This is a genomic window from Muricaecibacterium torontonense (assembly GCF_004793925.1).
Classification (GTDB): domain Bacteria; phylum Actinomycetota; class Coriobacteriia; order Coriobacteriales; family Atopobiaceae; genus Leptogranulimonas; species Leptogranulimonas caecicola.
Genome location: NZ_SRYE01000002.1, coordinates 230,687 through 288,357, shown reverse-complemented (window position 1 = coordinate 288,357; position 57,671 = coordinate 230,687). Strand labels below are relative to the sequence as shown.

The 57,671-nt window shown below is 60.2% G+C and carries 43 protein-coding genes, 3 tRNA genes and 1 pseudogene (2 of these 47 running past the window's edge); 19 read left to right on the top strand and 28 right to left on the bottom strand.

Annotated features, from left to right (window positions below):
- Window positions 1-248: the 3' portion of a M24 family metallopeptidase gene (locus tag E5334_RS04190; protein WP_136012347.1), read on the top strand. 832 nt of this gene lie to the left of the window's left edge; the window shows 248 of its 1,080 coding nt (coding positions 833-1,080); its start codon lies off the left edge, out of view; the stop codon is at window positions 246-248.
- A 556-nt stretch (window positions 249-804) separates the two neighbouring features.
- Here the strand turns inward: E5334_RS04190 and nagB are convergent.
- Window positions 805-1,542 carry a glucosamine-6-phosphate deaminase gene (nagB, locus tag E5334_RS04185; RefSeq protein ID WP_136012346.1) on the bottom strand — a complete coding sequence of 246 codons (738 nt, stop codon included), beginning with the start codon at window positions 1,540-1,542 and terminating at the stop codon, window positions 805-807.
- 202 nt (window positions 1,543-1,744) lie between these two features.
- Window positions 1,745-2,341, bottom strand: a complete 597-nt coding sequence (gene rdgB / locus E5334_RS04180) for an RdgB/HAM1 family non-canonical purine NTP pyrophosphatase (RefSeq protein ID WP_136012345.1) — start codon at window positions 2,339-2,341, stop codon at window positions 1,745-1,747.
- Window positions 2,342-2,558: 217 nt separating this feature from the next.
- Between rdgB and murI the strand changes: the two genes are divergently transcribed.
- Both murI and rph read left to right on the top strand, forming a co-directional pair.
- The gene (gene murI, locus E5334_RS04175; RefSeq protein ID WP_136012344.1) at window positions 2,559-3,446 is read left to right on the top strand and encodes a glutamate racemase; all 888 of its coding nucleotides are present in this window, start codon (window positions 2,559-2,561) and stop codon (window positions 3,444-3,446) included.
- 31 nt (window positions 3,447-3,477) lie between these two features.
- Window positions 3,478-4,206, top strand: coding sequence for a ribonuclease PH (gene rph / locus E5334_RS04170; protein ID WP_136012343.1), 729 nt, complete (start codon window positions 3,478-3,480; stop codon window positions 4,204-4,206).
- Between the two features lie 129 nt (window positions 4,207-4,335).
- Here the strand turns inward: rph and E5334_RS04165 are convergent.
- Window positions 4,336-4,410: transfer RNA gene (locus E5334_RS04165), tRNA-Val, on the bottom strand.
- 80 nt (window positions 4,411-4,490) lie between these two features.
- Between E5334_RS04165 and E5334_RS04160 the strand changes: the two genes are divergently transcribed.
- Window positions 4,491-6,032, top strand: coding sequence for a Mur ligase family protein (locus tag E5334_RS04160; RefSeq protein ID WP_136012342.1), 1,542 nt, complete (start codon window positions 4,491-4,493; stop codon window positions 6,030-6,032).
- A gap of 154 nt (window positions 6,033-6,186) precedes the next feature.
- Here the strand turns inward: E5334_RS04160 and E5334_RS04155 are convergent, their stop codons facing one another.
- The 4 genes from E5334_RS04155 to E5334_RS04140 form a co-directional block, all read right to left on the bottom strand.
- On the bottom strand, window positions 6,187-10,689 hold the full coding sequence (locus E5334_RS04155) for a DUF7601 domain-containing protein (protein WP_167604294.1): 4,503 nt from the start codon (window positions 10,687-10,689) through the stop codon (window positions 6,187-6,189).
- 349 nt (window positions 10,690-11,038) lie between these two features.
- Window positions 11,039-12,250 (bottom strand): iron-containing alcohol dehydrogenase, encoded by a 1,212-nt coding sequence (locus tag E5334_RS04150; RefSeq protein ID WP_136012340.1) that lies wholly within the window; start codon window positions 12,248-12,250, stop codon window positions 11,039-11,041.
- 302 nt (window positions 12,251-12,552) lie between these two features.
- Entirely contained in the window at window positions 12,553-13,476 is a 924-nt protein-coding gene (locus E5334_RS04145; RefSeq protein ID WP_136012339.1) for a 1-phosphofructokinase family hexose kinase, read from the bottom strand.
- Window positions 13,477-13,646: 170 nt separating this feature from the next.
- Entirely contained in the window at window positions 13,647-15,167 is a 1,521-nt protein-coding gene (locus E5334_RS04140; protein WP_136012338.1) for a PTS fructose transporter subunit IIC, read from the bottom strand.
- Between the two features lie 489 nt (window positions 15,168-15,656).
- Between E5334_RS04140 and E5334_RS04135 the strand changes: the two genes are divergently transcribed.
- From E5334_RS04135 to E5334_RS04125, 3 genes are all read left to right on the top strand, one after another.
- On the top strand, window positions 15,657-16,814 hold the full coding sequence (locus tag E5334_RS04135) for a response regulator receiver protein (RefSeq protein WP_136012337.1): 1,158 nt from the start codon (window positions 15,657-15,659) through the stop codon (window positions 16,812-16,814).
- Entirely contained in the window at window positions 16,811-17,830 is a 1,020-nt protein-coding gene (locus E5334_RS04130; RefSeq protein WP_136012336.1) for a hypothetical protein, read from the top strand. The genes E5334_RS04135 and E5334_RS04130 overlap by 4 nt, the downstream gene beginning before the upstream one ends.
- A 127-nt stretch (window positions 17,831-17,957) precedes the next feature.
- Window positions 17,958-18,033 (top strand) — tRNA-Glu (locus E5334_RS04125).
- Between the two features lie 85 nt (window positions 18,034-18,118).
- Here the strand turns inward: E5334_RS04125 and E5334_RS04120 are convergent.
- The 10 genes from E5334_RS04120 to E5334_RS04075 form a co-directional block, all read right to left on the bottom strand.
- Window positions 18,119-18,604 carry a hypothetical protein gene (locus E5334_RS04120; protein ID WP_136012335.1) on the bottom strand — a complete coding sequence of 162 codons (486 nt, stop codon included), beginning with the start codon at window positions 18,602-18,604 and terminating at the stop codon, window positions 18,119-18,121.
- Window positions 18,605-18,691: 87 nt separating this feature from the next.
- Window positions 18,692-19,000, bottom strand: a complete 309-nt coding sequence (locus tag E5334_RS04115; protein WP_136012334.1) for a PTS sugar transporter subunit IIB — start codon at window positions 18,998-19,000, stop codon at window positions 18,692-18,694.
- A 59-nt stretch (window positions 19,001-19,059) separates the two neighbouring features.
- Window positions 19,060-19,143 (bottom strand) — tRNA-Leu (locus E5334_RS04110).
- Window positions 19,144-19,204: 61 nt separating this feature from the next.
- Window positions 19,205-20,203, bottom strand: coding sequence for a Ppx/GppA phosphatase family protein (locus E5334_RS04105; protein WP_136012333.1), 999 nt, complete (start codon window positions 20,201-20,203; stop codon window positions 19,205-19,207).
- A 3-nt stretch (window positions 20,204-20,206) separates the two neighbouring features.
- Complete coding sequence (locus tag E5334_RS04100) at window positions 20,207-21,283, bottom strand: hypothetical protein (RefSeq protein WP_136012332.1); 1,077 nt, start codon at window positions 21,281-21,283, stop codon at window positions 20,207-20,209.
- 133 nt (window positions 21,284-21,416) lie between these two features.
- Window positions 21,417-23,687 carry a nucleoside triphosphate pyrophosphohydrolase gene (mazG, locus tag E5334_RS08910; RefSeq protein WP_136012331.1) on the bottom strand — a complete coding sequence of 757 codons (2,271 nt, stop codon included), beginning with the start codon at window positions 23,685-23,687 and terminating at the stop codon, window positions 21,417-21,419.
- Window positions 23,688-23,791: 104 nt separating this feature from the next.
- Window positions 23,792-27,247, bottom strand: a complete 3,456-nt coding sequence (mfd, locus tag E5334_RS04090; protein WP_136012330.1) for a transcription-repair coupling factor — start codon at window positions 27,245-27,247, stop codon at window positions 23,792-23,794.
- 683 nt (window positions 27,248-27,930) lie between these two features.
- Window positions 27,931-28,779, bottom strand: coding sequence for a MetQ/NlpA family ABC transporter substrate-binding protein (locus E5334_RS04085; protein ID WP_136012329.1), 849 nt, complete (start codon window positions 28,777-28,779; stop codon window positions 27,931-27,933).
- A 144-nt stretch (window positions 28,780-28,923) separates the two neighbouring features.
- Window positions 28,924-29,583, bottom strand: a complete 660-nt coding sequence (locus E5334_RS04080) for a methionine ABC transporter permease (RefSeq protein ID WP_211082068.1) — start codon at window positions 29,581-29,583, stop codon at window positions 28,924-28,926.
- Entirely contained in the window at window positions 29,580-30,632 is a 1,053-nt protein-coding gene (locus E5334_RS04075; protein ID WP_136012328.1) for a methionine ABC transporter ATP-binding protein, read from the bottom strand. The genes E5334_RS04080 and E5334_RS04075 overlap by 4 nt, the downstream gene beginning before the upstream one ends.
- 543 nt (window positions 30,633-31,175) lie before the next feature.
- Between E5334_RS04075 and E5334_RS04070 the strand changes: the two genes are divergently transcribed.
- Entirely contained in the window at window positions 31,176-32,618 is a 1,443-nt protein-coding gene (locus tag E5334_RS04070) for an LCP family protein (protein ID WP_265592049.1), read from the top strand.
- A 285-nt stretch (window positions 32,619-32,903) separates the two neighbouring features.
- Window positions 32,904-37,958, top strand: a complete 5,055-nt coding sequence (locus tag E5334_RS04065; protein ID WP_136012326.1) for a YDG domain-containing protein — start codon at window positions 32,904-32,906, stop codon at window positions 37,956-37,958.
- Window positions 37,959-38,231: 273 nt separating this feature from the next.
- On the opposite strand, the gene E5334_RS04060 is transcribed toward E5334_RS04065, so the two are convergent.
- The 4 genes from E5334_RS04060 to map form a co-directional block, all read right to left on the bottom strand.
- Window positions 38,232-38,996, bottom strand: coding sequence for an amino acid ABC transporter ATP-binding protein (locus E5334_RS04060; protein ID WP_136012325.1), 765 nt, complete (start codon window positions 38,994-38,996; stop codon window positions 38,232-38,234).
- Complete coding sequence (locus E5334_RS04055) at window positions 38,989-39,729, bottom strand: amino acid ABC transporter permease (protein ID WP_265592045.1); 741 nt, start codon at window positions 39,727-39,729, stop codon at window positions 38,989-38,991. Before E5334_RS04055 ends, E5334_RS04060 begins: the two co-directional genes overlap by 8 nt.
- Before the next feature lie 86 nt (window positions 39,730-39,815).
- Window positions 39,816-40,688: a transporter substrate-binding domain-containing protein gene (locus E5334_RS04050; RefSeq protein ID WP_275438921.1), complete on the bottom strand. Its 873-nt coding sequence runs from the start codon at window positions 40,686-40,688 to the stop codon at window positions 39,816-39,818.
- Between the two features lie 9 nt (window positions 40,689-40,697).
- Window positions 40,698-41,582 (bottom strand): type I methionyl aminopeptidase, encoded by an 885-nt coding sequence (gene map, locus E5334_RS04045; RefSeq protein ID WP_136012323.1) that lies wholly within the window; start codon window positions 41,580-41,582, stop codon window positions 40,698-40,700.
- A gap of 287 nt (window positions 41,583-41,869) precedes the next feature.
- Here map and E5334_RS04040 point away from each other — a divergent pair, with 287 nt between their 5' ends.
- Entirely contained in the window at window positions 41,870-44,320 is a 2,451-nt protein-coding gene (locus tag E5334_RS04040) for a transglutaminase domain-containing protein (RefSeq protein ID WP_136012322.1), read from the top strand.
- A gap of 492 nt (window positions 44,321-44,812) precedes the next feature.
- Here the strand turns inward: E5334_RS04040 and E5334_RS04035 are convergent, their stop codons facing one another.
- From E5334_RS04035 to E5334_RS04025, 3 genes are read right to left on the bottom strand one after another with little or no spacing between them, the layout of a single operon-like run.
- The gene (locus E5334_RS04035; protein ID WP_136012321.1) at window positions 44,813-45,331 is read right to left on the bottom strand and encodes a nitroreductase family protein; all 519 of its coding nucleotides are present in this window, start codon (window positions 45,329-45,331) and stop codon (window positions 44,813-44,815) included.
- 33 nt (window positions 45,332-45,364) lie between these two features.
- A complete protein-coding gene (locus E5334_RS04030) occupies window positions 45,365-45,973 on the bottom strand; it encodes an SIR2 family NAD-dependent protein deacylase (RefSeq protein ID WP_136012320.1) in 609 nt (202 codons plus the stop codon).
- The gene (locus E5334_RS04025; protein WP_136012319.1) at window positions 45,970-46,557 is read right to left on the bottom strand and encodes a macro domain-containing protein; all 588 of its coding nucleotides are present in this window, start codon (window positions 46,555-46,557) and stop codon (window positions 45,970-45,972) included. Before E5334_RS04025 ends, E5334_RS04030 begins: the two co-directional genes overlap by 4 nt.
- A gap of 208 nt (window positions 46,558-46,765) precedes the next feature.
- On the opposite strand from E5334_RS04025, the gene E5334_RS04020 reads away from it, so the two are divergent.
- The 7 genes from E5334_RS04020 to E5334_RS03990 all read left to right on the top strand — a co-directional run bounded on the left by E5334_RS04020 (window position 46,766) and on the right by E5334_RS03990 (window position 51,259).
- Window positions 46,766-47,452 carry a hypothetical protein gene (locus tag E5334_RS04020; protein ID WP_136012318.1) on the top strand — a complete coding sequence of 229 codons (687 nt, stop codon included), beginning with the start codon at window positions 46,766-46,768 and terminating at the stop codon, window positions 47,450-47,452.
- 17 nt (window positions 47,453-47,469) lie between these two features.
- Complete coding sequence (locus E5334_RS04015) at window positions 47,470-47,997, top strand: hypothetical protein (protein WP_136012317.1); 528 nt, start codon at window positions 47,470-47,472, stop codon at window positions 47,995-47,997.
- A 211-nt stretch (window positions 47,998-48,208) separates the two neighbouring features.
- Complete coding sequence (locus tag E5334_RS04010; RefSeq protein WP_275438920.1) at window positions 48,209-49,006, top strand: MerR family transcriptional regulator; 798 nt, start codon at window positions 48,209-48,211, stop codon at window positions 49,004-49,006.
- Window positions 49,007-49,475: 469 nt separating this feature from the next.
- On the top strand, window positions 49,476-49,913 hold the full coding sequence (locus E5334_RS04005; protein WP_136012316.1) for a LytTR family DNA-binding domain-containing protein: 438 nt from the start codon (window positions 49,476-49,478) through the stop codon (window positions 49,911-49,913).
- 86 nt (window positions 49,914-49,999) lie between these two features.
- Window positions 50,000-50,431: a hypothetical protein gene (locus E5334_RS04000; protein WP_136012315.1), complete on the top strand. Its 432-nt coding sequence runs from the start codon at window positions 50,000-50,002 to the stop codon at window positions 50,429-50,431.
- 244 nt (window positions 50,432-50,675) lie between these two features.
- Window positions 50,676-51,074 (top strand): cation:proton antiporter domain-containing protein, encoded by a 399-nt coding sequence (locus E5334_RS03995; RefSeq protein ID WP_136012314.1) that lies wholly within the window; start codon window positions 50,676-50,678, stop codon window positions 51,072-51,074.
- Window positions 51,075-51,085: 11 nt separating this feature from the next.
- Window positions 51,086-51,259, top strand: a complete 174-nt coding sequence (locus tag E5334_RS03990; protein ID WP_167604293.1) for a hypothetical protein — start codon at window positions 51,086-51,088, stop codon at window positions 51,257-51,259.
- Window positions 51,260-51,396: 137 nt separating this feature from the next.
- Here the strand turns inward: E5334_RS03990 and E5334_RS03985 are convergent.
- Window positions 51,397-51,825: pseudogene (locus tag E5334_RS03985) on the bottom strand (GNAT family N-acetyltransferase); the annotation flags it as partial.
- A gap of 15 nt (window positions 51,826-51,840) precedes the next feature.
- Window positions 51,841-51,948, bottom strand: coding sequence for a GNAT family N-acetyltransferase (locus E5334_RS08905; protein ID WP_369945918.1), 108 nt, complete (start codon window positions 51,946-51,948; stop codon window positions 51,841-51,843).
- Between the two features lie 147 nt (window positions 51,949-52,095).
- On the opposite strand from E5334_RS08905, the gene E5334_RS03980 reads away from it, so the two are divergent.
- A complete protein-coding gene (locus E5334_RS03980; RefSeq protein WP_136012312.1) occupies window positions 52,096-53,082 on the top strand; it encodes a helix-turn-helix transcriptional regulator in 987 nt (328 codons plus the stop codon).
- Here the strand turns inward: E5334_RS03980 and E5334_RS03975 are convergent.
- A complete protein-coding gene (locus tag E5334_RS03975; protein WP_136012311.1) occupies window positions 53,079-53,714 on the bottom strand; it encodes a GyrI-like domain-containing protein in 636 nt (211 codons plus the stop codon). The two genes, E5334_RS03980 and E5334_RS03975, sit on opposite strands and share 4 nt — an antisense overlap.
- A gap of 436 nt (window positions 53,715-54,150) precedes the next feature.
- On the opposite strand from E5334_RS03975, the gene E5334_RS03970 reads away from it, so the two are divergent.
- Entirely contained in the window at window positions 54,151-54,951 is an 801-nt protein-coding gene (locus E5334_RS03970) for an SDR family NAD(P)-dependent oxidoreductase (RefSeq protein WP_136012310.1), read from the top strand.
- A 173-nt stretch (window positions 54,952-55,124) separates the two neighbouring features.
- On the opposite strand, the gene E5334_RS03965 is transcribed toward E5334_RS03970, so the two are convergent.
- On the bottom strand, window positions 55,125-57,671 hold the 3' portion of the coding sequence (locus E5334_RS03965; RefSeq protein WP_136012309.1) for a C-type lectin-like domain-containing protein. The gene runs 2,001 nt beyond the window's last position; 2,547 of the gene's 4,548 nt are visible here — the last part of the coding sequence; its start codon lies beyond the right edge, outside the window; the stop codon is at window positions 55,125-55,127.

Below are 57,671 nucleotides of genomic sequence, written 5' to 3'. Positions count from 1 at the left end.
ACGCAGGCTACGGCCCCTACTTCACCCATCGCCTGGGCCACTCCATTGGCCTGGAGGTCCACGAGCCCGGCGACGTCTCCAGCGCCCACAACGATCCCGTCGAGCCCGGCATGTGCTTCTCCATCGAGCCCGGCATCTACCTGCCCGGCCGCTTTGGCGTGCGCATCGAGGACCTGGTCATCGTCACCCAGGACGGCTGCCAGGTGCTCAACCACTATCCCAAAGACTTGGAGTGCATCAAGGCGTAATGCCTTGCCGAGAAACCCGCGCCTCCTGAGCTGATGCAGCTTCCTTACCCTGAGATACGAAAAGGAGGGGTGGGGCATATCCCACCACAGGGCTCAACTCAGAGGAAACAGTGCCAAAAGACTCTTGCCCCAAGTAATGTAGGCCTAATATTTAATCGGTAACACTAGGCGAGTTTTTCTATTGCTGGGTTTGAAAAGCGCAGGCTTTTCAATATTTGCAGTCAGGTTCCATGACCGTATCAGCGATTACAACCAAGGGCATATAGTAAAGTCAACAGTCTGTAACACTTGCGGAGAGCGCCGAGCGACTCTTAGAAATAGAGTCTGGGGTTCAGATAAACAAATGTGCTTCGAAATCAAACCAGCCTCTTAGAATAGATAGCTAGAAATTGGGACGTTGACCTGTGTCAACGTCCCAATTCACAGCACACTTTTTGTCCTATAAGCCTCTTATGGCGCTAATGAAAAAGTCGCATCCTTTCGAATGCGACTTTTTCATTAGCGCTCTATTTATCAGGTTTTCGATCAGCCTCATCCTTCCTAGAAGGACGAAGCCTTAGTCCTCCTGGGGGCAGAGGGACAGGGCCTCGTCGTCTGCCACGACCACGCAGTTGGTGTGGAGCTGCAGGATGGAGGCGGGGCACTGGGGGGTCACGGCGCCGTAGATCATGTCATAGACTGCCTGAGCCTTGTCGGCGCCGGTGGCAGCCACCACGATCATGCGGGCGTTCATGATGGTCTGCACGCCCATGGTGTAGGCCTGGCGAGGCACGTCTTCCTCTTTCTCGAAGAGACGGGAGTTGGCCTCGATGGTGGAAGGGGTGAGATCCACGCACTGGGTGCCCTTGGAAAAGGCCTCTGCAGGCTCGTTGAAGCCAATGTGGCCGTTGCGGCCGATGCCCAGGAGCTGCAAGTCCACATAGCCGGCGGCCTTGACCATGGAGTCGTAGTCTGCGCAGGCCTCGGCAGCGTCCATGTTGGAGCCGTCGGGCACGTGGGTGTTGGCCTTGTCGATGTTGATGTGATCAAAGAACTGATGATTCATGAAGTAGCGGTAGCTCTGGGGATCGTCGCCGGTAAGGCCGCGATACTCGTCCAGGTTGTAGGTGGACACCTCGGAGAAGTCCACATCACCCTTCTTGTACCAGTCGATAAGCTGCTGATAGGCGCCGATGGGGGTGGTGCCGGTTGCCAAGCCCAGCACGCAATCGGGCTTGAGAATGACCTGGGCAGAGATGATGTTGGCCGTCTTGCGGCTCATGTCCGCATAGTCTTTCACACGAATGATCTTCATGGCTTCTCCTGTTCAGCCGCACTCTAGGACTCTTAGTCGCCAGTATGGCACGGTAATCCTTACGGCCCGCGCCGCGCCTGTCGCAATCGACAAATGGACAAAGGTATACCGGCTTTAAGGCACCCAGTGACCCAGGAGATGCGCATAGGTCGCCAGGCATGCGCAAGGATTTTAAGATGGCGCGAGCCCTCGATCCCACCCCTTAGAGCTGGGCGGCCAGCGCCTGCAGCGCCTTGAAGCGGTGGGAGATGGCATTCTTTTGCTCAGGGGTGAGCTGGGCCATGGTGAGCCCCGGCGTGGCCTCAGGCAAGAAGTAAGGGTCGTAGCCAAAGCCGTGCTCCCCTACCCCCTCATAGCCAATGGCGCCTTCGCAATCGCCCTCGCCAGCCAGATAAGAGCCGTCGGCGGGATCGACCAGCACCACGCAGGAATGGAAGCGGGCAGTGCGCTCAGGCTCAGGCACATCTGCCATCTCACGGGCCAGCTTGGCGTTGTTGGCCGCGTCGTCGCCATGATGGCCGCACCACCTGGCCGAATGAATTCCTGGCGCCCCATCCAGCGCATCCACTACCAGGCCCGAATCGTCTGCCACCGCACGCAAGCCCGTAGCCTCCGCTGCCGCCCGGGCTTTGATGAGCGCATTGGCCAAGAAGGTGTCGCCGTCTTCTTCCGGCTCGTCGAACTCCCCCAGCTCCCCTAAGGCCTTGAACTCCACCTCAGGCATGACGGGGGCCAAAATCGCTTCTATCTCTGATACTTTGTGAGGATTGCCGGTGGCAACCACGATGGTCTCGGGCATAGGGAATCCTTTCTAGGTGAGAGGGCGCGGTCTTCTCGGCAGGGAGGACGTGAGAAGCACGCCAAAAGGACAGGGTGAGGCGTGCGGACTTCTCGGCATTAAGGGTACCGAGAAACGCCGACACGGGCAGCTGGGAAGCGTCGAGCTCTGCCCGTCCACGGAGCCCACACGTCACTATGCCACCATAGGGGTCCTGATACTGTGGAGAGAGGCGGACATGGCAAGCGATCGTCCTATTGGAGTGTTTGATTCGGGGTTGGGTGGGCTCACGGTGGCCCGCGCCATTGCCACGGAGCTTCCGCAGGAATCCATCGTGTACTTTGGCGATACGGCTCGGTGCCCCTACGGCGAGCGCTCCCAAAAAGAGGTTCGGCAGTTCGTGGGGCAGCTCTCGCGCTGGTTCGAGCGCCAGAACGTGAAACTGCTGGTCATCGCCTGCAATACCGCCACTGCGGCAGGCCTGGCGGCCGCCCAATACATGCTGGACATCCCGGTGCTGGGCGTCATCGTGCCCGGAGCACGGGCGGTGGTGCAGGCCACTCACAGCCGCAAGGTGGGGGTGCTGGCCACCAAGGGCACCTGCGAGTCGGGGCAGTACCCTCGTGCCATCCACGCCCTGGACTACGGCGTGAAGGTGTGGCAGGCGCCCAGCCCGCGCTCGGTGGAGATCGTGGAGCGCGCAGTGGCCGCGCCCCATGCCATGGGGCGCGACTGGATGGCCGATAAAGACTATCTGGACACCTCTGAGATCCTTGGGGTGGCCCAAGAAGACCTCACCCCTCTCATGGGCCACGGCATCGACGCGGTGATTCTAGGATGCACCCACTTCCCGCTGCTCAAACAGGTCTATCAGCGGGTGTTGGGGCCCGAGGTCTCCATTGTGAGTTCTGCCGAGGAGACCGCCCGCGAAGTGCGCGAGTATCTAGCCCGCTCCTGCGATTTGGCCGACGCCACCCACGATTCGCGCTACCGCTTCGCCACCACCTCCTCTGAGCTGGCAGCTTTTTGTGTAGCCGGAGAATATATCTTTGGTCGCGCCCTGGAGAGCGTGGAGCATGTGGACGTGGAGGAACTAGAAGCCCTGAGCGTCCCTCAGCTCTCCTAACCATGACGACGCCCCTACTTATTGGAGATCTATGTCTATTGATGCCCCTCGCTTTGACGGCCGTGCGCCGGCCGACCTGCGCCCCGTGACCCTCACCCGAGAAGTGATGAAAAACGCCCAAGGCAGCTGCTTGGCTGAGTTTGGCGACACCCGGGTGCTATGTGCCGCCACTATCGAAGAAGGTGTCCCAGCCTGGCGAAAAGGCAGCCACGAGGGGTGGGTCACCGCAGAGTATGCCATGCTGCCTGCCTCCACCTCCACTCGCACCCGCCGCGAGCAGCGGGGGCGCAAGGGCCGCTCCATGGAGATCGAGCGCCTCATTGGCCGCAGCCTGCGCACCGTGGTGAACATGAAGGCTCTAGGAGAGGTCACCGTTACCGTGGACTGCGACGTCATCCAGGCCGACGGAGGCACCCGAACCGCCAGCGTCACCGGCGCCTGGGTGGCCCTCCATGACGCGCTGGCCCACTGGGTCAAGGCCGGCCGCATCCCCCGCATTCCTCTTATCGGCCAGGTGGCCGCGGTTTCCATGGGCATCGTGGACGGCCGCTGCCTATTGGACCTGGCATATCAGGAAGACTCCCATGCCGAGGTAGACATGAACCTGGTTGGCACCGCCACCGGCACCATCGTGGAGATCCAGGGCACCGGCGAACAGATGGCGTTCTCCCGCGACCAGCTAAACCAGCTATTGGACTTGGGCCAAGCAGGCCTTGCCACTCTCCTGGAGCTCCAGCGCAAGGTCACAAGCTGGCACTAAGGAACACCCATGGTTCTCCTGCACGCCGGTCCAGTTCTTGGATCCAGACACCCATTGCCCCATTTGGTCCCTAGGGCCGCAGTCAAGAAAAAAGGCCACCGACACCAAGCCGATGACCTCGTAAAAGTCTGGTGGGCGATAAGAGATTTGAACTCCTGACCTTGTGCTTGTAAGGCACCTGCGCTACCACTGCGCCAATCGCCCGTGCGAGAAAGAAGTCTAACACAGGCGGGAGGCTCTTCTCGGCAAAACAGACAACCTGCAAATCTCGAAACGGACATCTCATGAATTCGATCACGCTTCAAGACCTGGCCAACCTTCTTACCAGCAAAAGTATTGCCACCGCGCTGGTGGGAGATCCATCTTGTCAGGTGTATGGATGCGCCTGCGACTCACGCGCAGTAGAGTCTGGCAACCTTTTTGTGTGCAAGGGCGCGGCGTTTAAGCCAGTCTTTTTGGACGCTGCCCTTGGCGCGGGTGCCGTTGCCTATCTTTGCGCTGCTGAGAGAGAATCCGAGCTAGCTCTGCAAGCCCCTGGTATCCCTCATCTGGTATGCACAGATCTTCGTAAGGCCATGGCCTATGTCTCGGCTGCCGCCTGGGGTTACCCAGATCAAGACCTCACCATCATTGGCGTCACCGGCACCAAAGGCAAGACCACCACCACATGCCTCATTCGCTCCATGCTCGACAGCGTGTTGCCTCGGCCCTGCGCTTTTATGGGCACTCATGACATCTTCGACGGCGTGAACACCTACGAGTCCGCAAACACCACCCCTGAAGCCCCCGACCTTTGGCGCTACTTGGCCCATGCGAAGGAGGCAGGCCTCACCCATGTGGTCATGGAGGTCTCCAGCCAAGCGCTCAAATACGACCGCACGCTGGGGGTTCACTTCTCGGTAGGATGCTTCCTCAACATTGGGCACGACCATATCTCTCCGGTGGAACACCCCTCTTTCGAGGATTACCTGGACAGCAAGCTGCGCATCTTTGACCAAGCCACAACCTGCGTGGTGAACCTTGACACCGACCACTATGCAGAGGTTGCCCGCGCGCTTGCCACCAGCAACTCCACCGCGCTTACCTACAGCCTGGATAATCCTGCAGCCAACGTCTATGGGTCCTGCATCAAACCCCAGCAGGGAGGCACCCGCTTTGTGGCCCATACCCCCCAAGGCGCCTCCAAGGTATTCATCGACCTTTTAGGCGCCCACAACGTGGAGGATGCCCTGGCCGCCATCGCCTGCGTCGAGGCATCGGGGGTCGACGGGCTGCAATGCACGAAAATCCTCTCTAACGTGCGAGTACCTGGGCGCATGGAGCTGTTTTCCACCGCCGACAAACGCCTCACCGCCATTGTGGACTACGCCCATAACGACGTATCCTACCGGCGCTTTTTCGAGACCGTGAAGCAGTACTTCCCCACGGCCTATATCATCTCGCTCTTTGGCGTCTCGGGTGGCAAAGCACTGGACCGTTATGAAGACCTGCCCCGCATCGGGTCGCAGTTTTCAGACTACGTTATTTTGACTTCTGATGATCCTGGTCCCATCGACCCCACCACGCTTCTGGACGAGATAAGCGCCTATGTGGCACCAGATACACCCTATGAGAAGATCCCCTATCGCCCTCAAGCGCGGCTGCGTGCCTTTGAGTTGGCTCAGGCCCAGGCCGCACAGGATAAAACCCCTGTAGTGATGTGTCTCTTGGGCAAGGCCGATGAGGGATCAGTGCGCATCCACAACATAGACGTGCCGCAGGAGTCAGACGTATCTGCCAGCGCCCACATGATCGCCTGGTACGACGCGGTGCATAAAGAGGACTAGCATCGCGGGGCATCTGACACCTCCGGCTCGCTCCAAAACGCCGGGGACTCAACGCTCTCTGGCATGGAGAAAGCCTTGGCCACCAGGTGACCAAGGCTTTCTTCTAAGAAGTCACGAGTTTCCGAGCCCCTTCAAACAGTACGTCCTCCTTGGGTCAGTTGCGCCTGGGCGCGACCTTCCATGCCACCAGAGCGATGGCTAATGCTGCACAGGCCATCATGGCAGGCAGCAGGGAGTGGGTGTCGCCGGTAGGAACGATCTTGCTCGTCTGGCTCTGGCTGCCCCCGCCGGTATTTGGGAGGCTTGGGTTAGCAGGATCCTCGGGCTTCTCAATCTCTACCACATTGGAAGGCACGGGATCACCCGGATCCTCCTCGCCCAGCGGGGTGAAGACCACGGTCCCCAGGTTCTCCCAGGACCTGGCGCCTTCCACTTGGGGCACCTTGACCTGGAAGGTGACGCTCTTGGTCGCGCCTGCCTCCAGATCCCCCAGATTCCAGGTCACCTTGGCGCCGTCGTAGGAGCCGCCGTCAGAAGCGCTGCCCTCTACATAGATGAGGTCGTCTTCCAGGAGGTCTTCCACCTGCACCTCATGGGCTGTGCTGCCGCCGGTGTTGGTGACGGCAAGTCGATAGGTGACCGAGGTGTCGGTCTCTACTTGGAGCTTCTCACGGGTGAACTCGGAGCCGTCGGTCTTTTGCTCTTTGACAATCTCGAGCTTGGGGTCGTCAGGGCGCTCGCCGCGGTAATTGAAGAAGCGGGCACCCTTGAATTGGTCGGCTGCCACCACCCCTTCCACCTTCCCGGAGGCAGGATAGGTATAGAAGCCTGTGGCATTGGCCTCCGCTTCGGTTATCTTGAAGGTCGTGCCTTCGGGGATGCCGAGAACCACCAGCTCCTCGGCATGGGTGAGGACCAGCTGGTCGCCACTCTTGACGGTACCTGCACGATCACGGCCGTAATAGTTGAAAGATTCCGGGAGCGATTCGCCCTTTTCATTGGTGAGCTCCACCGTGAAATGATACTTGCGGGTGAAGTCCTCTGCCGTGGCGGTCTCGCCGCCCACGGTCTTCGAGATCCTGAGGCCGCCGGTGGCCGGCTTGGTGGTGTCCTTATCGGTCACCACCACCGTGTTGATGAGGCTGAACAGGCCGGTGATGTCCTGATCGCCCAGATCGTCGCACTCGGCGGTGGAGTAGTAGGGGTCGTCGGGGTTGGGGTGAGCGTTGAGGTTTTGCTGGACGCGTGTGCGCACGTAGCCGGTGTCGGTGACAAAGAAGGGCATGTAGTTCTTGCCGCCGTCCTTGTCCCCCAAACCATAGTCCACCACCGCGTTGACGCCGTAGTGCAGGTTCATGGAGCGGCGCAGCTGCAGCGTGTTGGTGTCGGGCAACAGGGTGTCCTGCCACCCGGTGAGGCTGAAGGCGCCCGACTCCTGGTGCTGCGCAATGGAGGTGATGTCGCGCAACGTCACGTTCACGTCGCCCTCGGAGGCGTATTTGACCATGGTCTGGGCCAGCTTGCCTACGCCGGCCATGACGGTGACGCCGTCGTTTTGCACGCCGGCATCTGCATAGATGGAATAGACACCGACCTTGACGTCGATGATCTCTTCGTTGATCTCGCAACCTTCAGGCGCCTTGATCTCGCGAAGGTAGTAGGTCACCGGCTCTTGGGAGAGCTCCACGTCGGGCCAGATCATGTCGGCATAGCCTGCAGTCGCCCTATGGCCCTGAGTGGGCTCGAAGATGAGCATGCCGTCAGTGCCGTCGACCGTGGCGGTCTCGCCCTGGGCCACGGCGGAAGCAGGATCTGCAGCCTGAGCCTTCTCTAGCGTGTCATAGAGAGCGAAGGTCGCACCGTTGCGGCCGGCTCCCGTCTGGTCGACCTTGGACACGCGCAGCTCGCGCCGCTCATTGGGGATGTAAATGCGCGAACGAAAATTGCGTACGAACTGCTTGATATCTAAGGGAGTGTAACCGCGGGTGAGATAGTTGTTAGTGTCAGGATTGTCGGGGTCGTCGTAAGGGTTGATTTGAGTCAGAATGGCCTTAACGTTCTCGCCGTACTGGCCCCCATCCTTTGCCAGCGCCTGGGCCACCTTCTGGCCTAGGGCCTCATAGCGCTCCTCGCTGGTCATGGCATGAAGCGCGTCCCGATCAACTCCAAGCACGCGCATAAGCGCCTCAGGTTTGATGATGGCATAGAAGTTGCGCATATCGCCGCTTTCAGGGTTTAGCAGCAGATAGCGATCGGCACGGCCGGGAAGATTCTCAAGGTAGCCGCTCAAACGTTGGGTGTCATGATCCCAGGTGAGGAACCAACCGTTGGCGTTTACAGAGTTTTGCGCTTGGGCGCTTTGCATGAGGGCGCCTTTGAGAGTCACCACGCGCACTTGCTCCTTAAAGGACTCATACTCGGCATCGCGGTCTTCCCCGTAATGGATGGCCTTGAAGCCATCCAAATTGTCACCATAGAGCGGTAGCCATTGGTCTTCTGCTCCCACGCGGGTCTTGAGCATGGGCACTACTACGACCAGCCCGTCTTCCTGGTCGGCCACCGCAACAGGGCTGGAGCCAGGGATCTGGTCGACCAAGCCGCCGTCCGGACCCACCTGCCCATAGAAGACCTGGGCGCTATTGCCAAAGATGTGGCTTACGAAACTGGAGTAAGCGCCAACCTGATAGCGGTTGTTCACCACCAGCATCGTGTAGTCAGGCTCAAATCGCAGCAAGAGGTCTTGGGGGGTTGACTTATAGCCCTCGGGCGCCTTGGTCTCGCGCAGGATATAGAGCAACCCCTCTCCCGTGCTCTCGTTATAGCGGTCTGAGAAGTTGAAGGGCTCTTGAGCGGAGCCGTCACGGCTTGGGAGGGTGGGATCTGTGAAACGGGCAATGCCGTTCTCGTCGGTCACCAGATGGGTCAGCGCCGCCCCACTCGCCTGCACGTTGTCCAGAGTATAAGTGCTGCTGTTAGAGACAGAGGGAGTGGTGCCATCGGTGGGGAGTGCCGCATAAAGGTCGAATTCTGCGCCCGCTAGAGGACGACCGAACTGGTCCACCTTCTCGATCTGCTGATAGAGCGTGTCCTGCAGGTTGAAGCGCACCGCCAGCAAGGAGTCATAGTTGCCGCGCTCCAAGTAGAACATCTTCAAGGTATGGCTGGTATTGGAGGCAAAGGTGTTGCCGTTCCACCGCTCGTCGCCAGAACGTCCCGCCCTGTCGAACATGTTCTTTATATTGGTTTTGATTGCCGGCTCGGTGATATAGGAGCCGTCTGCATTGAAGATCTCGCCATTGGAGTTGAACGCGGTGCCCATATTGACATCGCCGGTGGAAAAGTCGATGGTGCCGTAGATCTCGGAGTGGATGCCGCCCAGATCCAACACCAGCACATCGTCGATAAAGACCCAGACGTCGTCGTCTCCCACGAACTCGAAGGTCATGGGGTTGGCGCCCACCTTGCCGTCGATGGGCTGTCGGAAGGTAGTCTCGACGGTCATGCCCAAATGATGGTCCACAGGCTCGACATTGCCCTGGTTGTTGGCGTTCAAGGCGTTTCGCAGCTGGCCGTTGTCCAGGCTAAAGGCGTTGGCTGCGCTGTTGAAGGGGAAGAAGTTGCCCACGGAGTTCGTGCCGTCGGTGCGCAGGCCGGCCGGCGCGTCGTAGAGCACGAAATGCCCGTCACTGCCCTCTTGGGGATCCTCCACATATTGGGCGAAGTTGTCACGCATGTTGTAGTAGTAATAGCCTTCGTCGTCCATCTGGAACAGGCCGGTAACGTTGTTGTAGGACTCTTTGCCGGAAGCCTCGGTATCAGGGTCAAAGAGGTATTGGAGTGAGCGGATGGACTCGGGCAGCTCGTAGCCATGGGCATAGTCCACCGGCGAGGAGCCGCTCGAAAGCGTCGCTTTGAGGTTTTGCCCTTCAGCAGTGTCGGAGTTTATGGCGACGTCGTTGTTGAGCGCGGCAAAATCGATGTTTCCCGTGCCGGCTGCCACAGAAAGCGCCTGGGCCTGCACGGCAGGGTCGATGTTCCAGCCCCACACGGGGTTGAACAGCGGGTTGGTCCTGCTCGAGGCCAGCGCGCTCGTGTAGAGCGGACCCGCATTACCATAGATCATCTCGTTGGTGTTGCGAATGGCGGTGCTATAGAGCTCAGGATTGGAGTTATAGGCGCCCACGGCGCCGCCGTTGGGGCCCAGCAAGCTGTCATCGGCATTGATGACGGGGTAGCCGCCTGAAAGGGTGGGGGCCACGATGTTTTGCATGCCGGGACGGCTTAGCGCGATGTCACCATAAGCAGCCACGATGCCCTGGTTCCAGTAACCCAGGTGGCGCATGCCGTCGCCAAAGGTAAGCAGGCGCCCGTAATTGATGCCGCCAGGGTTGGTGAGCCACGTGTTGTAATTCACAGAAGGGGTGGCCCCACCGGTGGTTCCCAGCGTATCGGTATTGCCGGCACCCCTTTCCCCCGTGTCATAGTCAAAGAGGTTTACTTTGGTATTGGCAGGATTGAGCCCCTCGACCACATGGCTTTCGAGCTGTTCCTGGGTCACGGCCGCATAGGCAGGCGTCCCGGCAAAAAGCAGGGCACAAGCCACTATCAATGCGACGGCCGCCTTACGCATGCCTTGGCCCAATGAAGATCTCCTCATCTTCCTCTCCTCATCCACAATGAGCACTTGTGTCTTTAAATTATCGGCTTCTATAACTATATATTCAAGCACATAAGCAAATTTCATCTCTCAGTTTATTTTCATAAATGCTGGTAGTAAGCGTTATTTTTTAAATTCAATTTGGCAACAACATCTCTTATTGTGATACATATAACATTATATATATCCAGGTTGCCCAATCTATGGGATCAGCTCGCGGGCTGTTCAAGTTCATTGGTCTCGCTTTGCTTTGCCAACAAAAAAACGCCTTGTCGCAGATGCGGCAAGGCGGTTTTCGATATCTAGTGCATAAGAGAGTTGTGGCGCGCCCTTCGCGGCAGGAAGAACGTTAGAAATCTACGTCCATGTCGTAGTAGACGCACTTGAGCAGCTTCTCCATCTCCTCCTGGGTGGGAATGCGGGGGTTGGAGCCGGTGCAGGCATCGCCGATGGCGTTGGCTGCCACCTCGGGCAGCTTCTCCAAGAACTCGGTCTCGTCGATGATGGAGACCTCGGCAGGCAGGCCGCCCTCGCCGTAGTTCTTGATGGCCTGAGGGATGTTGAGCTCGTCGTTCATGTGGCGCAGCTCGGCCACCAGGGAGGCTACCAGCTCCTCTGTGGTATCGCCGGCCAGGTGCAGGCGACGGGCGATGTCTGCATAGCGCTCAGCGGCACGGGGATCCTTGGCGTTGTACTGGATCACGCGAGGCAGGTACATGGCGTTGGCGGCGCCATGGATGATGTGGCCGCCGGAGAATGCGGCGCCGGTCTTGTGGGCCATGGAGTGGACAATGCCCAGCAGCGCGTTGGAGAATGCCATGCCGGCCAGGCACTGAGCGTCGTGCATCTGACGGCGCGCCTCTTTGTCGCCCTGGTAAGACTTGACCACGTACTTGTGGATGAGCTCGATGGCCCACAGGGCGTCGGCATCGGTGAAGTTGCAGGCCACGGTGGAGACATAGGCCTCGATGGCGTGGGTCATGGCGTCCATGCCGGTGTGGGCGCAAAGCTTGGCGGGCATGGTGTAGGCGATCTCCGGATCCACCACAGCCACGTCGGGGGTGATGTTGAAGTCTGCCAGAGGATACTTGATGCCCTTGTCGTAGTCGGTGATGACGGCGAAGGCGGTCACCTCGGTGGCTGTGCCAGAGGTCGAGGGGATTGCGCAGAACTTAGCCTTGGTGCGCAGCGTGGGGAAGCTGAAGGGCGTGATGAGGTCCTCGAAGGTGATCTCGGGGTACTCGTAGAACGCCCACATGGCCTTGGCAGCGTCGATGGGGCTGCCGCCGCCGATGGCTACGATCCAATCGGGCTCGAACTCCCTCATGGCCTCGGCGCCACGCATGACGGTCTCTACTGAGGGATCAGGCTCGACACCCTCGAACAGCAGGGTCTCCATACCGGCCTCTTGCAGATACTCCTCGGTGCGCTGAAGGAAGCCGCCGCGACGCATGGAGCCGCCGCCGGTGACAATGATTGCTTTGGTGCCGTTGAGCGTCTTGAGTTGCTCCAGTGCGCCCTCGCCATGGAAAATGTCGCGAGGGAGTGTGAATTGGGCCATAACTTGCCTTCCTTCCTGTGGGCTCGCAGCGGGCGAGCCAATCCAGAATGCCAAACGCCTCTACCGTTTGGCCAGTCAGGTGTCATTTTAGAGCCCTCTCACCCCGCCGCCTTCGGGCAACTCCTTACCTAGCCCTCCCCTACTCTGACCGATAAAAAACCGGGGCCCGCATGCGCACGAGCCCCAGAGGAGTATCATTATAGGTTGTCTTATTTGACGTCTTGCTGCATCTATGCTGATAGATGCCTAGGCTGAGCGGGGTCTCGCAGAAAGACCGCAGGGCGCCCCTCTCGTCCCAAGCCCTAGCGCACCTGCTCTACCTGCACTTGGGCCACGAATTCCTCCACACGGGCAAAGTCGCCGATACCCGGGCAAAGGGCGGCGTTGGCGCCGGTGGCCATGGCGCGCTTCAGGGCGTCTTCCACAGCGTCGCGATTCTCATACCATACCGATAAGAACGCCCCCAAGGTCGCATCTCCTGCGCAGGCCGTCTGATAGGGCTTGATGGGCAGTGCCGAGGCACGCCAGAGATGCTCGCCGTTGTAAAAATAGGCTCCGCGGCCTCCCATGGTGAGCAGGATGTTTTGGGCACCCAGCTCATGGACCTTCTCAAGAGCGGCCAGCGCGCTGGCGTCGTCGGTCACATCCAGGCCAAAGATGTCGCGCAGCTCGTCGTCGTTAGGCTTGATGAGCAGGGGCTTCTTGCCTACCAGCGAGGCTAGATGGGTGGAGGACACGTCAAAGACGGCGTCTGCCCCTACCTCTGCCAGCACTCCCGCCAGCTCATCGTAGAAGTCGCCCTCCATGCCAGGGGCCAAAGAGCCTGAGGTCACCAGGCACTCAAGGCCCTCCAGCTCGCGCACTTTAGAAAGCATCTCCTGCTGCGCCTCGACAGGCACGAAAGCACCGGCGCCGGGCATGGTGTACTCCACTTGGCCGGCGCGCAAAAGCACGGTGATGCGGGTGATACCATCCACATAGATAGGATCCACAGAGCAGGTCTTGCGGGCGCCTTCCACAATATAGTCGCCGGTAAAGCCGCCGAAAAATCCCAGGATCTGGCTCTGGCAGCCATAATGGGCCAAGGTGAAGGACACATTGAGGCCCTTGCCGTTAGGCGAATAGACCGCGTCCTGGCAGCGATTCACTGCATCGGGCACCAGCTCGCCTTTGCTGGTCTGGATGTTCATGTCGATTGCAGGGTTGGTAGTGAGGGTGTGGATCATCGGTTCTCCCACAACAGGTTGGAATGAATGAAAAAGCGGGCCGGACCTTGAGAAACCAGGTCAGGCCCGCATCAGGAGCATAACTTCTACCCAAAGAAACGCCTACCTCAAGAGGTTGCGGGGCTTCTCGGCATCCCCAAGGCCAAAGGGCTTAGGGAGAGACTGCACGATTACGCAGCCTTGGGAGTGGCGTTCTCGGCCTTGCGCTCTTTGTCGTACTGGGACTTCTTGAAGAGCAGGAAGAGGAGTCCGCCCACAAGGGCGCCTACGAGAATGGCGCCGACCCACGCCAGGGGCTGATCCACTACGGGGAGCACCAGGAAACCGCCGTGAGGAGCGGGCACGTGCACGCCCAGCAGCAGGGTGAGGATGGCGGCAATGGAGGAGGAGAGCATCATGATGGGCATCACGGGCCAAATGTTCTTGGTCATGAAGGGGATGGCGCCCTCGGTAATGTGGGTGCAGCCCAGGATGAGGTTCACCAGGCCGGCGTCGCGGTCTTCCTGGGTGAAGTACTTCTTGCCCACGATGGTGGCAAAAGAGGTCACCAGAGGAGGAGCGATGCAGGCGGCAGACACGGCAGCCATGAAGTTGGTGCCGGAGAGGTACTCGGCGGTGCCTGGGCCGGCGGAGAGACCAGCGCCCAGAAGCATGGTGCCGGTGACGTAGGCAGCCTTGTTCACGGGGCCGCCCATGTCAAAGGCGCACATGCAGCCAATGGCCAGACCCAACACGATGGGGCTGCCGCCCTGGAGGCTCTCCAAGAAGCTCATCATGCCCTCGTTGATGGCCACCATGGGGCCGGAGATGGCCAGCATGGCAAGACCAACAATGAAGGTGGAGCACAGAGGATAGAGGAAGATGGCCTTGAGACCGTTGAGGCTCTCAGGGATGTGGGAGAAGACCTTCTTCAGGCCCTCCACCACGTAGCCAGCCAAGAAACCGCCAATGATGCCGCCCAAGAAGCCAAAGCCAACGCCGGAACCACCAGCATCGATGAGGCCGGTCTCAGCAGAGACAGGCAGGCCCTGGATGGCGATCATGCCGGCCACAAAGCCAGGGACCAGGCCAGGACGGCCGGCGATGGACTCGGCGATGTAAGCCGAGAGGATGGGCACCATGAGGTTCATGGCGATGCCGCCGATGATCTTGAGCATGGCGGCGAAGGAGTTGTAGTCGGCAGCCGTGGAGTCAAACGAGGTGATGCCCCACAGGAAGGAGATGGCGGTGAGCACGCCACCGGCTACCACGAAGACCAGCATGTGGCTTACGCCGTTCATGAGGTGCTTGTAGATCTCCTGGCCAATCCCGCCTTTCTCAAAGCCATGGTTCTCCATGGCCAGCTCCTCGTCGGTGGGAGCAGCCTCGGCCTTGGCGGGTTTGGCAGCCAGAGCCTGATCGATAAGACCGGCAGGATCTTTGATGCCTGCGGTGACGCCAGCCTTGGCCATGGGCTTGGAGGCGAAGCGCCCCTCGTCCACGTTCACGTCGGCAGCGATGACTACTGCCTTCGCGTTGGCGATGTCCTCAGCGGTGATGGCGTTCTTCACGCCCTCCTGACCGTGGGTCTCCACCTTGATGGTGAGGCCCTTCTCCTTGGCGGCTTTCTCCAACCCTTCCTTCGCCATGAAGGTGTGGGCGATGCCGGTGGGGCAGCCAGTGCATGCGAGGATGTCGTAGTGCTCGGACATGCGTGTCCCTCTCTTCCGGATCGTTGGCGCAACTGTGCGCCAGACTGATATCTGGAAAGACCTGTGCGTACTCCACCTGCAGGTTAGAACCTACCGCCAGATGCAGTCCTCCCACGCGCTGCGCCGTTGGCCAGATGTGTCTCTACAAACCACGGCCTACGGGCAATACAAGCCTCTCGCTCACGGTCATTGAATAGCAGCTGAAACTATTTGGTTAAATTCAGCCAGACAAACGGTCAATATTTCTCCGTGAACGGTAATAAAAGCTAATTATGTATGACTAATACTGTAAGGGTCTTTACTATCCATCCCTTATAATTTCGATAAATGTCTACCTTTATATAGTCATCTAGCTGGTATTTCACATAGTTTACGCTAAATTATAATTACTTATAAACTGCATGTTCACCTAGGTACCTTAATTTGATGCTTGAAAGAATCGTTGCCTTCGTGCCATAATTGTTTATTTATCTTTTAGGAGGAGGATTCATGGCTTTTGATGCAGCCCGGGAGGAATACCAGCTGCTCAGCATCCGCTATTTGCGCGACCACAAACTTACCGACAGCTACGGGATGGCGCGAGAAGCCGCCGCCTTTCGCCGCCAGTTCGCCCGCAACCACGATGCCTTGCCTCAAACAGACCAAGACCGCGCCTTTCACCTTATGGCCCAGGCCGTCACGCTCATAGACAACGAGCTTCCCTTTGTAGAGGCCGAGGACGACGCCTACGCCCTCATTCAAGAGGCCCAAGGCCTGCTCTCTGAGTCTGTCTCCTTAGACCCTGGCTGCTTCGATGCCCAGCGCGCCCTGACGGCCCAGCAAAGCCCCACCCGCGAGGCCTACTATCGCTACCTCAAAGACGGCGAGGCTCATACCTGGGAGGTGTGCCAGGCCCGTGCCCAAGAGGCGCTCAAATCCTCGCAGGTAGCCTCAGACCTCGAGGCGCGCCTGCTCCTCTTTCCTGCCTATCGCTGGACGGCTGCCCTGGCCTCTCATGCTCTGGTGTGTGGCAGGTACTCTATTGCCCGCGACGCTGCCGAGAAACTCCTCGCCCAAGACTCAGAAGACGTGGCTGATGCCCGCTTCACCGCTGCGCTGGCCTACGCGAAGCTGGAAGACGGCGAGGGCTTCCTCTCTCTTCGAAAGCGCACGCGCAAGATGCGCAACCGCCCGGCACCTGATGCCTGGGCCTCCTTTGCCTTTATGGCCCTGAGCGCCAAGGCCAACGATTACAAGCTTGCGCGCGAGATCCTCCATCAGATCCTGCGCATCTATCCCCACGCTGCCTATGTGCTCTCTCAATCCTCTGCAGTACCCGAGGGCATCTTTGCTCGCATGGCGGTAGAGCCCTACTCCAACGACGAGCTTGTCTTGGCCACCAGCGAGGCGCTGGTACTGTTGCAAGAAGGCGTGGACCTCAAGGGCTATGGCACCCTGGGCGCCTTTATGCTTCAAGATCCCCTGGTGCGCCAAAAAGCCGAGGAAGACGAGCGCGAACTGAGGGCCATGCTTACTAATGGCCCCGTGCCGCTGGATGCCTCTTCAATGTCTAAGGGGCCAGATGCGTTCCCTCAAGACGGCGAAGGCGGATGGGACCTTGACGGACCTTCTGATTTGCTTGGCGATTGGGGGCAATCCCGCTCATGAGCACACTTACCCCGCTTACACCTGGCGGCTCTCCCGCTTCGCCGGCTGCCTTTCAAGAAGAGCTGGTTTGGCGCGTAGCCCTTTACTACAAAGAGTCCCATGAGCCCATGAGCGACGGCGCCTTCTCAGCCCTTTTGGAAGCTGTCCAAGAAGACCTTGGGCCATACCTCACCCACCCTTCAGACATTGCCTTTGCCAAGCTGGCCCCCGTGCTCGACAGCTATCGCCAGCCGCATCCAGAAGACGAGTTCCTCTCCAACGAAGACTACATGGCCACCATTGCCAAGCGCCGTGACCAGGTACTTGCAGCCGCAGGGCACGCCTTAGAGATCGATCCTCGCTGCACCGACGCACTCGTGGTCTCTGCCTTGCTGCAAGAAGATGAGACCTTCGAGGTGGTCGAGGCGCTCATCGACCTAGAATCCCAACAGCTGGAAGGCCAAGAACTCCATATACCTGCCTCTGGATCTGCCTGGGACAACGTGTTTGCCCGCCCTGCGCTGCGCCATAAAGCCGCCATCGCCTTTATGGCGACAGAGGCTGCCTTCTATAAGCGGGCCCTTACCACCGCCGGCCAGCTTCTGGATTTATTGCCCAACGACGAGCTGGGCATGCGCCACACCCAAGCCCTCGCCTTCGCACGGTTGGAAGACGAGACTGGCTTTGACGAGCTGGATGCCCGCTTCCATCGCCGAGGCAGTGCCTGGACCAACCTAGCCCGCACGGTGATGCTCTTCAAGCTGGACCGCATGCCTGCTGCCCGCAGGGCCCTCCAGGGTTTCCTGTCCCTCAATGAAGGCGCCGCTTATGCTCTGTTGCATCCGGTTTACGTGGAGCCCTACCTGCCTTTGCGCCCCACCTTTGCCCCTGGCTCCTTCGAAGAAGTCACCCTGGCAGTGCGCGAGGCAGACCCTCTGGTGGTAGACGTGCCCGAGTTCATCACCTGGGTCGCCAACCAGCCCCAAGTCGCCGAGCAGGCTGCCTCCTTCGCCCAATCCCGCGGCTACGATTTTTGAGTTGTGGGTTATTGAGTGAGTCTGGGAGCGCCCAAAAGTATTTGCTATACTCAGTAAGCTCTTGTGCGCCTAGGCCTTATAAGCCAGGTCACGGTATTTTTAATGCCGATACGCACAAGTCGCCTTAGTCCCCATCGTCTAGTGGCCCAGGACGTCGCCCTTTCAAGGCGAAAACACGAGTTCGAGTCTCGTTGGGGGCACCACAAAACGCAACAGCCCTAGAAACCGCGCGTTTCTAGGGCTGTTTTTGACTGGTTGCAGCAGCCAAAGGATCTCGCCGATATCCCGTTAGTTCACCATATAGCGACCTACGCGATAGAAGGTCACCGACCCGGAGGGCTTGTTGGAGTCGAACTGCACAAACTCCACCGAATGCTCGCCGGAGTCCAACTGCTCGTCTTTGAGCTCCAAATCAGCGGTTTCGCTGGACTTATTAAGAGTGGCGGCTTCTTGGCCATCCACATAGACGTAGGTGATTGTATCGGCAGGAACGCCTTCGAGTACCAGCGTGATTTGGGCTGCGCGCTTGGCAGGGTTCACCGCAAGCTCGGGGATAGAGCCGTTCTGGGTAGAGCCCTCCCCGCTTACCAGGTAGGCAGTGCCCTCGCCCACGTTGCCGTACTGCTCAGAGCTGAAGCTCTTGGTGGTGGCAGTGGCATCGGCAGACTGGGATGCCTCGTCGTTGTTGGTGGTAGCTGAAGACGATTGACCGCATGCGCCCAGACTGAGCGCCAACGTTGCCGCCATAAGCATTGCTGTGATCTTGCGTTTCATGTGCCCTCCAGCCTTAAGAAACCTCATTTTGAGGACTGTACCCGTTTGCGCGCAGGAACAGGCCTGCACCCCCGTGGTGTGCAGAGGTTATTTGGTGCCTAGGTGGCACGAGGGAGTCTCCATGAGCTGAAGCACCTGACGCTCAGAGGGACCCATGTTTTCGCCCAGCAGGAAGGGAATGCCGTTGACATAGGGACAGCCCAGATGCTGCGGAGCCATCATGGTAGCCACCAAAAAGTCGAAGCTGTCGGAGAGGCGGGCGGCCTCGGCGATTTTGCATTGATGAATCTCGTAGCGACCCTCATAGCCATGCTCATTGAGCAGGCGCTCGAGACGAGTACGCGCTGCAGTAGAGGTGGCAAAACCCGAGCCACAGGCCAAAAGAATGCGCTTCATGCTTCGCTGCTTTCTATTAGAAAAGGGCAGGCATGCAGCCTGCCCTCGCTAATTGCTACTGGTAGGGGCGGTGGGATTCGAACCCACAAGCCCGAAGGCGGCGGATTTTAAGTCCGATGCGTATGCCGTTTCGCCACGCCCCCAGATCAGTTCCTCATGGTAGCCCATCTCGCCCGTGACGAGGAGCTCGATCAAAGAACCATTTTAGGCCCAAAGATCGGTAACCCTCACCTGGAGGGGCAGGTCTGTCTTCTTGTGAGCCAGCTCTTGAGCGATAGCCACACACTCCCCTGCCAAACCGTCCGATTCGCTCACCGTGAGCTCTAGGAAGCCTGCAGCGCGCATGAGCTCGCCCAACAGCAAGACGCCTCCCAGAATCACCGGAGCTCGCTGAGGCTGCACGCCTACGATCTTCGCCCTCTGCTCCTGCGTCATGGCAGAGAGCAGCTGAGCGAACTCGTCCACGTCGCCAATGGTGAGGGTAGCCCCCTGCACCTGGGCGCTGTCGTAGGGATCCAAGCCCAGTTTGGCAGCCACTACCGTGGTAGCCGTGCCACCGGTGACCACCAAGGCGTCAGGGCGCGGCAAAATGCCGTCCATCCAGGGCATCTGAGCCTCAAAAGCCATGCGCACCTCGCAGCAGCACTGCACGATGGCATCGCGGGCGGGAGGGTCGGTGCGCTCCAGGTAGCGCTCGGTGACGCGGCGGGCGCCCACGTCAAAGGAATGGGTCCAGTCCACTACCACGCCTTCTTCGGTCACGCCGCCCAAGGTGAGCTCGGTAGATCCGCCGCCTAGGTCTGCCACCGCCATGGAGGGCAGGTCGATGGCCTGGGTCACCCCCAAAAACGTCAAAGGGCCCTCGGCCTCGCCGGACAAGACCTCAGGATCGAGCCCACGGGAGCGCAACGCCTCTAAGAGGGTTTCGCTATTCTCGGCATCTCGGGCGGCCGAGGTCAAAAAGCACCCCACGTAATGGCAACGAGCCTCTTTGATCTGCTGCAAAAAGTCGTCCACTGCAGCCAGTACGCGATCGATGGCCGCTTGAGACAGCTGGCCTGTGGCATCAACACCCTCGCCCAGATTGCAGATGGTGCTCTTGCGCTCAATGGCCTCCAGCTCGCCGTCGCGCAGGTCGGCGATGCCTACTCGGGCGGTCACCGTGCCCAGGTCGATGGCTGCTACGCGAATGAGGTCTTCCATAACTCATGCACCTTTCTTATAGCCAAAGAGCACGTCCAGCGCTTGGACGTACCAGGGATCTGTACGCGCCAACACTTCAGCTTTAATGTCGTCGGGAATGGGCGCGGCCTGGCCGGCATCCTGTTCTTCGGGGAGTCCCGAGACCGTCACCGCCTGTTCCCCCTGTCGCACGTAGCCATGGAGCCGGGCCTCATCCTCGATGCCCTGCTCGGTATTGAGGGAGCGAATGCGGGCCTTCTCCTCCTCATTAAGGCCATTGAAGGCATCCAGCTGCGCCTGATAGACCTCGCCGTTGCGCCTGGCCCTGTAGTAATCGCAGGCCGGCGGGTAGAGGATGGCCAGAGCCACCAGGCAAATGCCCATGATTGCCAGGGGCACCCTGAGCCTCACCTGCCAGGGAGCCTTGGGTGCCTCCGAGCCCTCATCGCCCTTGGAGCGCCCCCACCGCGAAGTGCGCACGCCCTTGAAGTCGTCCCCTAGCTTTGCGCCCACCGCCGAGGTAGCGCGCCCTGTCCTTGCGCTCGCAGCAGAGCGGCCGGCAGCGGGGCGCCCTGACTCTTTTGTCTGCCGAGAAACCCGCTCCTTGAGGCTTGCCACCGTGACAGAGAACCAGGAGCCTTGGGTGCTTGTGCGCCCTGAGGCACGCTGGCTGCGAGTGCCCTGGGCCTCCAGCCGCCTGCGCGCCTGGGACAAATCGCCGGTGGCCTGGGCAGACGCGCCCCTGCCATAGGGCTGCGACAACTGGGTTGAAGCCAACGTGCCCGAAGGCCTGAAGCGCGTAGAGGACGGCTTGCGATAGCCCGAGGCGTCCATATAGGGGCCGTCATCAGTAAGCTGGATCTCCGGCCGGTAGGGCTCTGCAGGCCCGCGACTATAGGACTCATCCCCAGCTACCTGGGACTCCTCATAGTCCTCTACCTCGTAGAGAGGCTCTTCGGCCTCTTCTGCCTCTGGCCCAGAAGCCCTGCCGTTGGCGCTGCGGGAGCTGCCAGCCTGGGGAGCAGGGCCGGATCTGGGCCTAAAGGTCAACGTAGCGTCGTTGGAGCGCCGATTGCTATGGGAACGAGCGCGTGTGGACATCTAACTCCTCAGTGCCAGGTTTTGAGTGCGAGGTAGTGCGAATGATCTGCGGTGGAGATGACAGTATAGAGCCTTGGGCTTCAGCCCTGTGGAGAGGCCATGTGCGCGGGCTGGCCGGGACGGCCCTGCAGGCTTACGCCCGGGAGGGCGCGTCCTTCTCGGCAGCCTTCACTTGGTCCCAAAGCTCGTTGAGCTCCTGGGTTGAGAGCTGGTGAGGCTCTTTGCCCAGCTGATGGCAGAGCTCCTCCACCCCTTGCCAGCGGCGGCGGAACTTGGCATTGGAGGCGCGCAGGGCCTCTTCGCAGTCGATGCCCGCCTTGCGGCCCACGTTTACCAGGGCAAAGAGCAGGTCTCCAAACTCGACGGCAACGGCGGCAGAGCCTTGGGGCTCTGCCAGGTACTCGGCGCGCTCCTCGTCCACCTTGTCCCAGACTGCCTCAGGGCTGTCCCAGTCAAAGCCGGCGCGAGCGGCGCGCTTGGAGATCTTTTGGCACTCCATCAAGGCAGGCAGTGCCCGAGGCACCGAGTCCAAAAGCCCCTGGGGAGCTTGGGCATTGGCGCGCTCCCGGCTCTTGACCGTCTCCCAGATGGAGAGCACCTCCTCTGGATTGGAGGCGTCCTGGGCTCCAAAGACGTGGGGATGGCGGCGCACCAGCTTGGCGTTGAGGCCGCAGAGGACGTCGTCGATGCCAAAGGCGCCGTCATCTTGGGCGATCTGGGCATGGAGGAGCACCTGCATAAGAACGTCGCCCAGCTCTTCTTGAAGGTGGGCATCGTCGGCGGCCTCGATGGCATCCACCGCCTCATAGGCCTCCTCCACCATGTTCTTCTTGATGGAAGCGTGGGTCTGCTCCCTGTCCCAAGGACAGCCGTCGGGTTGGCGCAGGCGCCAGATGGTGCGCACCAAGGCATCGAAGTCCGGATGGGTCTGAGGCGCGCCAGGGCGCTCTTGGGACACAGCATCTACCTGGGCTTCTAAGGAAGGCTCGGAAGCCGCGGCCCCTGCGGCAGAAAAAGGCGCCAAGCCAGGCTGCGGCGCGGCCTTCCCAGCCCTCACCGCCTGAAGCGACGCCGGGAACCGGGCGGCTGCCAACGCCTGAAGCACGCCCTCGCTATAGTGCAGATAGCCTGCGGCGTTGGGGTGCAGGCGGCCGTCTCCAAAGTAGAGGGGATCATGGGGCACCAGATCCTTGCCATCCACATAGGAGATGTCCATGTCGTCGCAGAGCTTTTTGAGAGTCTTTCTCACCCAGCCCAAAGGCTTCCCGGAGGCGGAGACGTCCTTATCGGCACGCCACAGAGGCGAGATCACAAAGATGGTCGAGGGGTCGAACAGCTGGGTGAGACGCTCCAGATAGCGGCGCGCCTGGGTGCGGATCTCCTTGGCAGAGGCCACCTTGGCCCAGTCGTTGGTGCCATAGGCCACCGTCACCAGAGCAGGGGCCGCCTGGCGCACCGAGCTCATGCCCTTCAAGGTCTCATCGTCGAAGACGTGGCCGGAAATGCCCTGGTTGAGCAGTTGGCATCCCAGCTCGCGGGCCAGGTTCGCGCCCAGGCTGTGAGCCGGGGAGCCCGCCATGAAGCCCTGGGTGATGGAGTCGCCAAGGCACAGCAGCAAGGGGGCCGGCGCCAGAGGCTCCAGCCGATCGTTGGCACGGAGGTTTCCCACCGCCACGCTCATGAGACTGGGCAGCCACAGGCGGCACGTCGTGAGAGCACGGTCAGGATTGTCCAGCTCGAACTCTGCCGTTCCCGATTCCACCCGCGCCCCATAGAACCGGCCACCCGCCTCAAGCCCCAGGCCATCCATGAGCCCTGCCGCAGGGGCAGTGGTGGACCGAGGCACCCAGGCTCCCTCCTCTGCCAGCAGCTTTGTGCGCCCTTGGGCCTCCTGCCGAGCCAGAAGCTCGCTCATGAGCCGAGCGTCTGCGGCGTCATGGGAGAGGTCCTGCAGCACCTCCACCTCCAGCGAGAGACAGGTGGCCCGCGTGGAGAAGGCCAGGCATACGCCGGCGGTGGCATCGGCCCTGTGACCGCGGCCAACAGAATGCAAGTAATCCAGCTGGGCTGCCGAGAAGCGCTCCGGCTGCACGAGGCCGCCGTCCCTCACTCGAGCCGTTACGCAGCCCTGAAGATAGCGCACCACAGAAGGCGCCTGATCCTTGGGCACTGCCTGACCGTCGCGATCGAGCACCTCAGGCACCAGCGGCTTAGAGCGACTGGCCGAGAAGAGCGACCACCGGCGCTGCTCGGCTGGGGGCAGCTGCGGCAACGCCTTTGCTTGAGACGTCCGAGAGGCGCCCCGGGAGGTTGCCGGGGCGGCCGCCTTTTTAGCTTTGCGCCCTTTGACTTTGGCCCTCCTGGTCGTTTTGCCCTTCATCGCTTTGGATGCCTTTGCACTCATAGACGCACCTCTACCTCGCCTCTATGGCTCGCCCCCTCCCAGAGGGGCGAGCGCCTGTAGCTTTCAATTTTGACATGGCTGGCCGGTCAGGACCACCGGCCCGACTAGTCTTCATCATCGCCGCCCAGAGTCTCCAAGACTCCTAAAGCGGCGCTTACCAGATCCTCTGCGTCCTTGCGGAAGGGATAGGTGAGCTTTTTAGACTGGGAGAACACACGGGCGCCCTTGCGCTTGAGTCCCGGCACCAGGTCGCGAGGCACGTCGGCGCCCATGTAGACCAGCTGGCCTCCGGTGAGCGCCACCGAGGTGATCCCCAACCTCTCCCCACGAATACGAATGCGCTGGCGGTCCAACAGGTTGCGGGCTGCCGGCGGCAATGAGCCGTAGGTCTTTTCCAGCTCGGCCTCCAGCGCATCCACTTGGGCAAGCTCCGTGGCGGCGGCCACACGGCGGTAGGCCAGCACGCGCTTGTCGATCTCGGGGATGTACTCGTCGTCAAAGAAGAAGTCTGCCGAGAGGTTCACCACCGTCTCTGCCGGCGCCACCTCGCCCACTTCGCCCTTGGCCTCGCTCACAGCCTCACCCAGCATCTGGGTGAACAGGTCAAAGCCCACCTGCTGGAGGTTGCCGTGCTGCTCGGCGCCCACCAGCGATCCCGCACCGCGGATCTCCAGGTCGCGCATGGCGATGCGCATGCCGCTTCCCAGATCCTGATACTCGTTGATAGCGGTCAGGCGCTCGGTGGCCTCCTCGGTCAACGGGCGCTCGCCAGGGAACAGGAAGTAGGCGAAGGCCTGGGTGCGCCCGCGGCCAACGCGGCCCTTGAGCTGGTAGAGCTGAGCCAAACCCAGCCGCTGGGAGTCCTCGATGATGAGGGTGTTGGTATGAGGGTTGTCGATACCGCTCTCAATGATGGTGGTGGCCACCAAGACGTCGATGTCGTGAGTCTGGAAGCGCTCCATGACGTCTTCCACCTCGCGCGGGCTCATCTGCCCATGGGCCACGCCGATGCGAGCCTCCGGCGCCGCCTCACGCACGCGTTCCACCGCCTCATCGATGGTGGTCACACGATTAGACACGTAGTACACCTGACCGCCGCGGCTTGTCTCGGCACGAATGGCATCGCTCACTACATCGGGATCGTACTCCCCCACGTGCACCTTCACCGGCAGGCGGCCTTTGGGCGGCGTCATGATGAGGCTCATGTCGCGCACGCCCGAGAGGCTCATCTGCAGCGTGCGAGGGATGGGCGTAGCCGAGAGCGTGAGCACGTCCACCTGCTCGCGCAGATTCTTGAGCTGCTCTTTGTGCTGCACGCCAAAGCGCTGCTCCTCGTCCACGATGACCAGGCCCAGATTGTGGGGGTTCACGTCGCGAGACAGCAGCCTATGGGTGCCGATAAGCACATCTGCCTCGCCTTTGGCAAACTCCTCCAAGGACTTCTTTTGCTGGGCGGCAGTCCTGAAGCGGGAAAGCACCGCCACCTTGACGCCGAAGGGCGCGAAGCGTTCCTGGAAGGTCTCGTAGTGCTGCTGGGCCAGGATGGTGGTGGGGCATAGCACCATGACCTGGCGACCGTCCTCCACGCACTTGAAGGCGGCGCGAAGGGCCACCTCGGTCTTGCCAAAACCCACGTCGCCGCAGAGCAGGCGGTCCATTGGCTTGGGCTGTTCCATATCGGCTTTGATATCGTTTATGGCGCGGCTTTGATCAGAAGTCAAAGGATAGGGGAAGCTTGCCTCCATCTCGCGCTGGGCAGCGTCGTCCGGCGAGAAGGCATAGCCCTGCACCGTGGCGCGGCGAGTGTAGAGTTCTACTAGGTCAAAGGCCAGTTTTTTGGCGCTCTTGCGCGCCTTGGCGGTAGCGCGCGACCAATCCGCGGTGTTGAGGCGCGTGAGCCTGGGCGCCGACCCGTCCGGCCCCACATAGCGCGAGATGCGATCCACCTGCTCCAACGGCACGTAAAGCTTGTCTCCCGCCGAATACTCCAGCAAGAAGTAGTCCCGCTCGCGCCCGTCGATCTCCCGACGCACGATGTCGGCGAACTTGGCGATGCCGTGAGTGGCATGAACCACGTAGTCGCCGGGCTTGAAGGGGAAGGTCACCTGGGTGGGATCGATGGCGCGCGATTTGGTGCGGCTGGCAAAACGAGCCGTCAAGTCCCCTACCGAGAAGATCGCCAACCGGGCAGAGGGCACTATCACGCCTGCAGGAACCGGCGCTTCGAAGAAGCTCACCGAGCCCGCTTGGAGAGGCAGCGCTTTTTTGTAAGCCTCCGGGTCCAATATGGAGGCAGCATTGGCAGGGTCTGAGGCCAACGACTCTGCAAAGGGCACGTGCTCGTCGCCAAAGGAGAGCTCCAGCGACTGGCGGGCGCTCCTGTCGGGCACCGCAAAGGCAATGGCGAAGTCATCGCGCAAAAGCTCGCGGGTGCGGCCTAAAAGGCGTGTGTCAGAGCCGGCGATCTGCGGCTGGCGCACGGTAAGCTCGGCGGTCACCGGAGTGCCGGCCGTATTGAGCGAAGAGAAGTTCAGGCGCTGCTGGGAGCCAAAATCAAGCTTGCGAGGGTCTGTGTAGAGCTCCGCGAGCTCCGGCTTGAGCTTGGCTGCACTGGCTGAGGCCGCCAGGTCGTCGTAGGCGCGCAAGCAGTCGTCAAAGAGTGCACGAGGCTCGTTGAGGCACACCAGCGCCTCCTTGCAAATATGATCGATGGGCGAGGCCGTCGACCCGTAGAGCTGGGCCAGGTAACGCTCTGTCTGAGGATTGGGAATGCGCGCCGTGATGGCTTCCAGGTCTGCCGCCACCGCCGAACTTTCGCGAGCCCTATCCCAAAGGGCATGCTCCGCGCGCTTTACCGTCTCGTCAGTGAGGGCATACTCGCGGGCAGGCTGAAACTCCACCGCATCCAAATCGCCGATGGTCTGCCCTGTGGCCGGCACCAGGCGCCGGATGCGGTCGATCTCGTCGCCAAAGAACTCCAGGCGCACGGGGTTGGTGCCCTGAGCTGGATATACGTCCACATTGTCACCGTGGATGCCAAAGGAGCCTGGCTCCGCTGCCTCGCCCAAGTTCACGTAGCCGGCCGCGAGCAGCGCCCCGCCGATCTTCTCATAGGGCACCTCCTGGCCCACCTCGTAGCGAAGGGTTTGCCAAAAGGGCACCTCTGCCGGAGGCACCCGGCGCAAAAGCGCCCGGGCGCTGGCTACGACAATGCGCGGCTCGCCGGTGGCCAGGCTTGCCAGCGCCTGAGTGCGGGCGCCCAGCACCGCCATATTGGGCTTAGTGTCTTTCCAGGGCAGATCTTCCCGCATGGGATAGCGCTCCACCTGCTCCAGCCCCAGCCAGGCTTGAAGGGTGCGGGCCGCACGGTCTGCCAGCTCCTCGCCGGAGACCACATAAAGACAGGGCCTGGGATCTTTGGCCCACAGGCTGGCAAGCATCAGCGCGCGGCCGGACTGGCCTACCGAAAGCGTGGCGTCTTGATGGGCTGCCAGCGCCTTTACCAACGGCGACAGGTTGGCGTCTGCCAGAAGCTGTTTGGCGATACGGTCAATGATCATGGAAGGCGGCCTTCCTAGGCGAGGGAACGACAGAGATGGCACCGGAAACCAACCGATGATTACCCGCCAATCCCACATCGATCGCTATAGATATGTATGGGAGGGGCGAGTTTCTCGGCATGGACTTTATGGACATGCCAAAAGGGCCCTGACGCTTGCGCGTGGGCCTTAAGAGCAAGCTTTAGGGATACTACCCCCCCTGAGGGTGCTTCGGGCACAGGACCGGCGGTTTACATGGGAAACAACGTCGTTGAGCCATTGGTGCACGCACTGCGCCGACGCATAGGCCGCATGTTTACGCCTTCGGACGATACGTTGCCCCAGGGTCACGAAGACCTTCGCGTGCAGACTGCCCCGCGATTTGTGTTTTCGCTGCTTCGTCGCTCTCGGTGTTTGCGTCGTCCAAGTGCGATGAAGGTCCTAAAACACAAATTCATTATTTGATATTTTAGCGCATCCTCGCCCAGCGCCCCTTCATCCCGCGCGCCTCCTCCCCCAGCACCGCCGAAGGTCCCCGCGGGCACGAAAAGGGCGCCGGCCCCAAGGCCAGCGCCCCATTGAATGTCGGTTCCTGTGAGCTCAAAGCCTGTGCATACCGGCTCGCAGCCCGCGCCCGCAGCTGCCGAGAAACCCGCCTGCCGCCTCCGGGAGGCAATGGCCGGCAGCTGCTCTTGGCAGCGCGCTTAGAAGACCGCTACCACGCCGCCGTTGTAGTTGTCCTCGATGAACTGACGGGTCTGGTCGCTGGTGAGCAGCTTCACCAGCTCCTTGGTCTTCTCGCTGTCCTGGTTGCCGTCCTTCACGGCCAGCACGTTCACATAGGCCTTGGAGGCTTCGCCGGTATCAGACTCGGTGGCCAGGGCGTCCTCGGTCTTGAGGCCGGCACCCAGCGCGAAGTTGCCGTTGATAGCCGCGATGTCCACATCCTGGAGCGAACGGGGCAGCTGAGCAGCCTCCATCTCCTGGATCTGCAGGTTCTTGGGGTTCTCCACGATATCTACCACCGTGGCGTTCAGGCCGGCTCCGTCCTTGAGTTTGATGAGACCTTCCTGCTGGAGCAGCAGCAATGCGCGGGCCTCGTTGGTGGTGTCGTTGGGCACGGCCACTACGGCGCCGTCAGGCAGCGCGTCCAGCGAGGCGGTTTTGCCGGCGTAGAGGCAGAAGGGCTCGAAGTGGATGTCGGCGGCGTCCACCAGATGAGTGCCGTTCTCTTGGTTGAAGTCGTTCAAATAGGTGATGTGCTGGAAGTAGTTGGCATCCAGCTGGCCGTCCTCCAGAGCGGTGTTGGGCTGGATGTAATCGTTGTACTCCACCACATCCAGGGTGTAGCCGTCCTCTTTGGCCTGCTCCTTGAGGTTGTTCAAGATCTCGGCGTGAGGGGTGGGGCTGGCGCCGATCTTGATGGTCTTGTCGCCCGAGGCGTCACCCGACTGCCCGTTGCCCGACTGCCCGCACGCCGTAAGCCCAGCTACCGCCAGCACGGCCACCAGGCATAGACCCAGAATACGGAAGGGGACCTTTTTCAAAGACATAGCGATACTCGCTTTCTTAATGTATTGATGCACTCTGTGATGCACTCTGTATTGATGCATGCGCACTGCTTGTTTCATTCCTAGATCTCAGAATGGCTGGCCGAGAAGCCCGTGCCTTTGCAGGCAGAACCCTTGCGGGTATCCCTAGCGGCGGCGCTTGTCCACACGGCTCACCAGCTTGAGGCCGCCTTCCTGGAAGATCTGCACGATCACTACCAGGAGTGCCACGGTGATGAGCATGACGTCGGTCTGATAGCGGTAGTAGCCGTAGTTGATGGCAATGGCGCCCAGGCCGCCGCCGCCCACAAATCCTGCCATGGCCGAGTAGCCCAGGATGGTGGCCAGCGAGATGGCGGCGCCCACCAAAAGGGAGGGGCCAGCCTCGGGGAGCAACACCTTGGTGACAATCTGCAGCGGAGAAGAGCCCATGGCGCGGGCTGCTTCGATGACGCCAGGGTCCACCTCTTTTAAGGAGGACTCCACCATACGACCCACATAGGGGGCCGCTGCCACCACCAAAGGCACGATGGTGGCGGTAGAGCCGATGGTGGTGCCCACCACCACGCGGGTGAAGGGCAGGATTGCCACCAGCAGGATGAGGAAGGGAATAGAACGCAGGATGTTCACGATGACGCCCACTGCCAGGTTCACTGCCTTGTTGGGAGCGATGCCGTCTGGCGAGGTCACAAAGAGCACCACGCCCAAAGGCACGCCCAACAGGTAGGCGATGGCGGTGGAAACCAGCGTCATGTAGAGGGTTTCCCAGGTTCCTGAGGCTAAAAGATCGATCATTTCTTGACTCATGCCTCATCGCCTCCTGCCTGCTGAGGGTTGTCCCCGCCGGGCATTCGTGGGTCTCCGCTCTCTTCGTAATGAATGCCGCGCCCGTCCAAATAAGCCCTGATGCGGGCGCAGGCATCCGGGTCTTGGGGCATTTGTATGAGGATCTGGCCATAGGCATGGCCGCCGATGTCTTGAGTATTGGCGCCCATGATGGACACGCGCACGCCACAGGTGATGGAGAGGTCGCTGATGACCGGATCGCCAGACTCCTCGCCGGTAAACGCGATGCGCAGCATGCCGGCGGGCACCTGGCCCTCGCGCGCTTCCAGCGCGTCTACCGCCGGCTCGATGAGGCGGCGGGCAGTGGCGCTTTGGGGGTGCAAGAAGACGTCGTGGACCGTGCCTACCTCTTTGATCTCGCCAGAGGCCATGACGGCCACCTTGTCGCAGACCAGCTCCACCACCTTCATCTCATGGGTGATCACCACGATGGTGACGCCAAGCGTGCGATTGAGTTCCTTGAGCAGGTCGAGCACCGAGCGTGTAGCCTCAGGGTCCAACGCGCTGGTGGCCTCGTCGCACAAGATGATGGAGGGATCCGATGCCAGGGCACGGGCAATGGCCACCCGCTGCTGCTGGCCACCGGAGAGCTGCGAGGGGAAGGCCTGGGCCTTCTCGGCAAGGCCTACGGTCTCGAGAAGCTCTTTGGCCCGGGCATTAGCCGCGTCGCGCTTGACTCCGGCGATATCCAAGGGATAGCGCACATTGGCCAGCACACTGCGCTGCTGAAGCAGATTGAACTGCTGGAAGATCATACCGATCTTTTTGCGCTGGGCTCGAAGCTCTTTAGCGGAGAGCTCCATAAGGTTGGTGCCGTCGATAATCACTGCGCCTGCGTCCGGGCGCTCCAGCAAGTTGATGCAGCGCACCAGCGTGGACTTGCCCGCTCCGGAAAAGCCGATGATGCCAAAGATCTCCCCATCGTCGATGGTGAGGTTGACCTGGCGCACCGCATGAAGCGGGCCGTTGGCAGTCTCAAAAGTTTTATCGAGGTCGCGCAGTTCTATCAAAAGATCCGTCCTTGCAGTAGTTCATGGCCTGAGGTGCACCATAAAGAGTAGGCATCCCAGATACTTTGGGACCTGTGCAGTGCCCCAAAAGTCTTTGTCCACTCTAAAGCCCGCAGGACCCTTTTGGAACTGCTGTGATGCATCCTTAACAATGCCCGCGTGACCAAAAACAGGCAGGTAGCTAAGGAAACAGGCCCAGAGCTGCCAAATGCAAGAAGGGCCCATATGCGTCGCGACCCCAAAGAGAGCGATGCGGCAGGGCGCCTCTAAGCTATCAGACTCATCTAAAACCACACGGCCTGTTCATAGCGCCGCCATACACCTTAGATTTGTCGCTTGTATACTTAGTCGAATCTATATTCACTCATTATGGCGGCTTGTTGCATAGGCACCTTAGGTGCAATGGGCCGCCCATCCTTGCAGGTCTGAGACCTTAAGGTACGCCTGAGAAACCCGAGCCTTCCGGCCCGCTCCTCCTATGTACCCCACCGTCTTCCTTCTATGACCTCGCTGCCAACATTTCCAGCCAAGAGGGGTTTTCCATTGAGCAAGCATCGCCGCACTCAGCAGCCAGAAGCCCAAGATCTCTCCCGTCAAAGCGCGGTAGAGCACTATTCGGCTGCCCGCAAGCGTCGCAGCCTTCACAAGCGCATTCGCGTGGCCGTCATCATTGTGCTCTGCGTGATCCTTACCGGCGGCGGCATCGCCTGGGCCTATCTCTCCAACATCGAGAACCGCCTCCATGAGGGCGTGAACGACAAGCTTCGCGGCACCCTCACCAACGTGCAGGCAGATGACCCGTTCTACATGCTGCTTTTGGGCGTGGATAAATCCGAGCAGCGTGCAGAGAGCGCGGAGTACGGCCAGGACTCTTCCAACTACCGCACCGACTCCATCATGCTGGCCCGCATCGATCCCAAGCAAAAGCAGGTGACGTTGGTCTCTATCCACCGCGACACCCTGGTGGATCTTGGCGAGCACGGCAAGCAAAAGATCAATGCGGCCTACTCGGTGGGCGGCCCCTCCTATACAGTTGAGGTCATCAGCAAGTTCGCCGGCGTGCCCATCTCCCACTACGCAGAGATCGACTTCGATCACTTCGAGGGCATCGTGGACGCGCTTGGCGGCGTCACGGTGGACGTGCCCATCGACATCAACGACCCCTATGCTGGCGAGCCCATCCAAAAGGGCGAGCAAACCTTGAACGGCGCCCAGGCCCTCACCCTCTGCCGCAGCCGCCACGCCTACGACAATTATGGCGACGGCGACCTCTATCGCGCCGCCAACCAGCGCATGGTCATCGCCGCCATCGTCAAGAAGGTGCTGGCAAGCGACCCCGCCACCATGACAGCCACCATCTCTTCGATGGCAGACGCCGTGTCCACCGACCTCTCGCTCCAGCAGATCCTCAACCTGGCTGCCCAGATGAAGGGCATCAACATGGACACCGACGTCTATACCGGCATGGAGCCCACCACCTCCACCTACCTCAACGAGACCTGGTACGAGATCTGCGACACCGCTGCCTGGCAAAAGATGATGAGCCGCGTGGACCAGGGCCTCTCCCCCTATGAGAGCGCCGACGACGACCCCACCGGCGAGGTGGCTGGCGGCAAGACCAACGTCAAAAACGACGGGGGCTCAGGCCAAGATTCCACCACCTTCGACACCAATACCTCTGCCGATAAGGACGGAACCGTCCATTCCGGCACCGTCGAGGTCCTCAATGGCGCAGGCGAAGACGGCTTGGCTGGGCGCGTTGCCAACAGCTTGGCGGCCTATGGCTACGACACCTCTGCCGGCACCGCACGCAACCGCTACGACAGCACCGTGGTTGCCTATATGAATGACGCCGCCAAGCCCAAAGCTCAGGCAGTGGCCCAGGCATTGGGCGGCGAAGTGGAAGTGGTGCCGGGTGAAGGCGTCTACATATCAGATGCCGACGTACTGGTAGTGTTGGGCACCGACCTGCGCAACTACAGCTAGGGCATTCGGCGAGCCGTCGCGCTATATATGGTGCATCCCACACCTTTTAGAAGGTTTACCTGCCTGTTCGCCGCACATCAATCCCCATAAAACTTAGCGAACCCCTCCTTACAGGAGGGGTTTTCTGTGGCTATACTCACCCTACAGATACCTTTCAGGTTTATGTATACAGTAGGCATAATATGCCTTCTACCTTGGGTTTTCTAGCAATTAGGGGTTTCGACCTTAGCCGCTGGGTTTCTTGGCAGCCCTAGGCTCGAGGCTACGTGAGAGAAGGGGATGGCCATGAGCGACCACACACATCTGTCTAGGACGCACCAGAGAGGGGGATGCAGCCGTCTTTCGCGCATAGCGGCGTGGGTCATGAGCTTGATGCTGCTGCTCTCTATGGTGCCTGTGGGGGCCTTTGCACCCACAGTGGCCCTGGCGGCAGACGATGTCACCGCGAGCACTGCCGCTGGCGACGACACCACACTGTCCATCAAGGCAGGAGCGGCAGTGCCTGTGGAAGGCCATACCAACACCTGGTACTTCCCCTACCTCACGGTGGAGAGCAACACAGACAGGCTCATAAAATCCATCACGGTGCAGTTCACCTCAGCCATCACCACCACGGATGCCATCAATGTGGACGCTTCGGGCAAGTTCGAGCTCTTCGCCGGCAACAAGCGCGGCAACAAATCGGTGAACTGCGCATCGGGAGCAACCGCTGCTGAGTGGCAGCAGTACCTGCGCGACCATATGACCATCACACTCTCAGATGCCACTACCACTAAGAGCATTCGAATGATCGCCAACTTCGAGCCCGTGCAGTCCCTCTATGACTACAACTCGTTGAATGGGCACTACTATGAGACGGTGAAAGCCTCAGGCGCTTCTTGGGAAACGGCATTCAAGGCAGCCCAGAGCAAGACTTATATGGGTATGCAGGGCTACCTGGTCACCATTACCAGCCAAAAAGAGCATGACTACGTCTATACCATGATCGGCGAGAACTGCTGGACAGGCGCCACCTGCCTCGACGCCTACACCGGGCCCGTGAAGAACACCTACAAGGACTTCTATGCCTCCAAGGGCATTACCATCCCCTCCAGCACAATGCCTGCAGCAGCTTACTATTTCTGGGTGTGCGGCCCAGAGGCCGGCAAGCTTGTGTCATGGGGCCTGAATACCCCGACAGCTGCCCCAGATCCTTCCCCTGACCCTCTCAACAACAATAGCCCCACCATCTACAACAATTGGTCGCCCAACGAACCCAACAATTCAAGCGGCGAGCAATGCATGCACTTCTATTCGTCTGTCTCAGGCCTCTGGAACGACTTCGCCAACGGCAACACCTCTTGCACCGCCTATGTCATTGAATACGGCGGCATGGAGGGCGATTCCGATGACCCTTCAACCTCAGGCGGTGGCGGCGACGCCAACGTGGACATCGTGGTGAAGGTGGAGATCGACATCGACCCCAAGGGCAAGACCATCACTACCAGCGCCGACAACGTGCGCGTAGGCGAGCCTCTCAAGGTCTCCGAGAACGTCAACGGCGACCCCGAGGTCAAGCTGCACCTCTTTGGCACAGACGGCAAGGAGACGGGCACTGAGCCCGCCCCGGTCACCCGCACCTACTATCAAAAGCAGGGCAAGGACTGGGTGGCACTCGACGGCGTGCCTACCAAAGTAGGCACCTACAAGGTGGAATCTCGCGCCCCCTATCGCTATGCAGACGGCACCGTGGCCGCCGAGGATTACACCCCTGGCTCTGCCGAGTTCAAGATCTTGCCCAAGGTCATCAATGCAGCCCCCAACTCCCCCGCTCCCAGCCCCGATAAGCCTTCTGATCCTTCTGCGCTTCCCGGCCGCCTCTGGTCCAAGACCTACGACGGCACCACCGCCTTTGATAGCCCCACATCGCTGGACCTCTCCGACCTGCTGGTGGAGAGCCTGGGCGACGCCCATCTGACTTTTGACTCTGCCGCCTTTAGCAGCGACAATGCCGGCGCCCGCGAGCTCACCTTGCACAACGTGCGTATCGAGGGCGCAGACGCTGCCAACTACAACCTGGCTAACCTCAAGGACAACGGAGACGGAACCTACGACCTCACCGTCCCCGCCACCATCCTGCCCGCGCCCCTCACTGTCAGCCCTTACTATGCCCTGGCTCCCCAAGAGGGCCAAGATCTGGCCAAGGTAGAGACCTGGCGTGCAGGCAAGGCAGGCTTGGAAGAGGCTGCCCAGAGCTTCGAGATCGCCACCGACCAGCTGGCAGCTGCCGATAAAGACGATCCTCAAAGCCTCTTTAATGGGGTGACTCCGGCTCACTCCGCCGCCACTGCCGGAGGCCTCAAGCTGGATCTCAAATCCCCAGTGCGCGGCAGCTATCAGGTCTCCACCCAGCTCTCCGGCGACAACGTCTCTGCCGTAGACGGCAAGTTCCTCATTGGCAACTACCTGGTATCCGTCGCACCAACTACCCTGGCAATCGAGCCCAAGCCTTCCACCGTGGTAGTGACTCCCGGCAACGACCCCACTCCAGTGGATCCTGACAGCCCTGAGCCCATCAAGCCCGGCGACCCCGTCATCGTGAAGCCCGGCGACGATCCCGTGGGTCCAGAAGACATTCTTAAAAAGGTTGAAGATATTATCGGTGGTAAACCCGGCGATAACCCAGGTGACAACCCGGGCGGCAACCCTGATGACGACCCCAAACCGGACACCCCCACGATTCCCGAGATCCCCGAGGGCGTGGAGCCCAAGATCGAGATCATCAAGGGCAAGCAGGAGGTCGACGAGATCGATCCTGATGACCCTGGCACCTACACTGTGGTGGTCACCTATCCCAATCCCGACCCTGACCAGCCCGAGGTGCGCGTGGAGATCACCTACGAGGTAGAGCCAGAGCCTATCAAGACCGATCCTGAGACCCGCTACTTCACCGTCACCACCCGCCTGAGGGGCGCCATCGCCTCTGACAGCTCCATCTCCCCCACGGCCACATTGGGCGAAGGCTCGTCCTACTCGGTCACGTGGACTCCCGGCCTCAACCGCTATGTCTCCGAGGTCACCATCGACGGCAAGACCGTCGAGCCCACAGGCGATGCGGTGGACTTTGAGGATTTGGACGCCAATCACGTAGTGGTGGTGACCGTCGCCACGCTGCCTTCGGTAGGCGGCTCTGCTACCCGCGGCTGGTATACCGTCACCGTGAACCGCTACGGCACCCAAGGGATGCTGGAGTGCTCGCCCTCCCAAACCGTCGAGGGCGGCGAAGATGTGAACGTGTGGTGGGAGCCCGTTGCCGGCTTCAAGGTAAGCGAGATCGTCATCGACGGGACCACCGCCCTCACTCCCGAGCAGATCGAGAGCGGCAGCTACATCTTTGACGACATCGCCGCCAATCACGTGGTGGACATCCGCTACAAGTCCTTAAACGCACTGCTGGACGTCACCTCTCGCGACTACATGGTGTCCACCAAGGTGGTAAACGGCCCCGGCGCCATCACCGGCGGCTCCACAGTGGCTCCCGGTGCCAACTACTCGGTGGCCTGGGACACGGTAATCCAACCCATCCCCGACACCGAGGATCCCTCCTACGGCGTGTGGGAAGTCTCCGGCGTCACCGTAAACGGCGTGCCCAGCGCCGGCGCCAGCGACACCAGCCTTACTTTGGACAACATCAACGAGCACAAGAACGTGGTGGTCTCCATGCGTCCGGTGCTCTACAACGTGAACATCTACGGCTACTCGGTCAACGGGGGCGCCGGTACGGTCTCCAACCACCGCACCCTCTTCAAGGGCCAGAGCTACCGCGACGTCTTGGGCACCCCCAACGAGGACAGCCGCATCGTGCGCGTAGTGGTGGACGGCACCACGGTCTACGACGCTCCCGCCTACGATCCTTCCAAGCCCCAGCCGGAAGCCCCCGTCGTCCCCGATCCCGTAGCCGACCCTGAGCTCAAGGCCGCTGCGCCCACCGAGACCCCCACCGGCGACGACACCGCAGCAGCGTCTGTCACTGCTCAAGCCGCCGTCGAGGTGGCTCAGGCTGCCGAGAACCACACCGCCGTGGCTGAGGCTTTGGATCTGGCGCCCCAAGAGCCCCAGAGCTCCGAGCTTGCCGACGCAGCCGATGAAACCCCGGCTCCTGAGGCAGAGGCTACCGTGCCTGAAGCAACCCCGGAAACCGTCGAGCCCACCAGTGAGTCTGCCACCCCTGAGAATGCGTCCTTCTCGGCAGCCCGCTATGAGGGAGGTGCGTCCTTTGTGGCTCAGATGGCTCGTCCCGCCGGCGCCGCCCTCTTCCAGGCAGCCGACCGCGCAGGCAGCCAGACTCCGGTCTTCCCACAAGAGACCCAGGCAGCCGGCGAGATCAACAGCTCCACCGCCAACTACAGCTTTGAGGGCGTGCAGCACAACCATCGCGTCGAGGTGTACTTTGCCAAGAACAGCGAGCCTTACGCGCCCAAGGACTCTGACGACGCCAAGGACTCCACTCCCACGGTGACGCCCAAGGTGGAGGGGTCTTCGGGCAAGGTAGAAGTAACCAATCCCGATCCTGGCAGCGATCCTGCTCCCGGCACTCCTGGCGCCCCTGTGGATCCCACCCAGCCCATCGTGGTCAAGTGGGAGAACATCCCCGACGGCAACGTTCCTGCCAAGGTCGTGGTGGGCGACCCGAACGGCCCCCATCACGAGATCGAGCTCACCCCTGAGGACATCGAGCGCGGCTATGTGGTGGTAGATCCCGCCGACGTCCCCGGCGGCGTCATCAACCCCGCGGGCGACACCCCTATCACCTTGGTGGTGGAGAAATCCTCCAAGGGCAACGACGAGGAAGTCTCCGTCCAGCAGCAAGCAGCCCCCAAGCAAGAGGGGAAGATGTTCAACATCGCCACCTCGGTCACGGGTGGCTTGGGCCAGGTGAGCTCCAGCGCCGAGATAGTCGAAGGCGGCACCTACACCGTGAGCTGGAGTGCAGAGCCTGGGTTCCACGTGGCCCGTGTGCTGGTGGACGGCGTGGAGCTCACGTCGCTTCTGGCCACCGATCACGTGACCTTTAGCTACATCGACGGCCCCCACACCGTGCAGGTGGAGCTGGAGGCAGACCCGGATCCCAAGCCAGAGCCGGAGCCCCAACCTCAACCGACCCCCGCCGATCTTGCACCTGCCGACCCCGATACCCCGGCTCCCAATGGCAGCCGCGTGCTCATCACCCCGCAGCCCAGCTCCGGGATGCCCGCCACCGGCGACACCACCTCCTGGGTGGCTCCCCTCTTAAGCGTCGCTGCAGCCGTCACCGCCCTCATGGCGCTGATACTGGTGCGCCTGATACGCAAAGACGCCTAGACACCCATAGCGCAACGCCACGGTCTCGCCTATGACCACACGCCCCGAAGCTCTCGAGCGTCGGGGCGTTTTCTTGCCGAGAAACCCCGGCCCCCAAGGGTTGCGCCACCTGAGGAGCTGGGGTCTATTGCCAATGCAAGGGCTTAGGAGGCGGCACTAGCTGCGGCTGCGAAAGCCGTCGATCAAGGAGTGAAGAGCAGCAGCGTTGGCCGCGATCTTCTCGGCAGGGAGGCGTTTCTCAACAAGGAGATCGGCGGCAGGCCCACAGCTTTTCTAGAGGCTCCACTCCAGAAGCCGGCCCAAGAAACGCGTGAGCTCCGGGGTGCGCGGATGGTCAAAGAGCTGCCGAGAAGGGCCTGCTTCCAAAAGCCGGCCCCCATATAGGAATGCCACCGTGTCGCAGGCCCGTGCGGCAAAACCCATCTCATGGGTGACGATAATGAAGCGGGTGCCTGCGTGCTTGAGCTCGCTCACCACGTCGAGCACCTCAGTGGTGTACTCAGGATCCAGGGCGCTGGTAGGCTCATCCAACAGCAACAGGTCAGGTGAGGCTGCCAGCGCTCGCGCTATGGCCACGCGCTGCCGCTGGCCTCCCGAGAGCTGGCCGGGGCGCTTCTCGGCCTGATCCAAAAGCCCCAGCCGCTCCAACAGCTCCGAGGCGCGCTGGGCTGCCGCCTGCTCGCCGTAGCCATGGACCGCCTGCAGGGGCACCTCGATATTTTGGCGGGCGCTCATGTGGCGAAAGAGCCCGCCATCTTGAAAGACAAATCCCAGCCGCGCGCGATAGGCTCGCAGGCTCTCTTCATCAAAAGACACCGGCTGGCCATCTACTGTGAGCCGGCCGCCGTCGGGGGCAAGCAGTCCCCCCAGGATGCGCAGCAATGTGGACTTGCCGCCACCCGAAGGCCCGATGATGGCCAGTGCACGAACCTCTCCCTCATAGGAGACGTCTCGGAGCACTGGCACGCCGTCAAATGACTTAGTTATATGCTCCAACTTCAGGGGAAGGCCTGCAGCCTTAGGTGCGGTCTCACTCATAGGAGAGCCTCTTCTCAAAACGTCGGCTCACAAACATGATGGGCAGGGTGAGCACCAGGTAAAGGCCGCCCAAAAGCAAGAAGCCCCCAAAGAAGTTGTAGTTGGTGGCCGTGATCTCACGGATGGTCTGGGTAAGCTCGATTACTGCGATGACCGAGAGCAACGACGAGTCCTTGATGATGGAGGCCGCCTGACCCGTAAGCGCGGGCAGCGTTTGCGCAACCAGCTGGGGAATGACCACATAGCGCAGGGTTTGAGTGCGCGTGAAGCCCACCGAACGCGCAGCCTCCAGCTGGCTTTTGTCCAGAGCCAACAGGCTGCCACGAATGATCTCGGCGATATAGGCTCCCGAGAAGAGCGACAAGATCATGATGCCCGCCAACAGGCGGTTGTCGATGCCCCAGGCAGTGCCGATGATGTAGTAGAAGAAGTAGATCTGCACGATCAGCGGCGTGCCGCGGATGATCTTGACGTAGAGGTCGCACAGGTAGCGCAAGGGCAAGAAACGTGCACCCTGACCTGCGGCAACAGGAATACCTATGGCCAGCGACAACACCAGCGAAGCCGCAGAGATTCCCAAGGTGGTCAAAAAGCCGTCCCAGATGCGTGCCTGGTATTGGGCCACAAAGTCAAAGTTGAGGGCGATGCCCGCAGCCCCCAGCGAAAGCCACACCACTGTCACTACTGCAGCACAAACTACCAGGTAGCTGAGAGCGGCGCGCCCGCAAGGCACTGCACCTCCATCGGGCGCCCAAAAAAGACGCTGCCGGGATCGCGGCTGTCTGGCGGCACTCTTATGGGAGGCGTGCGAACGCTCGCTCACTGGCCTTGCTCCCCTTCAAAGTCGAAGAACCAGCGGAATCCCAAAGAGTCAAAGGCCGCCTTCTCATCGTGGAGGTATTTCTCGGTAAGGCGATCGAACTCGCCGTCCTCTTTGCATTGGGCGATGTACTCGTTGAGCTGGTCTTTGAGCTCTGTGTTGCCCTTCTTCACCGCCATGCCCCACATCTCCGGGTCTTGGAAGGGGATGAAGACGGCAGAAGTGGTGTCGGGATTGGCTTGGTTGTTGCGATAGATGGTGAGCTGGTCGTAGAGGAATCCGTCTGCCTTGCCTTGGACCACCTCGGTCACGCAGGCGCTCTCGTCTGCCAGGCGCACGATATTTGCCTGGGTGAGGTGTTTGGTGGCATAGACGTCGCCGGTGGAGCCGGTCTTTACCGCCACGGTCTTGTTGGGTTGGTTGAGGTCGTCGATAGAGTTGATGCCTGAGTTCTTGTTGGCCAAAATGGCCAGCTGGGCCACCGCGTAGGGGTCGGTGAAGTCCACGGATTCCTGGCGCTCCGGCGTGATGGTCATTGAGCTCAACACCACGTCTGCCTTGTTGGTTTGGAGCGCGGGGATAAGGCCGTCGAAGGAGGTGTTGTCTATCTGGACGTCGTAGCCGTAGGCCTCGCCAAAGCCTTTGATGAAGTCCACCGAAAGACCGGAAGGGTTGCCAGCGTCATCTTTGGTCTCGAAGGGCGGATAGGCAAGCTCCATAGCCACTACGAGCTTTTTCTTGCCGTCTGGGCCAGCTGTCTCCCCACCCCCGGAGTTGCAGCCAGACAGCGCCATAGCAAGCCCAAAGGTGCAGCTCGCACCCAATGCTAAAAATCCACGACGAGAGAGGCTCGCCGATTCCGTCTTTGCCACAAGTACCTCCTACCAGCTCAGAAGTTCATAGCCGTCGTCGGTAACCACCAACTGCACTTCCCACTGGGCCGAGTCACTGCCGTCTGCCGTGCGCACGATCCAGCCGTTGTCCTCGTCGGTGGTGATGTCGGGAGCGCCGGCGTTCACCATGGGCTCGATGGTGAAGCAGAGGCCAGGAACCATAATGGGGCCTGTGCCGGGCTCAGAGACAAAGCTCACGAAGGGCTCCTCGTGAAACTCCACGCCAATGCCATGGCCGCCGTACTCACGTACCACCGAGAAGCCATTGGCCTTAACATACTCGTTCACCGCAGCGCCCACGTCGCCCAGATGACCCCAAGGCTTGATGGCATCCAAGCCCTTTTGCACCGACTCATGGCATACCTCTACCAGTTTCTTGCGCTCTGGAGACACCTCGCCAATGCAGTACATGCGGCTGGAATCCGAGTAGTAGCCATCCTTGATGGTGGACATGTCCACGTTGATGATGTCACCCTCCTGCAGCACGTCCTCCTCACAGGGAAAGCCGTGACAAATGACGCCGTTGATGGAGGTGCACACGCTGTAGGGATAGCCCTCGTAGTTGAGGTCTGCCGAGACCGCGTCGTGCTCCGCCATATACTCTTCCACCCAGCGGTTGATGTCTGCCGTAGACACGCCCGGGCCAATATGCTCGCCCACGTAATCCAGCACGCCCATATTCACCGCCGCCGAAGCCTTGATGCCTTCGATATCCGCAGGCGTCTTGAGCAGCGAGCGCGGAGGCATCTCTTCTCCGGCCTCATAGAGCGCATCCATGCGCTCGTCAGCCCTCGCATGACACTTCTTATACTTCTTGCCGCTGCCGCACCAGCACTCGTCGTTGCGACCAGGAACGGGCAATCCGTCAAACATAGCCTCTCCTATTCTTGGCAAAGCCTGCCGAAGCCGAGAAACTCCCGCATTCCAAGCCTCGCCTTTTGCCTCTGACCACAGATCACCTAAGCGTACAACCTGTACCCCATTTTGAACCCTCTTTAAGAGCGCAGCGTCACCTCTCCCAAAGCCACATCCCTCCGTTACCAGATGGATAACCGCAGCTCACCTGCCCGTCGACCACCCTTCTAAAGGCAACCTGTTGCCGCCTACACTGAAAAGAACCTGTCCCTATATAGTTCACCATCTCTCTGAAGGGTGCTCCTATGAAGCGGCGATTCTCCCTACACCAAGGACCTAAAGGCCTTCTCAAGCTCCTGGCACTCACCTGCGCCGTGGCAGCCTGCCTTGGCTTGGGCCTCCCGGCCACCCCCGCTCGTGCGGATTCCAACCTCGCCAATGCCTTGCCCCAAGGCGTACTCGTTGCCGAGAAACCCGCCTCTGCCACCCTGGATGAGGTTTGCGACGCCGACATCCCCATTCCCCCATCCACCGAGAGCTCCGGCCTCAGACGAGCCCCGACTACAAACGCAGGTTATACAGACTCGGAGGGCAACTACTATGAAAATGTGCGTTACGCCTCCAGCTCCCGCCTGGGACTAGGCATGGCCTGGACTGAGCCCAAGGTAGGAGAGCCCACCAAGTTTCACGTAATCGCCACCAGGCTTCCTGCCGAAGCTAACTATCGGGTGGATGGCATCGACCTCGTACATCAAGGCACAGATGACAAGGGTCAGCCTGTGTGGATCTATGACGACTACATCATGGACACCTCACAGTTCTTGAAGAAAGTTAAAAATAGTAAAGGCGAGTGGGTACCAGGTCCTCTGTATAAGGACCCATCGTCTCCCAACTTCGAGGTGACTTTCACATCCAACGACACCATAGCCGTACTTGTGCGCGTAGGGCCTGCTTCAAACGTGGTGGCCTCCGAGTACTATGCAGCTGAGTACATCAGGTTAGCAGTATCTCTAAATGACTCCAATGTGCCTTCGGTCCATGAGAAGTCCCGCCAGCTGGCTGCCCTGGCAAAGGCCGAGCTAGGGGCCAATGCTTCCCAGTATGACTTGGCCCTCTGGGCCCATGACTGGATCATCGACCATATGGAGTACGACCACACCTTTGGGTTTTGCGGAGCCGAAGGAGCCTTGACCCGCGGTCTTGGCACCTGCGAGTCCTACCACCGCGGCCTGGTGATGCTTCTCAACGACTTGGGCATCGAGACCGGTCGCCAAGTGGACGACAACCATGTGTGGACGCTCGCAAAACTGGACGGCCAGTGGTGCACCATCGATGCCACCTGGGATGACACTGACTACGATTTATCCAGCGGCTATCCGGGAATCCCAAGCCTGCGCCACATCTATTTTGGCCTGGATGCTGCTACCACCGCCTTGGTGCACCCCAAGCTCGAAGCAGCCAACGTGCCTTTGAACTCTCTCCAAAACTGCCACCTCATTCGCTCTGGAGACCTGAATTACTTCACCGACTACGAGGCCAACCTGATCGCTTCTAAGCTTAGGGCCGGCCAGCTTTCCTTCTCTCAAGTCCCCCGGTGCAATCTGGGCTCTTCTATCACCAATCCCATCTACCACCTCGTGGCCCAACAGCTCTCTAGCCAAAGCTGGAATGTGAGCGGCAAAACCACCGATCGGGTAGAGGTATCCTACGCGCCCACGACGCTCTCCGTACGCGTTCCCACCGGTCTTGTCTCTTCTGACGGCCACCAAGAGTATTGGTCAGATGCCCACACCCAGGCGAAAAACCAGTGGGTCACCACTGGAGGCAAGCGTTACTACTTTGATGGCAATGGCGCTATGGCCACTGGATGGCTCACCCTGGGCAATGCCCGCTATTACCTAGGAACCGATGGCGCCATGCGCACCGGCTGGCAAACCATCAGCGGAGCTCGCTACTACTTCAACGATAACGGGACCATGGTTACAGGCTGGCAGGCCATCGCTGGCAGGCACTACTACTTTGGCTCCAACGGCGTCATGGCTACCGGCTGGCTCACCCTGGGCAATGCCCGTTATTACCTGGGCGCCGACGGCGCCATGCGCACCGGATGGCAAACCATCGACAGCCAGCGTTGCTACTTTGGCTCCAACGGCACCATGGCTACTGGCTGGAACACCATCTCTGGAAAGCGCATCTACTTCAACAGCAACGGTACCCAAGCCTCTGGCTGGGTGACTATAGCTGGTCAGCGCACCTACCTTCACGCTGACGGCACTGCAGCATCCGGCTGGCAGTACATCGACAATCATTGGTATTACTTGACGAGCTCCGGTGTTCCCACCACCGGCTGGCAATGGGTAGGCGGCGCCTGGTACTGGCTCAACTCAGACGGCTCCATGGCCACCGGCTGGGTCTACACTGGCGGCGCCTGGTACTGGATGGACGGCTCTGGCGCCATGGCCACCGGTTGGGTGAAAGTGGGAGGCACCTGGTACTACCTCACCGGTTCAGGCGCGATGGCTACCGGTTGGCGCTGGGTAGGCAATGCCTGGTACTACTTGAATGGCTCTGGCGCCATGCTCACCGGCTGGCAGTGGATTGGGGGCGCCTGGTACTGGATGGACGGCTCTGGCGCCATGGCGGCCAACCGCTGGATTGGCAACTACTACGTGGGCGGCTCCGGCGCTATGGCCACCAACAGGTGGATTGGTCGCTGGCACGTGAACGGCGCGGGAGTCTGGGACGCTACCCGCTAAGCGCTCCGTACTCCTTCTGCTGGATCCCTTGAGCCCCCATCTGCACAATGGCTGCAGATGAGGGCTTTTCTTGGCAGGGGCGGGCCCAGAGCAAGCCAGACAAGAGGAAATGAGGCAACACTCCTGGTCCTGTGACTGTGACAAAGCTACGGCCCAGGGCGGTATGGTCTGGCGCCCCCCTAGGGCCCCATGGCTCTTAGGGTCTAGCACCTTCCTATGGACCCATGGCTTTAGGGTCTGGCTCCCTCAGAAAACCTTCTTCAATAGCTACACCACAGCGTTGCTAAGATAGTGGTATTTATATCTATACTTTTACTTTAGCTACCATGCTATGTAGCTAAAGTAGATGCTTTTCTGAGGCAGCCATAGAGAAAGACGCCCATAGAGGAATCCGCTCGGACTCTAGCAGCAATCTGCGGCCCCGGAAGGAGATCGCTGGGGCGCCAGGGCATCACCAAACAGGAGCCGCAAAGCCGCCACCGCACCCCTTTTCTAAAGCTCGCACACCCACTCATCCCTGGGACGGTATACCTCGTGGAGCTTGGGATTGGGCATAGCCTCTTGGCCTTTATAGCCCACGCAAAGCAAGCAATGCGGGCGCACGGACTCAGGCAAATCAAACTCAACGCGCGCCTTTGCCGGATCAAACAAGAGCACCCAAAGGGAACCCAATCCCAGAGCGGTGGCTTCCAACATCATGTGGCAGCACACAATGGAGGCGTCCATCTCGCCGGAGTCATAGCCTTCCACATAGCGGCTCTTCCAAGCCCGATCCTTGTCCGAACATACCAAGAACACCAGCGGTGCCTCATAGGTGCTCTTGGACACCCGCCGAATCTTCTCCAACGCTTCGGGGCTTTGAAGCACATAGACCCTTTGCGGCTGACTATTGGTAGCAGTGGGCGCTGCCTGGGCAGCCTCCAAAATCTTGGCCACTTTCTCTGGCTCCACCGGCTTTGGGCTGTAGCTTCTTACCGAGAAACGCTCCTTGGCGAGCTCCAAGAAATCCATAGTCCCCTCTCCTCTCTGGACTGCAACTCACACCTATTGTGCCTTAGCTGCTGCCTGTGCGAGCACCGGCGTCATATCGCCGTCGATGCAGAGTGATCGCGACGTAATCTGCGCCGGCGCCTGAGCCTGACCGTCGTTCAGGCTGCGATAGTACGCCTGCGGGTTTTTGGCTACCTGCTGCCAGAAGGGATACTTGATGATCCCGGGGGTGTTTTGACCCACACCCAACTCTAAAAAGAGAACTTGCTGCCCCTGATGAGCCTCCAAAAACTCCCGATAGCGGGCAGCAGCCCCATGCCAACCAGCATCTTCTACAAAGGTCTCGTCGCAGCGCAGGTTCATGGTCATGGGTTCGCCGCACACCGGGCACAAAGGCACCAGCTCGCGCGGGATCCTACAGTCTTTCTGCGCTGCCACCATAGCCTCAACCGCCTCGCGGTTGTCGTAGGTCTCGGCATGACAGGGCGCCGAGCACTGCCACAGCCCATAGTCGCCCTGGGTGTAGAAGAGCCTCTCTTTGGCAAACCCCGCCAGCTGGAACTGATGGTCCACATTGGTAGTGAGTACAAAATAATCTTTGGGCGCTACCAGCGACAACAGGTCGCAGTAGGGCTGCCCCGCCTCTACGTCGTAGCGATTCACCCAGATGGCCCTCGACCACCAGGCCCAGTATTCTTCCAGCGTCTTGTAGGGATAAAAGCCGCCGCTATACATGTCGCGGATGCCGTAGGCACGCCTAAAGTCTGCGAAGTGCTTCTCGAAGTGGTTCTCAGGTAGTCGCGTACGATAGCGGTGGCAATGAGGGCTGCCTCGTCGGCCGGAAAGCCGTATTCGCCGCAGGAGATGCAACAAAAGGCCAGGCTTTTGAGGGAGTGTTTCTTGGCAAGGGTAAGACACGATTCATAACAAGAAGCCAGTTGCGCTTTGTGGGTGCGCGTCAGCAGCCCTCGCACGATAGGTCCCACGGTGTGGAGCACAAAGCGGCTGGGCAAGTTGAGCGCCGGGGTGAGCTTTGCCTGGCCGCAGGGCTCGGGATGGCCCTGAGCAGCCATCAGCTCGGCGCAGGCCTGGCGAAGCTCTAGGCCCGCCGCGCTGTGGATGGCGTTGTCGATGCAGCCGTGGCAAGGGTGAAAGCAGCCCAAAAGCTGGTCGTATCGAGGATCCTCGGCCAGAAGCGCATCGATAAGCCAGAGGCGCCGCTCCTGCTGGGTCATTTCATTGTTCATAGCGACTTCCTCGTCTTAGAGTTTTCATGAGGCCACTATTTTTCATGAGGCCGCTATGGATCCTCACAACCCTGCCGAGAAGTACGCACCTTCAAGTTCGCAGGTCACCCGCAGGTAACCATTGGACGCTACCTGCGCCAACGCCCATGAACGTTGTGTGGGGGTACCATTGAGGTCGCACCCTTACCCTTCGAATCGATGAGGTCCCATGAGCACTCTTCCGAGAGATTACATAGAAGACGACCTGGCCAAATCCCACGAAAACCAGCAGCGCGAAGCCATTCCTGCCTCTCGGCAAACCCCGCCTCCGGCAGACGCTTACAGCATCTATGTGCTCTTTAACCTTGAGGCAGCCGATGGCGAGGGCCATGCCATCTTGGCGTTAGGCCCAGAAGGCGGCCCGCTTGAGACCTACTCCTTCTACCGTCACGGCAAAGCCTTGGAGGCGCCTGCCCTCATGGCCTGCCTGGAGCATCCTGAGACCTTTGCCCAGATCCAAGAGGATTCCGGCTGGATCATCCATGGTCAGCCAGGCAATGAATGGAACGAGCACGTAAACGCCGCTCTGGCTCTTTGGTGCGACAAGAAAGCCTACGAGCCCGTGGCGGCCTTTGCAAAGCTCAAACGCACCATGCCAGGCACCTACAACCTAGTGACCTACAACTGCGTCAACTTTGTAGAAGAGGCGCTGGCCAAAGGCAACATCCACCTCACCATGCACAACGGCAAGCCGCTTCACACCTTCATCCCTAAAGACGCGTTCCGCGGGGCAGCAGGCGTTCACGGCGCACATCCCCTGGGCCAATGGAAGTACTGGTTCGACTTGGCTCCGGCGCCCCGCAACGGCCTGCGCACCATCTCAGACATCCCGGGGCATGACCAGCCTCTCCACTAGTAGCCCAAGGAGCTCTCATGGCCCATGACAACGCCTGCCCTTGCCTCGCCCGCTTTGAGGCTACCAACGGAACCGGCCTTTGGGAGGTCTATCCTTGGGGCCTCAAGGTGGGTGGCACCTGCTATGGGTTCACCCCCACCTCCCACATCGTGCATAGCGGGGTTCAGGGGCGCAGCTACCGCTCCGGGCGCCTGGTAGAAGAGCAGGACGACTTTGGGCTTTGGGCGGCACTCGCGGTCTATCAAGAGACCGGCAGCTGGGAAGACGCCGGTCTCGCTGCCTGGGCGCTGGGCGGCTCCACTGTGACTCCAGTGGTAGAGACCCACAAGATCCCAGGTACCGTCACGCTTTCCATTGGCGGCCTGCGCACAAGCGACAACCCAGATGCTTCTCTGCGCTACCGAGAAGACGGCCAGTGCGTGCAGGTAGACGCCATCCAGCGCTTTGCCGATGTATGCCTCGCTGCCATCAAGGCTTGCCGAGAAGCCCACAGCCCCGCGGCCAGCACCCGTTCCAGACGCAGAACCAACGGTCGCCGCCCCTAAAGCAAGCCCCGTAGGGCACGCCCTGGGCATCCCCTGCCGCAGCCCCATAGACCACGGCTTTGAGCGAAGAGGCAGCCGGCGCAAGGATGTGCGAGGGCGCAGCATTCCTGGGAGTCTCTTTTCTTGGGTGCATTAAGAGAGAGCGCACCTCTTGACCTTGACGCCGCGTCAGGAGGGACGATCTTCTCGGCAGTTTGAAGGAGGTGAATCTGTGAACGATTTAAAGGATACGCGAAAGGGCAATGTGAGGTCGCTGGGCATTGGCGAGGCGGCTCGGTTGGCTGGAGTGAGTGCGCGCACGCTGCGCTATTACGAGACCATGGGGCTGCTGGTGCCAGCGCGCACAGATGCGGGCTACAGAGTCTACCGCGAAAATGACTTGAAGCGATTGGCACAGATTTTGGCTATGAAGGGCTGCGGGCTTCCGCTAGCTACCATCAGGCGATTGTTGTCGGAGCGAGATACGCCGCTGGAACAGGTGCTTAAGGAGCATTTGAAGCAACTGGAAGCTCAGGGACGGTCGCTGGACAACGCCATCTCGCGTACCAAAGCCGCACTATGCACCCTTGAAAGGATTTATGCTATGAAACCCAACGAAGCCTTTGAATCTATGAAAGCCCAAGGTATTAAAGATTTTGAAGCCACCTACGGTCAGGAGGCTCGCGATCGCTATGGCGACGATGTCATCGACGCCTCCAACGCCCGCATGATGGCGCTCACCAAAGATCAGTGGGATGCCAAAGAGTTGCTGGAAGAAAGCATCAAGGTCCAACTGCGCGTGGCCATGGCCACGGGAGATCCTGCAAGCGATGCGTCTGCCGAGCTGGCCCGTATGCACGAGAAGTGGATCTCCATCCATTGGGGTCCCGGCTATGCAGAGGATGCCTACCTGGGATTGGTACACGGCTATTTGGCAGATCCGCGCTTTGTGAGGTACTACGACTCTGCTGCCGGCGAGGGAGCCACAGAGTTTCTGGCGTCCGCTGTCGACGCTGCCCACGGAAAGTAGCCCTGCGGGACTTGCCGGTGCAACGATGGACTTGCCAGTTAACCTCTTCTGGCAAGTTTTAGTCCTGCGAAACTTGCAACTTGACCTCTCATAGCAAGTTTTTGGGCGGATTTTGGGGCTTGGGGCGACAATTCCCGTTATGAGAGGGGTCTCGGCACTGGGACGATGCGTTTCCCCATTGCAACTAAGCCCTTGACTGCATGCCTTCATGACCAGGCGCACGCCCATCACGGCCAGATGCACGCTCCCACAGGCAGGCGTACGCTCATCACTCTAGGCGCACGCCCAGCGCAACTGCGGCACGCTTAAGGGCCGCGAACAAAGACAGATCCCGCAGCCCCGCGGCCTTGCGCTCCCAGCGCAAGGCCGCTCTTTTGTGCAACTGGGGCATCCCCCAGTGCAACTAGGTCCTGCCGCCCTTGTGCGAGGCGCCAGAGTTTTTCATAGTGGCTCCAGAGAGGAGTGCCCTATGAATCTTTCTGTCAAAGAGGATCCCCAGCTCGAAGAGATCCAGGTAGCCATCGCGTGCCCACGCATCGACAGCCGTGTATGCCAGATCATCGAGGCAGCCGAGGCGGCCGACCTTCGCCTCGCCGGCCTTCTCGATGGCTACCTGCACATAGTGGGAGCTCGCGAGGTGCTCTACATCGAAGCCGTCAACGGCAAGACCTTTCTCTATACCGCGCAGGCGGTGCTGGAATCGTCCAGTTGCCTCCAAGAACTTGAAACCAATCTCGTGGGCACCGAGTTCATTCGCGCGAGCCGTCAGCTGCTCGTAAACCTGGCGCATCTTGAGCGTCTGAGACCCTACCTTAACGCCCGGCTTGAACTGGTGCTCGACAACCAGGAGCACCTCATCGCTTCCCGCCAATTCGCACCCGCCATCAAACGTCGTATTGGCATCTAAGCCGCATTGCCCTGCGTCGCCTACATGCCCCCCCGCATCGCCGCAGCGTTCGCGCCCGACCGCCACCCCTCGCAAAAGGACCCACTATGAACGATTTTGCCAAGAGCGTCTTCACCTCCACCTGTCGGCTATTCACCATTTACATGCTCGCTGGAACCCTGGCGGCCATCGCCTTTATCGGCCTCAGCTACGGGCTCGCCCTCACACTCACCCTGTTTTTGGCCTCCTTAGCCATCGCCTTCCTGCGGGCTTTCTTCTTCACCGATCACTTCATCAAAGTCTTGAGCTATCCCGTGCGTATCCTGGGCTTTGGCCTTGCCGCCTTCATCCTGCTGACAGCCTGTGCCTGGCTGGGCCAGTGGTTTCCCATGGACAACCCCTGGGCTTGGAGCACGTTCGCCCTTATCTACCTGGCTATTCTGGGCGCGTGCTGCGTGGGCTACCAGATCTACTTCCGCCGCACTTCCGGAAGCTTCGACGCCGCCCTCAAGGACTACCACCAGCGCATGGGACGCTGATCCTGCCGAGAAACCCGCACCCTCCTAGCTCGTAATTACTAAAGCGACACCCCGACGCCTCAGCCACAAGAGCCCACAGATCCTGCAACCAATTGCTGTTTTTATCGGCATTTTATGTCTATGCCAGGCAATCCCCCACTGCGCCACAGGGGAGCCCGAGCCCTGGGTATGTTTTTAAGGGATAGCAGCAGGGACCAGGCGACTTCCGCCGCCTGGCCTCCCTTGAAGTCAGGAGGCCCTATAGGTGGAAACCCTGGAGTTCACCCTCATTGTGATGGCCTGCGTCATTGTGTCAGCCATCGTTGGCAAGATAGTCACCCGTGTGGCGCTGCCCCTCATCCAAATCTTGGTGGGATTTGTGGTGGCACTCTTCGCCCCGGCCGTCACCGATGTGCATCTTAGCTCCGAATTGCTTATGGTGCTCTTTATCGCACCGCTGCTCTTTAATGAGGCCAGGGAGTCAAGCCGCCGGGAGCTTTTCCGCAACAAGGGACAGATCCTTTCATTGGCGGTAGGGCTGGTGGTCGCCACTGTGCTGGTGGTGGGAGCCGCACTCTATGGCCTGGTTCCTTCCATGCCGCTGGCCGCCGCCTTTGCCTGCGCTGCGGCCCTAGGCCCCACACCCGCCTGCCACCAGGCATGAAAGCCAACTTCTTGGAGCAGTTCGTCAAAGCCCGCCACTATGCAGACGAAGTAGACGAGAACGCCCTCACCGTCGAGCTGGAAGTCATCCGGCACATGAGCGAAGCGGGAGAGATCTCCGACTCCGTGGCCCGCGAGCTCAGAAGCCACGTCTATGCGCTCCAAGCCAGCCTCGAGAACCAGTAGGCTCCCGGCGTCCCGCACCCTTGCCGCAACCCCGCCGCTTTGCGGCGCCACACAAAGCCCTCCAGCCAAAGACGAGGCTCTCTGGTGGGAGGGCTGGCGTTTCTCGGTAGCTTTTGCGCCCTTTTGCCGAGAAGGACTTACATCAAGCTCTTGCCTGCTTCCCAGGCAGATGCCTCAAGCACCGAGACATGCTCTACTCGGTAGACGCCTTCGATATGACACCCTGCATGCGGATTGGTGTGATGGGAGCGAAAGCCGCATTTTTCTTGGACGCGGTGAGACTTCTCGTTGCCGTCGAAGTAGCCGCACCAGATCTTTTCGAGTTTAAGCTCCTCAAAACCACGACGCAGCAGTGCCTGGGCAGCCTCGGGCACAAGCCCTTGACCCCAAAAAGGGACGCCAATCCAGTATCCGAGCTCTGCTTCGAAGGGCGGGAGATCCAAATTGCTGGCCTTTCCGCACATTAGGCCAATGGAACCCACCGGATGCCCTACCTCCTTGGGAACGATGGCATAATCCTCGGGGCCAGAGAGCACTTCTCGGATGACCTTTCGGCTTTCTTCCGGGCTTTGGTGAACTGGCTACCCCGCTGCCGGGCCCACCTGAGGATCCGAGGCGTAGCGGTAGAGATCGGGGGCATCGGCCTCTTGCCAAGGGCGAAGCCAGAGACGTGGGGTTTCGAGGATCATGACGGAGTCCTTTGAGGTTTGAATGAGCCGCAGCTCTTGAGAAGTCTTCTTAATACTGTCCCGTTCAAAGGACAGGCCGACACTCAGTATAGCTAAAAGTTGTATACTATTTTCAATTTGGATCCAGGATGCGAGAAAGCCGCAGCTATGACCTATAACAGCAAAGCAAAGACTAAAGTGCTTTACCTCTGGAAAATCCTCCAAGAAGAGACCGATGCCGAGCATGGCTTGACCATGTCTCAAATCATCCAAAAGCTTGCAGATTACGGGGTCTCTGCCGAGCGCAAAAGCATCTACGGGGATATCAAATCGCTGCGAGAGTTTGACGTCGACATCCAGGCCTTTCCACGAAATCCTGTGCAATACGCCATCGTGCGCAGGGACTTCACCTTAGACGAGCTCATGCTTTTGGTGGATACCATTCAGTCCAGCCGCGCCATCACCGAGCGCCAGGCCAAGGCCCTCATCACCAATGTGAAACAGCTGGCCAACAATCGCGAGCAAGACCTGCTGGATCGCCGCATCCATGTCACCGGCCGCATCAAATCCAAAAGCGAAAGTGTGCTCTCCACGGTGGATGTGATCCACGAAGCAATGCGCAAGGACTGCCAGCTGGAGTTCTCCTATCGAAAGATTGGGGTGGACGGCAAGCCTTACGAGACTCGTGGCGGCAAGAAGCACCAGGTCACTCCCGTGGCAATCTCCTACGAGGACGGCCTTTACTACCTCACCGCCTGGAATGACGCCCATGAGAACCTGACCACCTTCAGGCTGGACCGCATGGCGCGCATCCGCGTCCTTGAGGATATCCCTGCCGCCCATAACGATCGCATCGATCACTTTCAGCATGAGTCTACCAAGGCAGTGATGTTTGGTCGTTTTTGCGGCGATACCGTGCTTGCCACCTTTGCAGCCGATCCCAGCAAGGTGGAGATCCTCGCGGACCGCTTTGGCGATGCCGCCCAGTTCCTCCCCACCGATGGCTCTGAGGCCCGCTGCCAAGTGAAGGTCTACAAAAGCGAGCAACTATTTGGGTGGGTGGCCTCCATGGGCAAGGCGGTGCGCATCCTGTCGCCCCAAAGCCTGGTGGATGAATACCACAATTACCTACGCTTCCTTTTAGAGGATGCCTAAGCCTTGACGGTAGGCAGCCGAATCACGGTCTTGAGACGCTCGGGCGCCACACGGCGTGGGTCGGACAGATAAATCTCATGATGCAGGCGCGCAAGCGAAAGATCTATGCAGCAACCCTGCGCCTGAGCATAGGCGTGCATAGCTTCAATAGTGGCCGGCTCGGTGTCATAAGAGCCCACATGGAGACACTGCACGCAGAGACCTTCGTGCATTTCCAGGTACTCCGCGGCGGCGCAATCCAGCTTTTTCTTACGTGCAACCTCGCCCTTTGCCCATTCAAAGACCTCAGGGGTCACAAAATCCGGCAACCTGATACAGCTGATCCAACTCAGCTCCCCCTTGCACTCAGGATCAAAGAGTGTCTGGCCTTGCGCCAACGACCAAAACCCTTCCAGCGGAGGCACCACATAGGCAAAATAGCCCGGGATATGCTCGCCAGATTTTGGCGACATCTTTATGGTGTAGGACAGCGCATATAAAAGCTGCAATGCCTGCTGATAAGCCCCGCCTTCCTCGTTGGGGTCGCCTTGGCCTCGCACCGCCGCATAGCGCATTGGAGGTACGTCCACCAGCGTGGGCTTTTTGGGAGGCAGATAAAACTCTTTAAACTCTTTCTTATAGTCAAAGGCCATGAGCCCTCCCCAAGAATGGTTGGCATGCCAAGAGCGCTAAGCGCAGAGGCTGCGCTACATCCGCTGCACTCGCTGTATGTACTGCATCAGCTGCACTCGCTGTACTTAGGGTAGCGGTTTCCTTGGGATTCTGTGACAGGAGAGCAGTCTTGCCAAGCAACGATCTGTGTCTTGGCGCACCTGCCCCACATTGCAAAGCCCCAGTATGACGGAGGCCTTCGCCGCATGGGTCCCCAGGTGAGAACATGTCCCCTGTCGCCATAACCCTTGACATCCCGTTACCTAAAACCGTCCGCCACTAGGGTGAAATCATTTTAAGCAACCTGCAGTCAGCGTGTTACAGTACGTACAGTTTTAGGAAGCTGCCTGACATTGCCCACATTACCTAAGGGTGAGGCAGGCATTTGGCCAAAGAGAAGAGAGCAAGGAGAACCCCATGGATCGCTTGAAGGACAAGGTTGCCATTGTTACCGGCTCTACCAGCGGCATTGGCACAGGGATTGCAAAGATGTACGGAGCCGAAGGCGCCAAAGTCGTAGTGTGCGGACGTCGCGAAGAGCGCGGCCAAGCCGTGGTCGATGCCATCACCGGAGCCGGCGGCTGTGCCATGTACCATTTTATGGACGTCACCAAGCCCGAGTCCGTCGATGCTCTTATTGCCGACACTGTGGCCGCTTGGGGCACCGTCGACATCATGGTGAACAACGCCGCAGGCATGGCGCTCCATGACGGCCGTGTGGACGAAATCTCTCTGGAAGACTGGGATGCCGTGTTTGCCAGTGACATTCGCAGCACTTTCTATTGCACCAAGACGGTGCTTCCGGTGATGCAGGAGCACGACGGCGGTTCCATCATCAACATCGGCTCCATGGCTGCCTGCTCGGGTGATCTAGGCTCCACTGCCTATGCTTGCGCCAAAGCCGGCGTCGACAAGCTCACTCAATACACCGCCCTTCAATATGGCAAGCAAAACATCCGGTGCAACTGCGTGCGGCCTGGTCTTATCGTCACTCCAGAGAACGAGGCCCGCGTCCCCGATATGCTCAAGAACATCTTCCTGGACAACATCGAGGTCACCCGCTGGGGCACTCCCGAAGACATCGCCGCCATGTGCGTTTACCTTGGCTCCGATGAGAGCAGCTACTTCACCGGCCAGATAGTCACCGTCGACGGTGGCCTGAACGCCCATGTGCCTACCGTGGCCCAGTTCCGCGCCCTTGCCTCTCGTACCTGGTAGCCAAGGCGTAGCAGCACGGCCCCACTTGCCCTTGTCGCAAAAAAGGAGGCAGGAACCCGCAAGTTCCTGCCTCCAGCTTTTTGCCGTGCCTCTTTCAGCCCTGCCGAGAAGCGCCTGCATTCCCACCTGGGCCTAAGACTTACCGCGCTCCATGATCAGGCCGCGCTCCACGATCAGCTTTGCCACCGGCGGCTCAGGGTAAGCCAGCCTACCGTGAGCAGCAGGGCGCCCGCGACCATGATGCCTGGCAGCCCCGACGCTTCGTCGCCTGTGGCAGGCATAATTCGAGAGTCCGCTTCTTGGCGAGCTACGAGCCGATCGTCCGTCGGCTTGGCGGCAGAAGATCCCGGTGCGGCGTCGTCGCCTGAAGGAGCGGGGTCTTTCTCGGCAGGAGGATCGGCCGGGACAGCCTCCAGCTCCACTGCCACCGAATGGTGCTCGCCCACGTCTTCGAAGGTGTAGCTGAACGCCTCTAGGAGATCGGGGCGCTCAATGCCATCTACCAGGACTTTGGCCACTCGATAGCCAGGCTCGGCAGACCAGGTGACGGTATAGGATCCATGGCGGTCGACCTGGGCGCCTGCGCTGATGGAACCCAATCCGCCCGCCAGCGAGGTATCGATGCGCAGCTTCTCGGACGCAGGCGGGGTTTGCTGCCTTGGGTGCGTCTTATCGTCGTCTGCGGCGCGCTTCTCCACCACCAACGAGATGTGGTCGCCCTCTTTGAGCAGGCCTGCAGGAATGGTTGTTGAGGTCGCATCAGGGTCCAGGGGGATCCGCTGTTCGCCCACCACAAGCTCGAGCGGCCTATAGCCGTCGGGGAGCTCCCAAGCCACAGGCGCCTCTTTTGTCGGGTCCACATAGCCGGGATGAGGCGGAGTGCCTGGGTCTGCCGGCTGATCCACCTCGATGCTGCCCGGGCCGCCCTCGACGCCGGCAGTAACCCCTATCAAGCCGCTGTCATGAACGTCCTCGTCGTTGAGAGGATCCTCCCCCTCTTTGGCAAAGAGCACTTTCACCACATGGTCCTGGTCGATGCCCTCAAAGCCCAGGTCCAACTTGGCGCCGTTGGCTTGACGCTGATGTTTCACAGGGGCCGGGAATTGAGGGGCAGCGGCACGCACCTGGCTAAAGGCTCCCGCCGAGAAGCCCGCAGCCTTCAGCGCCGAAGGCGTGATGCCGGCCTTCTCGTCCAAGACCACTTCGCCGTCTATCTCGATATAGGTGATGCGCGCCCCGGCCTGCGGCGTGCCGGCGATGTCTAAATAGCCCTGGCCTTTATAAAGCGTGCGCGATGCCGACGCGGTGCCAGGCCCGTAGGACTGCACGTTCACGTGATAGACCACCGGCCTCACCGTAACCACCACGTTCTTGTTCTCTTTGATGTTATCGAGCTGCATCTCACGATCGGCAGTGCCTGCGGCCTCAGCGCCGTTCACTTCAACGCTTTTCACTTCATAGACCGCATAGGCAGGGTCTGTTACCACGGGCGTGGTTTGGATGACGGGCTCCCAAGCCACATGGTAGGAGCCGCCTTGAGTTACCGTGGCGCCTCCGGTGATGGTGCCGGGACCGCCTTTGATCTGAGTGGTGACCTTGAGGTCATCAGGAGATTGGGCAGAGGTGCCGTCGGCTTTGCAGGTGTAGACGTCCACTACATGGTTCGCGCCAATGGAGGGGAAGCTCGCAGCTCCTGCAGCACATTGGTCCGCAGTGAGCTGCACACCGTCAACCCACACGGCGCTGATTTGATAACCCTCTTTGGCCGCCCAGCTGGCCTGGGCGTCGCTTCCGGGCACATAGGTCTGCGAAGGGCTCACCTGGGCGCCTTGGCCATAGCTGTTCACCGTCACGGTGTAATGGCCATAGGTGAATCCTCCAGGCAAAACGGGATTTTGAGCCAAGGTGACCGTCACCTGGTGATGAGCCGCCAAATCCTCGAAGGTCCACGAGGTGGCCGCATCTTTAAGGACCTTGCCGTCCACCTCTACAGAGACCACGTAGCTATCGGGGCCAGGCTGCCAGGACACCTTGTGGCTGGAGCCTGCGGCCAACGTCTTGGTAGGGGTGATCGACGCCCCCTCTATGGCCCCCTCCAAGCGAGTGGCCACTTGGTAGAACTGACGCTGCTCATCAGGAGTGGGATCGGCTTTGACCTCATAGTCGATATGGGCGATATAGTCGGTGCCGTCCGGGCTGGGATAGGTCACGGTAACGGTGTAGTCGCCAGGCTTGGAAGGGTCGATCTCGTCTACCGGCTGATTGCCTTTTTTGATGATGACCTGAGGCTCCACACCATCGGGCATCTCTGGCAGCTTTCCGCCTGTAGGCGACGGGCCATCAGGGCCAAAGGTGTCCTCGATGATCTTGACAAAGTCTTGGGGAGCCACCGGTTTGGGGGCAGGCTCCGATGGCTTCACGGGCTCCATGATAGAAATGGGGTCTTTCTCGGTAAGGTTCACCATGATACGGTCAGTCACCGTGAGAGTGTCAGGCACCAGCGTCACCTGATAATTTCCGTCCTGGCTCAGGAGCGGACCGCCCTCAATGACCGATGCGACCCCGCTATAGCTTAGGCTCAGAGTATAGGTGCCCCGCTGAGGACGCTCGACGTTGAGGCGCAAGCCCCCTGCAGTTTGCGCTTCATAGCTGGCATCGCCCAACACCTGGTCCAACCTGTCCCCAGGAGCCAGCATAGAGGCAGGCCAGGCTACCGGCCA

Coding starts and splice junctions, on each gene's coding strand:
- nagB (WP_136012346.1), bottom strand. CDS start 1,542: ATGAAGATCATTCGTGTGAAAGACTATGCGGACATGAGCCGCAAGACG.
- rdgB (WP_136012345.1), bottom strand. CDS start 2,341: ATGCCCGAGACCATCGTGGTTGCCACCGGCAATCCTCACAAAGTATCA.
- murI (WP_136012344.1), top strand. CDS start 2,559: ATGGCAAGCGATCGTCCTATTGGAGTGTTTGATTCGGGGTTGGGTGGG.
- rph (WP_136012343.1), top strand. CDS start 3,478: ATGTCTATTGATGCCCCTCGCTTTGACGGCCGTGCGCCGGCCGACCTG.
- E5334_RS04160 (WP_136012342.1), top strand. CDS start 4,491: ATGAATTCGATCACGCTTCAAGACCTGGCCAACCTTCTTACCAGCAAA.
- E5334_RS04155 (WP_167604294.1), bottom strand. CDS start 10,689: ATGAGGAGATCTTCATTGGGCCAAGGCATGCGTAAGGCGGCCGTCGCA.
- E5334_RS04150 (WP_136012340.1), bottom strand. CDS start 12,250: ATGGCCCAATTCACACTCCCTCGCGACATTTTCCATGGCGAGGGCGCA.
- E5334_RS04145 (WP_136012339.1), bottom strand. CDS start 13,476: ATGATCCACACCCTCACTACCAACCCTGCAATCGACATGAACATCCAG.
- E5334_RS04140 (WP_136012338.1), bottom strand. CDS start 15,167: ATGTCCGAGCACTACGACATCCTCGCATGCACTGGCTGCCCCACCGGC.
- E5334_RS04135 (WP_136012337.1), top strand. CDS start 15,657: ATGGCTTTTGATGCAGCCCGGGAGGAATACCAGCTGCTCAGCATCCGC.
- E5334_RS04130 (WP_136012336.1), top strand. CDS start 16,811: ATGAGCACACTTACCCCGCTTACACCTGGCGGCTCTCCCGCTTCGCCG.
- E5334_RS04120 (WP_136012335.1), bottom strand. CDS start 18,604: ATGAAACGCAAGATCACAGCAATGCTTATGGCGGCAACGTTGGCGCTC.
- E5334_RS04115 (WP_136012334.1), bottom strand. CDS start 19,000: ATGAAGCGCATTCTTTTGGCCTGTGGCTCGGGTTTTGCCACCTCTACT.
- E5334_RS04105 (WP_136012333.1), bottom strand. CDS start 20,203: ATGGAAGACCTCATTCGCGTAGCAGCCATCGACCTGGGCACGGTGACC.
- E5334_RS04100 (WP_136012332.1), bottom strand. CDS start 21,283: ATGTCCACACGCGCTCGTTCCCATAGCAATCGGCGCTCCAACGACGCT.
- mazG (WP_136012331.1), bottom strand. CDS start 23,687: ATGAGTGCAAAGGCATCCAAAGCGATGAAGGGCAAAACGACCAGGAGG.
- mfd (WP_136012330.1), bottom strand. CDS start 27,247: ATGATCATTGACCGTATCGCCAAACAGCTTCTGGCAGACGCCAACCTG.
- E5334_RS04085 (WP_136012329.1), bottom strand. CDS start 28,779: ATGTCTTTGAAAAAGGTCCCCTTCCGTATTCTGGGTCTATGCCTGGTG.
- E5334_RS04080 (WP_211082068.1), bottom strand. CDS start 29,583: ATGAGTCAAGAAATGATCGATCTTTTAGCCTCAGGAACCTGGGAAACC.
- E5334_RS04065 (WP_136012326.1), top strand. CDS start 32,904: ATGAGCGACCACACACATCTGTCTAGGACGCACCAGAGAGGGGGATGC.
- E5334_RS04060 (WP_136012325.1), bottom strand. CDS start 38,996: ATGAGTGAGACCGCACCTAAGGCTGCAGGCCTTCCCCTGAAGTTGGAG.
- map (WP_136012323.1), bottom strand. CDS start 41,582: ATGTTTGACGGATTGCCCGTTCCTGGTCGCAACGACGAGTGCTGGTGC.
- E5334_RS04040 (WP_136012322.1), top strand. CDS start 41,870: ATGAAGCGGCGATTCTCCCTACACCAAGGACCTAAAGGCCTTCTCAAG.
- E5334_RS04035 (WP_136012321.1), bottom strand. CDS start 45,331: ATGGATTTCTTGGAGCTCGCCAAGGAGCGTTTCTCGGTAAGAAGCTAC.
- E5334_RS04025 (WP_136012319.1), bottom strand. CDS start 46,557: ATGAACAATGAAATGACCCAGCAGGAGCGGCGCCTCTGGCTTATCGAT.
- E5334_RS04020 (WP_136012318.1), top strand. CDS start 46,766: ATGAGCACTCTTCCGAGAGATTACATAGAAGACGACCTGGCCAAATCC.
- E5334_RS04015 (WP_136012317.1), top strand. CDS start 47,470: ATGGCCCATGACAACGCCTGCCCTTGCCTCGCCCGCTTTGAGGCTACC.
- E5334_RS04005 (WP_136012316.1), top strand. CDS start 49,476: ATGAATCTTTCTGTCAAAGAGGATCCCCAGCTCGAAGAGATCCAGGTA.
- E5334_RS04000 (WP_136012315.1), top strand. CDS start 50,000: ATGAACGATTTTGCCAAGAGCGTCTTCACCTCCACCTGTCGGCTATTC.
- E5334_RS08905 (WP_369945918.1), bottom strand. CDS start 51,948: ATGATCCTCGAAACCCCACGTCTCTGGCTTCGCCCTTGGCAAGAGGCC.
- E5334_RS03980 (WP_136012312.1), top strand. CDS start 52,096: ATGACCTATAACAGCAAAGCAAAGACTAAAGTGCTTTACCTCTGGAAA.
- E5334_RS03975 (WP_136012311.1), bottom strand. CDS start 53,714: ATGGCCTTTGACTATAAGAAAGAGTTTAAAGAGTTTTATCTGCCTCCC.
- E5334_RS03970 (WP_136012310.1), top strand. CDS start 54,151: ATGGATCGCTTGAAGGACAAGGTTGCCATTGTTACCGGCTCTACCAGC.